Here is a 55,997-nt window from a genome sequence, read left to right on the forward strand (position 1 = left end):
GGCGGCCCCGCTGTGTGTTCGCCGCGCAGTCCCCGCGCCCGGGTGTGCCGCGCGTCCCATAGGCTGGGCGCCGTGACCCATTACGACGTCCTCGTCCTCGGTGCCGGCCCCGGCGGCTACGTCGCCGCCATTCGTGCCGCTCAGCTCGGCAAGAGCGTGGCGGTCGTGGAGGAGAAGTACTGGGGAGGTGTCTGTCTCAACGTCGGATGCATCCCGTCGAAGGCGCTGCTCAAGAACGCCGAGCTCGCCCACGTGCTGACCCACGAGAAGGCGAAGTACGGCATCGAGGGTGACGCGACGATGTCCTTCGGCCCGACCCATGCGCGCAGCCGCAAGGTCTCCGAGGGCATCGTCAAGGGCGTCCACTTCCTGATGAAGAAGAACAAGATCACCGAGATCGACGGCTGGGGTCGTCTCACCTCGCCGACCACGGTGACGGTGCGCGGCAAGGACGGCCAGGACACCGAGCACACCTGCGACGACCTCATCATCGCCACCGGCGCGACGGTGCGGCTGGTGCCCGGCGTCGCCCTCAGCGACAACGTCGTGACCTACGAGGAGCAGATCCTCGACGAGAACCTGCCCGGCTCGATCATCATCGGTGGCTCCGGCGCGATCGGCGTGGAGTTCGCCTATGTGATGAAGAACTTCGGCGTCGACGTGACGATCGTGGAGTTCCTCGACCGCATGGTGCCGACCGAGGACGCCGACGTCTCCAAGGAGCTCGCCAAGCACTACAAGAAGCTCGGCATCAACGTGCTGACCAGCACCGCCGTGCAGGGCGTCGAGGACACCGGCTCCGGCGTGCGGGTCACCGTGGCGCCCGCGGGCGGAGGCGACCAGCAGGTGCTGGAGGCCGACAAGTTCCTGGCGGCCTTCGGGTTCGCGCCGCGGCTCGACGGCTACGGCCTCGAGAACACCGGCGTCGCCACGACCGAGCGGGGCGCCATCGCCATCGACGAGCGCGGCCGCACCAACGTCCCGCACGTCTACGCGATCGGTGACGTCACCGGCAAGATGATGCTCGCCCACGTCGCCGAGGCGATGGGGGTCGTGGCCGCGGAGACCATCGCCGGCGCGGAGACGATGGAGATCGACTTCGACATGATCCCGCGGGCGACCTACTGCCAGCCGCAGATCGGCTCCTTCGGCCTCTCCGAGGAGCAGGCCAAGGAGCGGGGGTACGACGTCAAGACGGCGTCCTTCCCGTTCGCCGCCAACGGCAAGGCCCAGGGGCTCGGCGACGCCGTCGGCTTCGTCAAGGTGGTCGCCGACGCGACCTACAACGAGATCCTCGGCGCGCACATGATCGGACCCGACGTCACCGAGCTGTTGCCCGTGCTGACGCTCGCCCAGCGCTTCGACCTGACCGCCGACGAGGTGGCGCGCAACGTGTTCGCCCACCCGACGCTCTCGGAGGCGGTCAAGGAGGCCGTCGAGGGCATCGCCGGCCACATGATCAACCTCTGAGGCGGAGGAGAGGGATGGACCGGGTCGTCATCCTCGGGGGCGGACCCGGGGGCTACGAGGCGGCGCACGTCGCGGCCCAGCTCGATGCCGAGGTGACCGTCGTCGACTCCGACGGGATCGGCGGCTCGGCGGTGCTGACCGACTGCGTCCCGAGCAAGACCCTGATCGCGACGGCCGAGCTGATGGCCGACATGGCCGACGCCGCCGAGCTCGGGGTGACGTTCAGCGACCACCGGGGCGACGTCGCCACCCAGCTGAGCGTCGACCTGGCCCTGCTCAACTCTCGGGTCAAGCAGCTGGCCACCGACCAGTCCAGCGACATCGCCGCCCGGCTCGAGCGCGACGGCGTGCGAGTGGTGCGGGGCCGCGGCCGGCTCGACGGCCCGCACCGCGTGGTGGCCGCGCTTGCCGAGGGTGGCGAGGAGTCGATCGACGCCGATGCCGTGCTGGTGGCGACCGGCGCCGCTCCGCGCACGCTGCCCACCGCCGTACCCGACGGGGAGCGGATCCTCACCTGGGAGCAGGTCTACGACCTCACCGAGATCCCCTCTCACCTGATCGTCGTGGGGTCGGGCGTGACCGGCGCGGAGTTCGCGTCGGCCTACCTGTCGCTCGGCATCGAGGTCACCCTGGTCTCGTCGCGTGACCGCGTGCTGCCCGGTGAGGACGCCGACGCCGCGCGGGTGCTCGAGGACGTGCTCACCCGCCGCGGCATGCGCGTGCTCGGCCAGTCGCGGATGGCCTCGGTCACCCGGTCCGGCGACACCGTGACCGTCACCCTCACCGACGGACGGGTCGTCGAGGGGTCGCACTGCATCCTGGCGCTCGGGTCGGTGCCCAACACCACGGGCATCGGGCTGGAGGAGGCCGGGGTCGGACTCGACGAGGGTGGCTTCGTGCGGGTCGACCGGGTCTCGCGGACGTCGGCGCGCGGGGTCTATGCGGCCGGCGACTGCACGGGTGTCTTCATGCTCGCGAGTGTCGCGGCCATGCAGGGGCGGATCGCCATGTGGCACTTCCTCGGCGACGCCGTGACGCCCCTGGACCTCAAGAAGGTCTCCGCCAACGTCTTCACCTCCCCTGAGATCGCCACCGTCGGCTGGTCGCAGCAGGCCGTGGACGCCGGTGAGATCCAGGCGGAGTCGGTGCTGCTGCCGCTCTCCGGCAACGCGCGGGCCAAGATGCAGGGCGTCCACGACGGCTTCGTGAAGCTCTTCTGCCGGCCCGGCACCGGCATCGTGGTCGGCGGGGTCGTCGTGGCGCCCCGTGCGTCCGAGCTGATCCACGCGGTCTCGGTCGCGGTGGCGGAGTCGCTGACGGCCGACCAGCTCGCCCAGGCGTTCACCGTCTATCCGTCGATGAGCGGCTCGGTGGCCGAGGCGGCCCGGCGACTGCACCGGGTCTGACCCGGATGGCCCAAGAGGGCCATGAATCTCAGCCATGTGATTAGTCCGAACGACTGCGGCGCTGCTGCGGTCGTGATGCGATCGGAGTCCCCCGCCGACCCCGACCGGAAGCACCCGCCATGCCCCGCCCCGACCACCGAGCCTCGGCCGCGCGGCGCCGTCTCCGGCCGCTCGCGGTGGCCCTCGGTCTCGCCGTCGTCCTGGTGCCTGCGGCGCCGTCCATGGCCGCCGATGCCTGGTCCGTCCCGCGGTCGGCGACGGTGGTCATCAAGGGCCATGGCTACGGGCACGGCCACGGGATGTCGCAGTACGGCGCCGAGGGCGCCGCGCGTCAGGGGCTCGGCTATGACCAGATCGCGGAGTTCTACTACCCCGGGACCACCTGGGGCACGGCCGGCGGACAGGTCCGGGTGCTGATCACCGCGGCGACGTCGGACGACCTGGTGGTGCGCGCCCAGACCGGGCTGAAGGTGAAGGACCTGAGCACCGGCCAGCAGTCGCGGCTGCCGGACAACGGCGCCACGAAGTGGCGGCTGCGCCCCGGCACGGGCACCACCACGGTGGTCTCCTTCCGCGCCTCGAAGACCTGGAAGCGCTGGACGGTGCTGGGCGGCGACGCCGAGCTCTATGCCAACGGTCGTCCCCTCCGGCTGCAGCTGCCGGGCGGGGCGACGAAGTCCTACCGCGGACGGCTGCGGTCGGCGGCACCCACGCCGGGCTCGTCGGCACGAGACACCGTCAACGTGCTCACCCTGGACAACTACCTGCGCGGGGTCGTCCCGCTCGAGATGCCGGCCCTCTGGTCGACCGAGGCGGTCCGCACGCAGGCGGTGGCGGCGCGCACCTACGCGGCGTACGAGCGGGCGCACCCGCGCGCGTCGTCGTACCAGATCTGTGACACCTCCTCCTGCCAGGTGTACGGCGGCTACGACGCCGAGCATCCCGCGTCGAACGCCGCCGTCGACGCCACGGCCGGCGAGGTGCTGCTGGACGACGCCGGGCAGCCGGCGTTCACCCAGTTCGCCTCCAGCTCCGGCGGCTGGACCTCGGCCGGGTCGATGGACTACCTCGCCGCGCAGCCCGACCCCTACGACGGCTGGGCAGGCAACCCGGTCCACGACTGGACCATCAAGCTCTCCGACACCGCCGTGGAGAAGAAGCTGCCCGCGATCGGCAACCTGACCAAGATCACCGTCACCGCCCGCGACGGCAACGGCGACTGGGGTGGCCGCGTCGAGTCGGTGACCTTCGTCGGCGGGAAGGGCAAGCGCACCCTGTCCGGCGATGCCGTGCGCTCCCTGTTCGGGCTGCGGTCGACCTACTTCACCTTCCGCATCCGCTGACCGCCGTCTGCGACGCCTGACCGCGCCGTCTGCGACGCCTCGGGCTCAACCCAGGACGGCCACCAGGTCGCCGCCCTCCACGGGACGGGTGCCGGTGAAGGCCAGGCGGGTGACGGTGCCGTCCCGGGGGGCGGTGATCGAGGCCTCCATCTTCATCGCCTCGATGGTGGCGATGGTCTCGCCGGCGGCGACCTTCGCGCCCTCCTCGACGACGACGGTGACCGAGCCCTGGAAGGGCGCGCCGACGTGGCCGGGCTCGGACGGGTCGGCCTTCTCGGCGCTGACGACCGCCGAGGCGACGCCGCGGTCGCGCACCGACACCGGCTTGAGCTGGCCGTCGAGGGTGCACAGGACGGTGCGGTAGCCGCGCTCGTCGGGGTCGCTGACGGCCTGCAGCCCGACGAGGGTGCTCTGCCCCTCGGTGAAGTCGACGCGGTGCTCCTCGCCCTGGACCAGGCCGTAGAGGTAGTCGACGGTCGGGAGCACGGACAGGTCGCCGTACTGCTCCTGCGCGGCGGTGTAGTCCCGGGTCGGGCCGGGGAAGAGCAGCTCGTTGAGCGTCTGCCGCCGGGTGCCGGCGCCGGCGTCGAGGCCGGCCGCCTGCTCGGGGGTCAGCTCGGCGGCGGGTTGCTTCCAGGTGCGGCCGGCCAGCGCCTTGGTGCGGAACGGCTCGGGCCAGCCGCCCGGCGGCTCGCCGAGCTCGCCGGACAGGAAGCCGATCACCGAGTCGGGGATGTCGAACCGGCCGGGGTCCTCGGCGAACTCCGCCGGGTCGGCGCCGACGGCCACCAGGTGGAGCGCCAGGTCGCCGACCACCTTGGAGGACGGCGTGACCTTGACGATGTTGCCGAGGATGTCGTTGGCCGCGGCGTACATGTCCTCGATCTGCTCGAACTTCTCCCCGAGCCCGAGCGCGATCGCCTGCTGCCGCAGGTTGGAGAGCTGCCCACCGGGGATCTCGTGGCGGTAGACCCGCCCGGTCGGTGAGGGCAGCGCCGACTCGAACGGCGCGTAGACCCGCCGGGTGGCCTCCCAGTAGGGCTCCAGCGCGCACACGGCGCCGAGGTCGAGGCCGGTGTCGCGGTCGCTGTGGTCGGTCGCCGACACCAGCGCCGAGAGCGCGGGCTGCGAGGTGGTGCCGGCCATCGAGGCGGTGGCCGCGTCGACGGCGTCGACCCCGGCGTCGATGGCCGCGAGCAGCGTGGCCAGCTGGCCGCCGGGGGTGTCGTGGGTGTGCAGGTGCACGGGCAGGTCGAAGCGCTCGCGGAGCGCGGTGACCAGGGTGCGGGCCGCGGGCGCGCGCAGCAGCCCGGCCATGTCCTTGATCGCGATGATGTGGGCGCCGGCGTCGACGATCTGGTCGGCGAGCCGCAGGTAGTAGTCGAGCGTGTAGAGCCGCTCCGCCGGGTCGGACAGGTCGCTGGTGTAGCACAGCGCCACCTCGGCCACCGCCGTGCCGGTGGCGCGCACCGCCTCGATCGCGGGGCGCATCTGCTCCACGTCGTTGAGCGCGTCGAAGATGCGGAAGACGTCGAGCCCGGTGGCCACCGCCTCCTCGACGAAGGCGTCGGTCACGGCGGTGGGGTAGGGCGTGTAGCCCACGGTGTTGCGGCCGCGCAGCAGCATCTGCAGGCAGACGTTGGGCACCGCCTCACGCAGCGCGGCGAGGCGCTCCCACGGGTCCTCGTGCAGGAAGCGCAGCGCCACGTCGTACGTCGCCCCGCCCCAGCACTCCAGCGACCACAGCTCCGGCGTGGTGCGGGCGACGTGCCCGGCCACCTGGAGCAGGTCGCGGGTGCGGACCCGGGTCGCGAGCAGACTCTGGTGGGCGTCGCGGAACGTCGTGTCGGTGACCGCCACCCGGGTCTGGTCGCGCAGCGCCCGCGCGAAGCCCTCGGGGCCGAGCTCCAGCAGCTGCTGACGGCTCCCGGCCGGCGCTGGTGCGTCGAGGTCGACCTCGGGGAGCTTGCTGCGGGCGTCGATGCTGACCGGCGCGCTGCCGTGCGGCTGGTTGACCGTGACGTCGGCGAGGTACTGGATCAGCCGGCCACCGGGGTCGCGCATCGCGCGGGCGGTGAGCAGCTGCGGGTGGGTGTCGATGAACGAGGTGGTGACGCCGCCGGCGGCGAAGTCGGGGTCGTCGAGCACCGCCTGGAGGAACGGGATGTTGGTCGAGACGCCCTGGATCCGGAACTCCGCCAGCGCCCGCCGCGCCTTCTCCACGGCCTTGCCGAAGGTGCGACCGCGGCAGGTCAGCTTGGCCAGCATCGAGTCGAAGTGGGCGGACACCTCGGCGCCGGTGTAGGTCGTGCCGCCATCGAGTCGGACCCCGGCTCCGCCGGGGGAGCGGTACGTCGTGATCTTGCCCGTGTCGGGCCGGAACCCGTTGGCGGGGTCCTCGGTGGTGATCCGGCACTGCAGCGCGGCGCCGCGGAGGCTGACGGTGTCCTGGGACAGGCCGAGGTCGTCGAGCGTCTCGCCGGCGGCGATGCGCAGCTGCGACTGCACCAGGTCGACGTCGGTGACCTCCTCGGTCACCGTGTGCTCGACCTGGATGCGCGGGTTCATCTCGATGAAGACGTAGTTGCCGCTCGGGTCGAGCAGGAACTCCACGGTGCCGGCGTTGACGTAGCCGATCGCCGTGGCGAACCGGACCGCGTCGGCGCAGATGCGATCGCGGAGCTCGGGGTCGAGGTGGGGCGCGGGCGCGATCTCCACGACCTTCTGGTGCCGCCGCTGGAGCGAGCAGTCGCGCTCGAAGAGGTGGATCACGTTGCCGGCCCCGTCGGCGAGGATCTGCACCTCGATGTGACGCGGCTCGACGACGGCCTGCTCGATGAAGACCGTCGGGTCGCCGAAGGCGCCCTCGCCCTCGCGCATGCACGCCTCGACCGACTCGCGCAGCTGGTCGGCACGGTCGACCCGACGCATGCCGCGCCCGCCGCCGCCGGCGACCGCCTTGACGAACAGCGGGAACGGGATGGCACTCGCCGCGTCGACTAGGGCGTCGACGTCGGTCGACGGCGGCACGCTCCGCAGCGTGGGGAGACCGGCCCGCTCGGCCGCGGCGATCGCCCGTGCCTTGTTGCCGGTGAGCGTGAGCACCTCCGCCGGCGGACCCACGAAGGTGATGCCCTGGGCGGCGCAGGCCTCGGCGAGCGCGGGGTTCTCCGACAGGAAGCCGTAGCCGGGATAGACGGCGTCGGCCCCCGCGCGGACCGCGGTCGCCACGATCGCCTCGGGGTCGAGGTAGGCACGCACCGGGTGGCCGGGCTCCCCGATCTCGAAGGCCTCGTCGGCCTTGAGCCGGTGCTCGGACCAGCGGTCCTCCCACGGGAAGACCGCCACCGTCGACGCGCCCACCTCGTACGCCGCCCGGAACGCGCGCACCGCGATCTCGCCACGGTTGGCCACCAGCACCTTGGAGAACATGCGCCGAGGTTAGTCGGGGCGCGCCGAGGTGGGCGTCGTCATGCCCCCGGACTGAGACGGGCCGGCTCAGCGGGACCCGTCGTACTCCACGTCATGGGTCCTGGCCTCGGGTGCTTCCCGGTCGAGGGACTCCCGGTAGGCCACGCAGCCGCGCAGGAACCGCGGCCACGGCGGGACGGCGATGTCGGGGTCGAGCCGTTCGGGCAGCGTCTCCCAGAGCTCGGGGTGGTGCCAGCACAGGTCGTGCCCCGAGCTGTCGCGATGGGCTCTGATGGCGGTGCGGAGCCGGATCACCTCGGCGGCCAGCTCGTCGCGGGTGAAGCCGTCCAGGTCCTCGTCCATGTCGTGAGTCTGCCGCAGCGGCCGGCGCGCCTCAGTCCTTGAGCTCGCAGACCACCGCGCCGTTGGTGACGGTGGCGCCGACCTCGGCGGAGAGCCCGGTGACGGTGCCGGCCTTGTGGGCCTTGAGCGGCTGCTCCATCTTCATCGCCTCGAGCACCACGATCACGTCGCCCTCGGCCACGGTGTCGCCCTCGGCGACGGCGACCTTGACGATGGTGCCCTGCATCGGCGACGTGACGGCGTCGCCGGACGCCGCCGCGGCGGTCTTGCCGCCGGCCCGGCGGGCGGGCTTCTTCGGGCCGGCCGATGCGGCCACGCCGCCGCCCAGGCCGCCGGGGAGCACCACCTCGAGGCGGCGGCCGCCGACCTCGACCACGACCCGCTGCCGCTCGGCCTCGTCGTCGGGCTCGCCGTGCTCGCCGGCGTAGGGCGCGATCTGGTTGTCGAACTCCGTCTCGATCCACGAGGTGTAGACACCGAACCGCTCGTCGTCGCCGACGAACGCCGGGTCCTCCACCACGGCGCGGTGGAACGGGATGACCGTGGGCATGCCGTCCACCTCGAACTCCGCGAGGGCCCGCCTCGACCGCTCCAGCGCCTGGGTCCGGTCGCGTCCGGTGACCACCAGCTTGGCGATCAGCGAGTCGAAGGCGCCGGGGATGGTCTGGCCGGCGTGGTAGCCGCCGTCGACGCGTACGCCGGGACCGCTGGGCGGCTCCCACCGGGTCAGGGTGCCGGGGGCCGGCATGAAGGTGCGGCCGGCGTCCTCGGCGTTGATCCGGAACTCGATGGAGTGGCCCGAGACCGGCGGGTCGTCGTAGCCGAGCTCCTCGCCGGCGGCGATCCGAAACATCTCGCGCACCAGGTCGAGCCCGGTGACCTCCTCCGAGACGGGGTGCTCGACCTGGAGGCGGGTGTTGACCTCGAGGAAGGAGATCGTGCCGTCCTTGCCGACCAGGAACTCACAGGTGCCGGCACCGACGTAGCCCGCCTCGCGCAGGATCGCCTTGGAGGCGGAGTAGAGCTGGTCGACCTGGGCGTCGGTGAGGTAGGGCGCGGGCGCCTCCTCGACGAGCTTCTGGTGGCGACGCTGCAGCGAGCAGTCGCGGGTCGAGACGACCACCACGTTGCCGTGCCGGTCGGCGAGGCACTGCGTCTCGACGTGCCGCGGGTGGTCGAGGTACTGCTCGACGAAGCACTCGCCGCGGCCGAAGGCGGTGACCGCCTCGCGCACGGCCGAGTCGTAGAGCTCGGCGACCTCGCCGATCTCGCGCGCCACCTTGAGCCCACGGCCGCCGCCACCGAACGCGGCCTTGATCGCGATCGGGAGACCGTGCTCCTCGGCGAAGGCGACGACCTCGTCGGCGCTCTCCACCGGGTCGGGCGTGCCGACCACCTGGGGGGCGCCGACCTTGGCGGCGATGTGGCGGGCCTGCACCTTGTCGCCCAGCTTCTCGATCGCCGCCGGCGGCGGGCCGATCCAGATCAGCCCCGCGTCGAGCACGGCCTGGGCGAAGCCGGCGTTCTCGGCGAGGAAGCCGTAGCCGGGGTGCACCGAGTCGGCGCCCGCGCGCTTCGCGACGTCGAGGATCTTGGCGATGTCGAGGTAGGTCTCCGCCGGGGTCGATCCGCCCAAGGCGTAGGCCTCGTCGGCGAGCGCCGCGAAGATCGCGTCACGGTCGGGGTCGGCATAGACCGCCACGCTGCCGATGCCCGCGTCCTTGCAGGCCCGGATCACCCGCACCGCGATCTCGCCGCGGTTGGCGACGAGGACCTTCTGCAGCCCCTGGCTCACGGGCACCCGACCTCCTGCTGGCTGGCGACACCTGTCCGGGTGCGCTCGCTCACCTCGCGGCGTACCCGAGCCGCAGCGTATCGCCCGGCCCGCCCGGCGCCACCGGCCGGCGGCGTCGACTCGGTCACACCGCACGACGACGCGGTGAACGGTTCGTCGCGCCGGCCGCCGGGTCACGGGGGTAGCGTGCGACGACATGCCGTTGTTCCGCCGTCGCCAGGCGCCCGACCCGACCCGCGACCACGCCGCCGGCGCCGTCGTCGACTTCTGGGCGTGGTGGTCGGCCGAGGGCGGCGCCGCGGTCGACGCGGCGATCACCGACGGTGACCCCGGCCGGGAGGTCGAGGCGATCTCGAAGCGGGTCGGCGCCATGCACCCCGAGCTCGACTGGGAGCTGGGGCCGGGCTCGCTGAGCCGACACCAGCTGGTCGTCTCGGCGGGCGGCGACCCGGCGCTGCGCGCCCTCGCGCGCCGTTGGCTGCGCGCGGCTCCCGCCCCCACCACCGTCTGGGAGTACGCCGACCTGCGCGGGCCCTCGACCGACCTCGGCGGCCAGACCCTCTCCGTCGGCGGCCGGGACCTGCCGTTCTCCGAGGTGGTGCTCACCGCGCGCCGGCAGCGCACCCGGCTCGACGTGACGCTGTTCCACCCGCTCTTCGCCGACGTCGACGACCACACCCGCCTGCAGCTGACGTTCCTCGCGCTCGACGCCACCCTCGGCGAGGCCGACGTCGAGACCTGGATCGGGGAGATCGTGCCCGCCACCCACCGCCCGATGGACGCCTTCCCGTTGGAGCACCTGCGCGGCCTCGTCACCGACCTGGCCGCCGACCATCTCGACGACCACGGGGCGCCGACCTGGGCGATCCTGCAGGGCGAGGGGCCACGGGGCCAGATCCTGGTCACCGCCCGGTCGGTGCTGGCGTCGGTGCAGGCGCCCGACCTGGACCGCCACGTCGCGATCGCGGTGCCGTTCTCCGAGCAGACCGAGGCCGGGTTCCCCGGCGAGCGGTCGCTGGACGCGCTGCGCGCCCTCGAGGACCACCTCGTCGACCGCCTCGGCACGGGTGGGCTGCTGCTGGCGCACGCCACCGAGGCGGGGGTCCGCACGCTGCACTTCTATGTGGACGGCGCCGGCCCGGGCGAGGAGGTGCTCCGCACCGCGGTGTCCGGGTGGACCGAGGGCAGGGTCAGGATCGACGCCGAGCCCGACCCCGGCTGGCGTGCGGTGGCGCCGTTCCGGGGGTGAGGCGATGGAGCTGGTCGCCGACTGTGACAGCTGCGCCGCGCTGTGCTGCTCGCTGCCCTTCACGAGGGGGCGGGAGTTCCCGAGGACAAGCCCGCCGACGTCGCGTGCCGGCACCTCGCCGATGACCATCGCTGCCGCATCCACGACCGGCTCCGGGCGGAGGGATGGCGCGGATGCGTCACCTTCGACTGCTTCGGCGCCGGCCAGCACGTCGTCCAGCGCACCTACGGCGGGGCGCGCGACGCGGACCCGGTCGAGCGGGCGGCGGTCTTCGGCGTGCTCCGCCAGCTGCACGAGATGCGGTTCCTGCTCGGGGACCCCGCCTGCGCCACCTCGGCCGTGGCCGCCGAGGCCCTCGGACTCGCGCGGGAGCTGGAGCTGCTGGGGCGGGGCTCGCCGCGGGCCGTTCTCGAGGTCGACGTGGCGTCCTGGCGGACGCGCGCCGGCGCCCTGTTCGCCCGGGTCGCGGCCGAGCTCGGCGGGCCGTCGTACCGCGGCGCGCTGCTGATGGCCACCGACCTGCGCCGGCGCGACCTGCATCGTGCCGACCTGCTCGGTGCCGACCTGCGAGACGCCGACCTCCGGGGCGCGGACCTGTCGACCGCGTTGTTCCTCACCCAGCCCCAGGTGAGCGCCGCCCTGGGGGACCCGGTCACCCGGTTGCCGGCCCGGCTGTCCCGCCCGGCGCACTGGACCAGCCGAGGTTAACAATCGCTAACCATCTGGGCTAGCATGCGCACATGAGCTGGGAGCTGTCGAAGGAGCACGAGGACTTCCGCCGCGTGGTGCGCGAGTTCGCCGACGCCGAGATCGCGCCGCACGCCGCGCGGTGGGACCGCGACCACCACTTCCCGGTCGACGTGGTGCAGCAGATGGGCGAGCTGGGGCTGTTCGGCCTGACCGCGCCCGAGGAGTACGGCGGCGCGGGCCTGGAGGGCGACGAGGGCGGCTTCACCTCGCTGTGCCTCGCCATCGAGGAGATCGGTCGCGTCGACCAGAGCCTCGGCATCACGCTGGAGGCGGCGGTCGGGCTCGGCATCAACCCGATCCTCACCTTCGGCACCGACGAGCAGCGGCAGACCTGGCTGCCCGACCTGGTGGCCGGCCGCGCGCTGGCGGGCTTCGGGCTCACCGAGGCCGGCGCCGGGTCCGACGCCGGCGCCACCCGCACCCGCGCCGAGCTGGTCGACGGGCAGTGGGTGATCGACGGTGACAAGCAGTTCATCACCAACTCGGGGTCGGCGATCACCAGCCTGGTCACCGTGACGGCGCGCACCGGCACCCGCACCGCGGCCGACGGTCGCGAGCGCCCCGAGATCTCCACGATCATCGTCCCCTCCGGCACGCCCGGCTTCGTCGCGGAGCCGGCGTACGACAAGCTCGGCTGGCACGCCTCCGACACCCATCCGCTCACCTTCACCGGCTGCCGGGTGCCCGAGGGCAACCTGCTGGGGGAGCGGGGCCGCGGCTTCGCCCAGTTCCTGGCCACCCTCGACGACGGCCGGGTCGCGATCGCGGCGCTGGCCGTCGGCTGCCTGCAGGCCTGTCTCGACCTGTCGGTGGCCTACGCCGGTGAGCGGCAGACCTTCGGCGTCCCGATCGGTCGCAAGCAGGGACTGGCCTTCCAGATCGCCGACCTCCAGGTGATGCTCGACGCCGCTCGGCTGCTGACCTACAAGGCCGCCGCGATGAAGGACGCCATGGCGGCGGGCCGCGGCCCCGGTCCGCAGGAGTTCAAGCAGGCGGCCGCCGTCGCGAAGCTCTACGCCACCGAGTCGGCGGTCACCGCGACCCGGATCGCCACCCAGGTCTTCGGGGGCTACGGCTTCATGGAGGAGTACGCCGTGGCGCGGTTCTACCGCGACGCCAAGGTCCTCGAGATCGGTGAGGGCACCTCCGAGGTGCAGCGGATGCTCATCGCTCGCGGGCTCGGACTTCCGGTCGAGTAGCGGTGGGGCGCGCGGCCGGATGGTCGCGGCCGTCTAGGGTTGCTCTCCATGGGACCGCGCTGGAACCGCCTGCTGTCGGAGGCGGCCAAGTTCATGGCCGTCGGCGGTGTGGCGACACTCGTGGCGTTCCTGCTGTTCAACTACCTGGTCCACGGCTTCTGGACCCGGTTCGGCGGCTTCATGTCCAGCCAGCCGATCGCGGCCTATGTCATCGCCAACCTGATCGGCATGGTGATCAGCTATCGCGGCACCCGGTCGTGGGCGTTCCGCCACCGCGAGCCGGTGCATGCCGACGGCGGCCGCACCGCGTTCCTGGTGATCAACCTCGCCACGATGCTGATCCCGACGACCTGCCTGTGGTTCAGCCGGCACGTGCTCGGCCTCACCGACCCGCTCTCGGACAACATCTCCGCCAACGTCATCGGCGCCACGATGGGCACGGTCACCCGGTTCTACCTCTATCGCACCTGGGTGTTCCGCCACCCGCAGACGCCGGGGCTGCCCGCGACCCTGCTGGAGCGCTGGAACGAGGAGGAGCTGGCGGAGGACTGAGCCAGCGTCTCGAGGGCTGGGCCGAGCCTCAGCCGGCCTGCTCGAGGTGGCCCTGACGCTCCTGCATGGCGGCGCCCACGCGGCGGGCGATCTCGACGAACTCCTCGGCGGCCGGCGAGCTGCTGCGGTGGGCCCGCCAGGCGAGCCCGATGGTCCGCGGGGGCAGGTGGGGGTCCATGCGCTGCATCCGGACGTCGGGGTCGTCGGCATCGACGGCCAACGCCGGCATCAGCGCGTGACCCACGCCCGCACGCACCATCGCCTGGATGGCGCCGTTGTCGGTGCTGCGGAACACCACGTTGAGGTCGGCGACCCCGGCGCGCCGCAGGTCGGCGTCGAGCTGGCGCTGGCACGGGGTGTTGAACTCGCCGATCATGGCCAGCTCGGGGAGCTGCTCGAGCTGGACCCGATCGCCCTCGGAGACCTCGCCCGGCGGGCTGACCAGCACGAACGGGTCGTCGAAGAGCTCGATGACCTCCAACCCGTCGACCTCCTCGGTGACCACGACGAACGACAGGTCGAGGCTGCCGTCGCGCAGGTCGTCGACCAGTCGGTCGAGGTCGTCGGACTCCTGCAGGCGCAGGTCGATCCCGGTGTGGCCCGGCCGGAACTCGCGGACGATCTGGGGGAGCAGCTGCACCGAGACGCTCTGGAAGGTCCCGACCGACAGGCTGCCGTGCTGGCCGCGGGCGAAGGCCCGCAGCTCCGCGTCGGCCGTGGCGAGCTGCTCCATGAGGATGTCGGCATGGCCCAGCAGCAGGGTGCCGAGCGGGGTGAGCTCGACCGGCTTGGGACCTCCGGGACGGTCGAAGACCGGGCCGCCCACCAGTCGCTCGAGCGAGGCGATCTGCTGGCTGACCGCCGACTGGGTGTAGCCGAGGGCCTGCGCGGCGCGCCCGAAGGAGCGCTCGCGGGCCACCTCGCGCAGCGCGGTGAGCTGACGGAAGTCGACGTCCTGGAGGGTGGCCATGTTGATCAGTGTATCTGATGAATATGAGAAAGTTCCATCGTTGGACGTAATGAAAAATTCTTCCTACGCTGGAGGCATCAGTTCGAGGACCGACCTCGAGCACCACCACAGAGAGGGGGATCGCCATGAACGAGACCTTCCGGGAGCCCACCGTCGACGAGCTCGCGATGCAGATCGAGGAGAAGGGTCTGACCGCCGCGGTCGCCCCGCTCCGTGCCGACAGCCGCTCGCTCGGCGTCATCGCCGCGCGTGCCTGCGCCTCGCTGCGCGCCGCGCTCACCGACGCCACGGTCAGCGACGCGATGTGGCTGCGCGCCTACGTCGCCGCTCGCGTCGCCGCTCCGGCGCCGATGCCGGTCGCGGCCTGACCCGCACCTGCCTCGGGCTCTGGCCCGCTGACCTGCCCGACTCGACGGGCAGTGCCTGGATCCAGGCGTGTCAGTGGGGCCAGAGCCCGACCCATCTGTGCCCCAGCTCGGCGACCAGCTCGCGGACCAGGGGCAGGCTGACGCCGACCACGTTGTGGTGGTCGCCCTCGATGCCGGTGACGAAGGCCCCGCCCAGCCCGTCGACGGTGAACGCACCGGCCACCAGCAGCGGCTCGCCGGTGGCGACGTAGGCGTCGATCTCGTCGTCGCCGAGGTCGGCGAAGTGCACGGTCGTCGAGGCGATGGCGGCCGCGACGCGGCCGGTGGTCGCGTCGGTCAGGCAGTGTCCGGTGTGGAGGACGCCGGTGCGCCCGCGCATCGCCTGCCAGCGTCGGCGGGCGTCGGCGGCGTCGTCGGGCTTGCCGAGGGCCTCGCCGTCGAGCTCCAGCACCGAGTCGCAGCCGAGCACCAGCGACGGCCTCGGCAGGTCGTCCCGAGCGGCCACGGCGGCGCACTTGAGCTCCGCGAGCTGCAGGGCGAGCTCGGCCGGCGGCAGGCCGTCGAGCTGCGACTCGTCGACGCCGGAGACCATGACGACCGGCTCGACGCCGGCACTGCGCAGGGTGGCCAGCCGCGCGGGCGACGCGGAGGCGAGCACGAGCGTGGTGCCGTCGCGTGGAGGCGCCTGCGGAGCGCCGGTCACAGGCGTCCCAGGGCCGCGCGCAGCGGGTCGAGGCCGAGTGACCCCAGGTCGAGCGCGGCTCGGTGGAAGCCGCGGAGGTCGAAGGCGTCGCCCTGGCGTGCCTGCGCGTCGGCGCGTGCCTCCAGCCAGATCCTCTCGCCCACCTTGTACGACGGCGCCTGACCGGGCCAGCCGAGGTAGCGGTTGACCTCGAACACGATGAACGCGTCGTCCATCCGGCAGTGCTGGCGCATGAACTCCAGCCCGAGCTCGGGCGTCCAGCGCTCCCCGGGGTGGAAGCCGAACGGGTTGTCGCGGGGGATCTCCAGCTCCAGGTGCATGCCGATGTCGACGACCACCCGGGCGGCCCGGAACCCCTGGGCGTCGAGCATGCCGAGCCGGTCGGCCGGGTCGGCGAGGTAGCCCAGCTCGTCCATCAGCCGCTCGGCATAGAGCGCCCATCCCTCGCCGTGGCCGCTGACCCAGCACAGCAGCCGCTGCCACCGGTTGAGGCTCTCGCTGCGGTAGGCCGTCTGCGCGACCTGGAGGTGATGGCCGGGCACCCCCTCGTGGTAGACGGTCGTCACCTCGCGCCACGGGCTGAACGTGGTGATGCCGTCGGGCACCGACCACCACATCCGCCCGGGCCGGCTGAAGTCTTCCGACGGACCGGTGTAGTAGATCCCGCCGTCGTTGGTGGGGGCCAGGCAGCACTCGATGCGGCGGACCGGCTCGGGGATGTCGAAGTGCACGTCGGCCAGCTCCGCGACGGTCCGGTCGGCGAGGTCCTGCATCCACCCGCGGAAGGCGTCCTTGCCCTCGATGAGGCGCGCCGGGTCGGCGTCGAGCGCCGCCACCGCCTCGTCGACGCTCGCCCCCGGCCTGATCCGCTGGGCGGTGGCGGCCATGTCGTCCTCGATCCGCTTCAGCTCCTGCCAGCCCCAGGCGTAGGTCTCCGCGAGGTCGATCTCGGCACCGAGGAAGTAGCGCGACGCCAGCGCGTAGTGGTCGGGACCGACCGCCTCCTTCTCCCGCCCGCGCGGGGCCAGCTCCTCGCCGAGGAACCTCCCGAAGTCGGCGTACGCCGAGGAGGCGGCGGCCGCATGCTCCCGCAGCTGGGCGGCCAGCGTCTCGGGCACGTCCGCGCCGGCGACCAGGCCCGCGAAGAAGTCGCCGGCGTCACCCTCCTGGCCGGTCCAGTTGCGGACTTGCCCGGCCACCTCGGCGTACTGCCGGGCCGCGGAGAGGTGCCCCTCGGCGGCCTCCTCGAGCAACGTCGCGCGGTAGCCGTCGAGGGTCGACGGGATGCCGGCCAGCCGGGCGTCGATGTTGGTCCACGCCTCCTCGCCGTCGGTCGGCATCAGGTCGAAGGCGTCGCGGATCGCGTGCAGCCCGCTGGTGAGCACGCTGACCTCCGACCGCTGGTAGCCGGCGTCGGCCAGCTCCTGGGTGAGGCCGAGTCGCTCGAGGAAGGCGGCCTGTGCCACCCGCTCCCGCTCGTCGGTGGGCGCGGCGGCTCGCGCGGCGGCGAGGGCGGCCCGGGTGAGCTCGTCGCCGGCCGCCCACCCGTCGGGAGACAGGTCGGGCAGCTCGTGGTCGTGACCGGCGATGCCGGCGTAGGTCGCGGCCAGGGGGTCGTGGGCGGCCAGGTCCTCGACGTACTGGTCGCAGACGGCGTCGACGGGGCGGTTGGCGGGGTCGGCTGTGGTCACCCGACCGACTCTAGGCCAGTGCCTAGGGTAGGGCGCTGGTGCGCCACCCGCCGGGTCCCGGCGTCACCGGCCGGCGCATCATCCGGGCCGGGTCGGCCCAGCGGGAGCGGGGCCTCGGAGGCGGCGGAGCGCTCGGCTGCAGGGCCGCGAGGGCCACCACCAGGGCGGCGATCTCCTCCGGAGACGCGTCGGGCGTCACCACCCTGAGCTCGGGCGTCCCGCTGCTCGCGGGGACTCCGTCCCCACTCACAGCGGGATGTTCCCGTGCTTCTTGGCGGGCAGTGAGGCTCGCTTGGTGCGGAGCACGCGGAGTGCCTTGATCACCTCGGGGCGGGTGTTGCGGGGTGAGATCACGCCGTCGATGTAGAGCCGTTCGGCTGCTTCGTAGGGGTTGGCGAGCTTGGTCTCGTACTCCTCGATGAGCTCGGCGCGGAGGGCTTCGGGATCGTCGGCGACCTTGAGCTCGTGGCGGTAGAGGATGTTGACGGCTCCCTGGGCGCCCATCACGGCGATCTGCGCGGTCGGCCAGGCGAGGTTCATGTCGGCGCCGAGGTGCTTGGAGCCCATCACGTCGTAGGCGCCGCCGTAGGCCTTGCGGGTGATGATCGTGACCAGCGGCACGGTGGCCTCGGAGTAGGCGTAGATCAGCTTCGCCCCGCGCCGGATGATGCCGTCCCACTCCTGGTCGGTGCCGGGCAGGAAGCCGGGCACGTCGACGAAGGTCAGGACCGGGAGGTTGAACGCGTCGCAGAAGCGGACGAAGCGGGCGGCCTTCTCCGAGGCGTCGATGTCGAGGGTGCCGGCCAGCTGCATCGGCTGGTTGGCGACCACGCCCACCGGCCGGCCCTCGACGCGGCCGAGGCCGACGATGATGTTGGGGGCGAACAGCGCCTGGACCTCGAGGAAGTCCTGGTCGTCGAGGACCGCGCCGATCACCTCGTGCATGTCGTAGGGCTGGTTGGGCGAGTCGGGGATGATCGTGTCGAGCGTCCGGTCGAGGTCGGTGTTGTCGAGGTCGACCGCGACGTCGTAGACCACCGGCTCGTCGAGGTTGTTCTGCGGCAGGAACGACAGCAGCGCCTTGACGTAGTCGAGCGCGTCGTCCTCGTCGGAGGCCATGTAGTGGCTGTTGCCCGACTTGGTGTTGTGGGCCCGGGCGCCGCCGAGCTCCTCCATGGTGACGTCCTCGCCGGTGACGGTCTTGATCACGTCGGGGCCGGTGATGAACATCGCGGAGGTCTGGTCGACCATCACCGTGAAGTCGGTGACGGCGGGGGAGTAGACGTGGCCGCCGGCGCAGTTGCCCATGATCAGCGAGATCTGCGGGATCACGCCCGAGGCGTGCACGTTGCGCTTGAAGATCTCGCCGTAGAGGCCGAGCGAGACCACGCCCTCCTGGATCCGCGCGCCGGCGCCCTCGTTGATGCCGATGATCGGGCAGCCGGTCTTGATGGCGAGGTCCATCACCTTGCAGATCTTCTCGCCGTAGACCTGGCCCAGCGACCCGCCGAAGATCGAGAAGTCCTGGGAGAAGACACACACCTGGCGACCATCGATCGTGCCGAAGCCGGTGATCACCCCGTCGCCGTAGGGCCGCTTCTTCTCGAGGCCGAAGTTGGTCGACCGATGCCGCGCCAGCTCGTCCATCTCGACGAACGAGCCCTCGTCGAACAGCGCAAGGATCCGCTCGCGGGCCGACTTGCGGCCCTTGGCGTGCTGCTTCTCCTTCGCCCGCTCGTCGGCGACCCGCACCGCCTCGTCGAGCCGCTGCTCCTTCTGCCTGAGCTTGCCGGCGGTGGTCAGCAGGTCCTGGGCGGGCGTCTCGTCGGGGTGCGGCTGTGCGGTCACGCGGTTCTCCTCGTGCTGGCTCGCTGTCTGCGCATCGGCCAATCTAGTGGGCATGAGCGATGACCGGGCAGCACGGCCCCCTCTCGACGCGACGAGGCTGCGGGAACTGTCGACGAGCGTCCGCCCGGGTGCCCCGCCCTTCGCCGTCGAGGTGGTGGCGGCGACCGGGTCGACGAACGCCGACGTGGCCGCTCGGGCGCGGGCCGGCGCGGCCGAGGGCCTGGTCGTGGTGGCCGAGCACCAGCAGGCGGGCCGAGGTCGGCTGGACCGCAGGTGGGAGACGCCGGACCGGGCCGCGCTGACCTTCTCGGTGCTGCTGCGCCCGCCCGCGGATGCGCCGTCGTGGACCTGGCTGCCGCTGCTGGCCGGGGTGGCGGTGGCCTCCGCCGTGACCGAGCTCGGCATCGCGGCCGACCTCAAGTGGCCCAACGACGTGCTGGTCGGCGAGCGCAAGCTGGCGGGTCTGCTGGTGGAGCGGATGGAGACCCCGGACGGGCCCGCGGCGGTGGTGGGGATCGGGCTCAACGTGTCCCAGACCGGCGACGAGCTGCCGGTGGCGGAGGCGACCTCGATGAGCCTCGAGGGGGCCGACGTGGACCGCACCTTCCTGCTGGAGGTGATCCTGCTCCGCCTCGGCGAGGCGTACGCCGACTGGCTGTGCCCCGGGGGCGTGGCGGCGCTGCGGGCGGCGTACACCGAGCGCTGCGGGACGGTCCGCGGCCACCGGGTCCGGGTGTCGATGCCGGGGGGCTCCGTCGTCGAGGGGGAGGGCGCCGGGCTGTCCGCCGACGGCGGCCTGCTGGTGTGGAGCAGCGCCGGCGTCGTCACCGTCAACGCGGGCGACGTGGTGCATGTCAGACCGGCGGAAGGGTGAGAGGATCACCCCGTGGCGATCAACCCGAAGCTCCTCAACGACGGCGAGAGCGTCGTCGTCAGCACCCGCACGCATGCGAAGGCGCTGATCCTCCCCGTGCTGTCCGGCCTGCTCATCCTGGCCGCTGCCGCCTTCGCCGAGGCGACCGTCGTCAGCGGCACGGGCTCGACGGTCATGTGGGTCGTCGCGCTGCTGCTGCTGGCCTGGTTCGTCGGCCGGCCGGTGCTCGAGTGGATGACGGCGAGCTACACCATCACCGACCGCCGACTGATCACCCGCAACGGCATCCTGACCCGGCGCGGCCACGACATCCCGCTCGCCCGGATCTCCGACGTCGCCTACGAGATGGGCGTCATCGACCGGATGCTCGGCTGCGGCACGCTCATCATCAGCGACGCGAGCACCCACGGTCGGGTGCTGCTGCACGACATCCCGCAGGTCGAGGACACCCAGCGCCAGCTCAACGTGCTGCTCCACGACGTGCACAACGATGACGGGGACTGAGCCCGAGCCCGGAGGGCCGCAGCCCGGAGCACCGGACCCCGGAGCGCCGGACCCGGGAGCGTCGGAGCGGCTCGAGCACGCGATCCTCGGGGAGACGCCGACGCTCGACGCCCGCGAGGTCGCGCAGGAGGCGGGCGTCGACGTGGAGCAGGCGCGCCGGCTGTGGCGCGCCCTCGGCTTCCCGGAGTACGCCGGCGACGTGGCCTTCAACCGCGCCGACGTGCGGGCCCTGCGTGAGGTCACCGAGGTGGTGGCGGCCGGCGCCCTCGACCTCGACACCGCCGTCAACCTGACCCGGGCCGTCGGGCAGACCATGGCCCGGCTGGCCGACTGGGAGGTCGCCAACCTGGTCCAGCGGATCGAGGCCATCGAGGCCTCCGAGGAGGCCAGCGGCAGCCGGGTGACGACGGCGCTGCAGATGGTCGACCAGGTCCAACCGACCTTCGAACGACTGCTGGTCTATGCCTTCCGCCGGCACCTGGCCGCGGCCGCCTCCCGCGTGGAGGCGCTCGGCTCGGTCGAGGAGGACCTGCACACCATCGACGTGACGGTCGGCTTCGTCGACATCGTCGCGTTCACCGCGCTGTCCAACGAGCTCGACGAGGACCGGATCGGCGACCTCGTGGAGGTGTTCGAGACCCGCTGCGCCGACATCATCGCCGCCCACCGCGGCCGGATGATCAAGAGCATCGGCGACTCGGTGCTCATCGTGAACGACGACCCCGAGCGCGCGCTGGAGACCGCCGAGCAGGTGATCGCGGTGGTCGGCCGCGACGGCCGGCTGCCCGACATCCGGATCGGACTGGCCACCGGGTCGGTGGTGATGCGGATGGGCGACGTGTTCGGCCGTCCGGTCAACCTGGCGGCCCGGCTGACCGCGGTCGCCCGCCGCAACCGGGTCATCGTCGACCGCGCCACCGCCGACCTGCTGCCCGAGGAGCGGTTCTCGACCCGGCCGCTCCCGGCCCGGCCGGTGCGCGGCTTCGGGGTGCTCGAGCCGCTCACGGTGCGCCGTCGCGACTGAGGTCCTGGGGCCGGCCGGACCGGCCACGCGCCCGGTCTGGACCGCACTAGACCGGTCTGGACGCCCCTGGGTGGGGCGAGGACAATCCCCTGTGAATCGGGACCAGTTTCGCGGATTCGACCGCGCGCGCGACCGGCTTTACCTACGGTTCGGTACGTGCTGACAGTCCAAGATGTGCGCCTCGACCCGAGCGAGCGCCGGGTGTGGCGGGGGGATCGCGAGATCGTCCTGTCGCGCAAGGAGTTCGACCTCGTCCACGCACTCATCCGCCGCGCGGGACCGGTCGTGTCCCGTGACGAGCTGATGCGCGACGTCTGGCACACGACGTTCTGGACCTCCTCGAAGACCATCGACGTCCACCTCGGCTGGGTGCGCCGCAAGCTCGGCGACGACCCGCGCAACCCGGTGCTGATCACCACGGTCCGCGGCAAGGGGCTGCGCTTCGAGAGCGGCGGCCCCGACGAGGGCCGCAACCACTCCGTGGCCTGATCCGCCCGGTCCCGGGCGGACGGCTAGGCTCGCGCCTTGTGAGTGCGACCGCCGACGCCCCGACGCTCGCCGTCATCGGCGGCGGCCAGCTGGCCCGGATGATGGCGCAGCCCGCGATCGCACTCGGCCTCCCGCTGCGGCTGCTCGCCGAGGCCGACGGCGTCTCGGCCGCCCAGGTGATCCCCGACCACCTGGTCGGCGACTACCGCGACCTCGACACGCTGCGCCGCGTGGTCGGCGGCTGCGCCGTGGTGACCTTCGACCACGAGCACGTGCCGACCGACCACCTGCACGCCCTCGAGGCCGACGGGGTGGCCGTCCGCCCCGGGCCGGAGGCGCTGGTGCACGCGCAGGACAAGGCGGTGATGCGGGAGCGCCTCACGGCTCTCGGAGCGCCCTGTCCCCGATGGGCGGTGGTCGCCTCGGAGGCGGAGGTGGCCGACTTCGGGTTCCCCTGCGTGCTGAAGACCACCCGCGGCGGCTACGACGGCAAGGGCGTGTGGCTGGTCCGCTCCGTGGCGGAGTGCGCCGAGCCGCTCCGCGTCGCCGCCGAGGCCGGCGTACGACTGCTGGCGGAGGAGTACGTCGAGTTCCGCCGGGAGCTGTCCGCCCTGGTGGCCCGGGCCCCGAGCGGCCAGGCGGCGGCCTACCCCGTCGTGGCCACGCTCCAGGTCGACGGCATCTGCCGTGAGGTCGTCGCGCCGGCCCCCGACCTCGACCCCGCGCTCGCCGCCGAGGCGCAGCAGCTGGCCCTGAGGGTCGCCGGCGAGCTCGGCGTCACGGGGATCCTCGCGGTCGAGCTGTTCGAGACCGCCGACGGCCGGGTGCTGGTCAACGAGCTGGCGATGCGGCCGCACAACACCGGTCACTGGACCCAGGACGGCGCGGTGACCTCGCAGTTCGAGAACCACCTGCGCGCCGTGATGGACCTCCCGCTCGGCTCGCCCACGCCGCGCGAGACCTGGACCGTGATGGTCAACATCCTCGGCGGGCAGCACGACACCGGGCGGCTCTACGACGGCTTCCCGCACGCGCTGGCCCGCGACCCCGGGCTGCGGGTGCACCTCTACGGCAAGTCGTTGCGCCCGGGGCGCAAGGTGGGCCACGTGAACGCCTATGGTGACGATCTCGAGGACTGCCTGGAGCGCGCGCGGCACGCCGCCGCGTGGTTCGCCGGAGAGCTGGGAGACCACAGTGAGTGACGCAGCCAGGGTCGGCATCGTGATGGGCTCCGACTCCGACTGGCCGGTGATGCAGGCGGCCGCGGAGGCGTTGCGCGAGTTCGACGTGGCCCACGAGGCCGATGTCGTCTCCGCGCACCGGATGCCCGAGGAGATGCTGGCCTACGGGAAGCAAGCCGCCGGTCGCGGGCTGTCGGTGATCATCGCCGGGGCCGGCGGGGCCGCCCACCTGCCCGGCATGCTCGCCGCCGTCACCCCGCTCCCGGTGATCGGCGTGCCGGTGCCGCTGCGCACGCTCGACGGCATGGACTCCCTGCTGTCGATCGTCCAGATGCCGGCCGGGGTCCCGGTGGCGACGGTCGCCATCGGCGGCGCCCGCAACGCCGGACTCCTGGCCGTGCGGATCCTGGCGGCGTCGGACCCGGCGCTGCGGGCCCGGATGGAGGAGTTCCAGGCCTCGCTGAAGGAGTCCGCGCAGGCGAAGGGCGACGTCGTACGCCGCGAGGCCGGTGGCGGCCGGGTCGGCTTCTGAGGGCGGGTCGATGACCGCCGAGTGGCTGCGCGACGCCGTCCTCTACGAGATCTACCCGCAGTCCTTCGCCGACAGCGACGGCGACGGCATCGGTGACCTCCGCGGGGTGATCGACCGGCTCGACCACGTCGCCTCGCTCGGCGTCGACGCGATCTGGTTCAACCCGTGCTTCGCCTCGCCGTTCGTGGACGCGGGCTACGACGTGTCCGACTATCTGCAGATCGCCCCGCGCTACGGCACCAACGACGACCTGGTCGAGCTCGTGGAGAAGGCGGGGGAGCGCGGCATCCGGGTGCTGCTCGACCTGGTGGTCGGGCACACCTCGATCGAGCATCCGTGGTTCCAGGCCGAGCTGCACGCCGCCGGGCCGAGCCCGGAGGGGGACCGCTACATCTGGACCGAGGAGCTGCCCGACCGCCGGTGGGTGGTCGACCTGCCGGGCACGCCGTCGTGGGTGCCCTCGCCGGGGCCACGACCGGGGTGGTACCTCCGCAACTTCTACGACGAGCAGCCGGCGCTCAACTTCGGCTGGCTGGAGCCCTCCGAGCCGTGGATGGACGCGACGGACGGTCCCGGCCCGCGGCGCAACGTCGCGGCGCTCCGGGAGATCCTCGACTTCTGGCTCTCGCGCGGGGTGGCCGGCTTCCGCGTCGACATGGCCTTCTCGCTGGTCAAGGACTTCGAGATCGAGGGCGGCCTGGCGGCGTCGACGGCGATCTGGCGCGAGCTGCGCGAGTGGCTCGACGAGGCCCACCCCGACGCCGTGCTGATCCCCGAGGGACCCGAGCCGCGGACCGGCGAGCGGCTGGCGTTCGACGCCGACTTCGAGCTGGTCATCTTCCAGGCGCACTCCAGTCTCTTCGACAACCGCGGCGCCGGGCAGCTGCCGTTCCACGGGCACCTCGAGCCGTTCTTCGACGCCGAGGGCCGCGGCAGCACGCGGGTCTTCCTCGACGCGATCGCGAGAGCCCGTGAGACGGATCGCCGGCGCATGGTGCTGCTGGCCAGCGCCGACCACGACTTCTCCCGGATGCGCTGCGGCTCCCGCGGGCCGGAGCAGCTGGGGGCGGCGTACACCTTCCTCTTCACGTTCGGGACCGTGCCCTGCCTCTACTACGGCGACGAGATCGGGATGCGCTACCTGCCCGGGATGCCCGACGTCGAGGGCGCGATCTGCAACCCGGGCTACAACCGGGCCGGCTGCCGCACGCCGATGCAGTGGGACGACGGCCCCAACGCGGGCTTCTCGACTGCCGACCCGTCGCGTCTCTACCTACCGGTCGACCCCTCACCCGACCGGCCGACGGTCGCCGCCCAGGACGGCGTGCCGGACTCCACGCTGACGCTGGTCCGCGAGCTGCTCGCGCTGCGCCGGGAGACGCCGTCGCTGCAGGGCACCGCCTCGACGCGGTGGTCTCGGAGGGCTACCCCTTCGCCTGGGTGCGCGGCGAGACGCACCTGGTGGTGGTGAACCCACGGGCCGAGCCGGTGGAGTGGGCCTCCGAGGAGGTCGAGGGTGCGGAGCTGGTCTGGGGCTCGGGCGTCCGGGTCTGGAGATCCGAGCTGTGGGTCGACGGGTTCGGCTACGGCATCCTGCGGGTGTAGTCGATCTCCCAGGTGACCTGCCACGCGGCGCCGTCGGCAGACGACTCCCAACGCCAGTGGAAGGCGTCGTCGGCGAGGTCGGTGAAGACCATCCGCTTGAGCAGGGGAGGGTCGTCGACCGGCGTCGGCGTACCGAACGACGGCGAGCCGTCGACGAGGCCCCCGAGGAAGTGCCAGTAGCTGCCGTCCTGGTCGACCCAGGTCTGCTGCCAGCGTTGCGACGGCTCGTGGAACACCGAGACGCTGCGCCCCGACCAGGGCTCGGGCGCGTCGATCTCGAAGCGCTCGACGATCACCCGGCCGCCCAGCTCGCGGGAGACCCGGTTGACCGCGTGGCCGCCGTCGAAGTGGCAATCCCAGGTGCCGATCCAGAAGTCGAACGCGTCGCGGCCCAGCATCTCGCCACGGTAGCCGAGGAGGTGCTCGGGCGGCGGGTCCGCTGTGGTTGCTGTTCGTGGGCGGTAGGGGCGGAGCGCCGCTGGGGTTGCGGCGGGTTCGGCGGCTGCCGGGTCTGCTTCCTGTTGCGGTTCTTGGCGGTGACGAACGGAGCGCCGCTGGGGTTGCGGTCGCCCGGCGGCTTCCGGGTCTGCTCCGGGGCTCGGGGCGAGGCGTCTCTGGTGGTGGATCTTGTGCCGGATCTGGGGTTTGGGATCGGGTCGAAAGTTTCTTTGGATATCGTCTCATCTCAGTGGGACAGATGGGGTCTGAGCAGGCGTGATTGTCGGTGGTGGGTGGTTGGGTTGACCTATGAGCCAGTCAGCCGATCACCGTGCGGGGTCCCGACACCGGGGTCGCCGGATGCGGTGTTGTCGGCTGCCCGCAACCACCAGCGGGCGGTGGTGTGGGGTGAGGCCGGGCTGCTGGCCTCGGCGGTGGAGTGGGCCTCGATGCACGAGCCCACCGATCTCGGTGGAGGCCGCGTCGTGGTGGGAGGCCGGCCACGTGCTGCCGCTGGCCGGGCCAGGTGCCCCGGAGATCGCCGAGTACGCGGTGGCGGAGTTCGCCACCGCCCTGGGTCTGACCACCGATGCCGGGTCGGCGGTTGATCGGGCACGCCCTCGAGCTCGCCTATCGGCTGCCTCGGTTGTGGGGGCTGGTGCAGGAGGGCCGGGTCCCGGTGTGGCGGGCCCGCCGGGTCGCCGACGCCACCATGTGTCTGTCCCGGGCGGGGGCGGGGTTCGTGGACCGTCAGGTCGCCGCCGTGACCGGGCGGGTCTCGGTCTCCCAGCTCGACGCGCTGATCCTGGAAGCCAAGATCCGCTGCGACGGGTGGAGCGGGAGGACCCCGAGAACCCCCACCCCGACGTGCCCGACACGCGCCACGTGCAGGTGCACACCGATCAGGTGTCCTTCACCGGCACCGTCGCCGTCACCGGTGAGCTGGACCTGGCCGACGCCCTCCACCTCGACCAGGCGCTCGCTGCCGGTGCCGAGCAGCTGAAGCTCGCCGGGTCGACCGAGTCGCTGGATGCCCGCCGGGCGACCGCGTTGGGTGAGATGTCCCGGACCCAGCTCGCCCTCTCCTACGACGACCCGACCGGCTCGGCCGCTCCGACCGCTGCGTCCCGCGCGGCCGGTGACGTTGTTCCTCCACCTCTCCGAGCAGGCGCTCACCGGCGACGCCGGTGGCCGGGTGGGGCGGTGTGAGAACACCCGCACCCCGATCGACGCCGAGACCATCCGGGCGTGGTGTGGCCACCCCGACGCGACCGTCACCGTCAAGCCGGTCCTCGACCTGGCCGGGCATGTCCGGGTGGATCAGTACGAGGTCCCCGACCGCCTCAAGACCCTGGTCGACCAGCGCGACGGCCACTGTGTGTTCCCGTGGTGCACCAGACCAGCCCGACGGTGCGACCACGACCACGTGGTCCCGTACGACGACCGACCCCGACCGGGGGCCGACCTGCGGCTGCAACCTCGCCCCGCTCTGCCGGAGCCATCACCGGTTGAAGACCCACACCCGTGGCGCTACGCCGTGATCGAACCCGGGACCTACCTCTGGTCGACCCCGCACGGCTACCGCCTGCTCGTGGACGAGACCGGCACCCGCGACGTCAGTCCCGACGGCCTGCCCATGACGGCCAACTGCCTCCACCTCGTCGACGGCGACCCCGACCCACCCGACCAGTAGCCACCCCGCCCCGACACCCCGCCGTACCCAGCCCCGGCGGGGACCTCGGCACGCCCGGACCTCGGCAGAACGGCGTTAGCTCTCGGGGCGACGTCCAGTGGGTGCGGTGGGCGCGATGTCAGAATCTGTCCATGACGGTGGCGACTCGATCTGCCACGGTGACACCGCTCGCCGACGCACCGTGGGGCAGGGTCACCGTGCTCGCCCAGCTGTGCCTGTTCCTCATCCCCGCTGTCACCGCATGGACATCGACCCTGACGAAGACCGCAGTGATTCCACTCGCTGCGCTGGCTGTGACGTTGCTCGTGGGAACCGGGCTGTTGTTCTCCCGGGCGTGGCGGAGGGCCGGTGGGCGAATCATCATGGGCACGTTGGCTGCCGCCGTGCTGGAGGTCTTGCTGACCTTCCTGCTGGTTCTCGCCTACTCGTCGGCCAACCCAGGATGGGATCTCTCGTAGACCCTCGCAGCCGTTGCCCGACCGCCCGCTTCCGGCGCGGCCTAGGAGTACCCGCCGGAGGGTATCTGGACCGCCATCAGCGAGAAGAGGACCACGTAGAAGATCACCCATGAAGCGACCACGCCGACCAGCACGGACAGCCCGATGGGGCGCGAGGCCCGGGGTATTGCCAAGGCAGCGCCCAGCACCGTCAGCGCAACGGTTGTCATGTACAGCGCGCCTTCATGGTCCCGGTGGTCCGGATTCCCGACGAAGAAGATGAAGGAGGCGTTCGCGGCCGCCACCAGGAGCGCCGTTCCTGCCAGCACCCATCGCTGGTGGTTCAGGGTTTCTGCACTGGCCACCGAACGCTCCTTCCACTCCTCGTTGGCACCGCGCCGATCATGTCTCATGATGGCCGGAACCGCATGAGTACGCGCGCGCACTCTGCCGCGGCCCGCGGTCGGCATGGCGTCCGCTCAGCAGCGGCCGCGACCCGATCCTCAGTCCCACCGCACCCGTCGCCGCAGCGCCTTGGTCTCGGCACGATGCCGCTTGCCCTCGAGTCGGCGCTCGCGGGCGCCGCGCGTGGGGCGGGTGGCGCGACGGACCGGAGGTGGGGGAGCCAGGGCGGCGCGGAGCAGCTCGGCGAGGCGTTCGCGGGCGGTGACCCGGTTGCGGTGCTGGGAGCGGTGCTCGGAGGCGACGACGACGAGGCGGCCGTCGACGAGGCGGGCGACCAGCCGGTCCGCCGCACGGGCCCGCTGGGCCGGGGTCAGCGCGTCGGACGACGAGACGTCGTACTCCAGCTCGACGCGGGAGTCGGTGGTGTTCACCGACTGGCCGCCCGGTCCGGACGAGCGGGAGAACCGCTCCACCAGCTCCGCGGCCGGGACCCCGAGACCGTCGGGCAGGCCGGGCCCGGGCGGCACCCGGAGGTCGCGCCCGGGGGCGCCTAGCGACACGAGCCGGCCGCTTCGACGACCAGGTCGGCGACCTGGGGGAAGCGGTTGACCAGCCCGATGGAGTGGGCCTTGGTGTCGACGCGCAGCACGTGGTCGGTGTCGGCCGCGGCCGCGATGTCAGCGGCTGCCGCGGCCACGAGGGTGTTGCGGGTCTCGGTCGCCACCCACACGTTGTCCGGCAGGTCGACCAGCTCGGTGCCGTCGACCTCGCCGTGGCTGTCGCTGCTCACCAGCACCGGCGACACCGAGATCACCACGCAGGGCGCGGGGTCGAGGTCGGGGAGGGCCGCGAACATGATCGAGTTGCCCATCGAGGAGGCCATCACCCCGACCGACGAGGCGCCGTGCGAGTCGAGCCAGGCCACCGCGGTCGCCAGGTCGCCGGGCTCCGCGGTGAGGTCGCCCTCGCCGGGCGACGAACCCTGACCGCGACGGTCGAAGAGCAGCACCCGCACGCTCTTCTCCTCGGCGATCCGGCCGGCCAACGGCAGCCAGTCGCACAGGGTCTGGCCGGCCCCCTGCCGGATCACCAGGCCGGTCTTCGCTCCGGCCGGGCCGACGGTGGCCGCCCCCAGCGTGAAGCCGTCATCGGCCTCGAGGGTGACCCGCTCGGCGTCGGCGGGCACGCGGTCGCACTGGTCGGCCAGCGAGGCGTCCGGCGCCGAGGTCGCCCGCTCCTCCTGGATCAGGGTCCAGGCCCACACCGCGGCCACCACGAGCAGCAGCACGGTGCTCCCCAGGACCACCCCCGGGAGCCAGCGCGGGCGGGTCATCGACGCCTCGCCCACTCGATCGCGGGACAGGTGTCCATCACCATCGGGACGCCGGCCGCCCAGGTGCGCTCGAAGGCCGCCACGTCGATCACCCCGAGCTGCAGCCAGACTCCGCCCGCGCCGATGGCAACCGCCTGGTCGGCGAACTCGCCGGCGAACTCCGACCGCCGGAACACGTCGACGACGTCGAGGGGGAACGGCACGTCGGCGAGTGTGGGATAGCCCCGCTCGCCGAGGACGGTCGGCGCGTCGGGGTGGACCGGCACGATCCGCTTGCCGCGCTGCTGGAGCAGCTCGGCGATGGTGTAGGCCGTCCGTGACCGGTTGCCCGAGAGCCCCACCACCGCCCAGGTCTCACCCTGGTCGAGCATCCGCGCCACCGCGTCGGGGTCGCGCCAGGAGCGCGGAGCGGCCCCCGTCTCCCCCTCGGATGTGACCATGTCCACGACTCTAACGGTGGTGAACGACCATTAACCGTTCCTAGACTGGCCGGATGACTCCGCAGTCCGGCTCCGACCAGCCGATGTTCGCCCTGTCCGAGGAGCACCAGGCCATCCGCGAGGCGGTGCGCGCGGTCTGCGACGCGAAGGTCGCGCCGTTCGCCGCGGCCGTGGACGAGGAGGCGCGCTACCCCACCGAAGCGGCCGAGGCGCTGCTCGCCAGCGACTTCCACGCGCCCCACGTGCCCGAGGAGTACGGCGGCGCCGGCGCCGACGCGCTGGCCACGGTCATCGTGATCGAGGAGGTCGCCCGGGCCTGCGTCAGCTCCTCGCTGATCCCGGCCGTCAACAAGCTCGGGTCGCTGCCGGTGATGATCGCCGGCTCCGACGACCTCAAGCAGCGCTACCTCCCGCGGCTCGCCGCGGGCGAGGGTGGCTTCTCCTACTGCCTCTCCGAGCCCGATGCCGGCTCCGATGCCGCCGCGATGAAGACCCGGGCGGTCCGGGACGGCGACAGCTGGGTCCTCGACGGCGTGAAGCGCTGGATCACCAACGCCGGAGTCTCCGACTTCTACACCGTGATGGCGGTGACCGACCCCGATGCCCGCACCCGAGGCATCTCCGCGTTCGTCGTCGAGAAGTCCGACGAGGGCGTCTCCTTCGGAGCGCCCGAGAAGAAGCTCGGCATCAAGGGCTCGCCCACCCGCGAGGTCTACTTCGACCAGGTGCGGATCCCCGCCGACCGGATGATCGGGGCGGAGGGCACCGGCTTCGAGACCGCGATGCAGACCCTCGACCACACCCGGATCACCATCGCCGCGCAGGCGCTCGGCGTGGCCCAGGGAGCGCTCGACTTCGCGCTCGGCTACGCGAAGGAGCGCCAGCAGTTCGGGCGGCCGATCGCCGACTTCCAGGGCCTGCAGTTCATGCTCGCCGACATGGGCATGAAGGTGGAGGCCGCCCGCCAGCTGACCTACGCCGCCGCCGGTCGCTCCGAGCGGGGCGACCGCGACCTGACGTTCTTCGGCGCAGCCGCCAAGTGCTTCGCCTCCGACGTCGCCATGGAGGTCACCACCGACGCGGTGCAGGTGCTGGGCGGCTACGGCTACACCCGGGACTACCCCGTCGAGCGGATGATGCGCGACGCCAAGATCACCCAGATCTACGAAGGCACCAACCAGGTGCAGCGGATCGTGATGGCTCGCCAGCTGCTCGCCGGCATCCAGAGTGAGCTCTGAGCTCGGCGCGGCTAGGGTGCGACGGCGACGAGCACCGCGGTGACCACGAGCACCACCGCCGCGGTGGCCACCTCGATCACGAGCACGGTGGCCAGCTGCCGGACCGTGGTCGTCGTGCTCGCGGGGGCGGGAGCCACGGAACGGCGGAACGCCACGTCCAGGGCATAGCTGCGGGCCCCGAGGCCGGCGACCACCATGGCGGCCACCAGCCCGACCTTCGCCATCAGCCACCAGCCGTAGGCCGTGCCGCCGCCCTCGAGCCCGCCCATCACGACAAGGCCGTGCAGGGCTCCGCTCAGCGCCAGCAGCCCCAGCGCGGCGTAGGAGATCGGCAGGAACGCCAGCACCTGGTCGTCGAAGTCGGCCGGCTGCCGGCGCGGCAGCACCAGCACCACCAGGGCGACGAACCCGCCGACCCAGGTCGCCGTGGCGGCCAGGTGGACGGTGAGCAGCAGCCAGGTGGCGACCGACCCGTCGTCGGACGTCGCGGCCGACTGCCCGGCCACCGTCGCGGCCAGGGCGAAGGTCGCGGCGGCGGCGGCCAACCGGCTGCGGTCGGACCCCGGGTGCTCGGGCGGGTCCACGGTGACGCCGACGAGCAGGGCGAGCACCGCCAGCTCGAGCAGCGCGGACGCACCCGCGTCGCGGGAGACCGCCGAGGTCAGCGCGACGTCGGCCGAGGCCCAGCGAACGCCGAGGGCGGCCAGGCCGCTGACACCGCTCATCGCGGCGCCGACCAGCACCAGGCGGCGCAGCCGGCCGTCATGCATGCCGTCGGGCCAGACCCCGGCCCAGAACGCGGCCACGCCGGCGGCCACCACGAACCCCGCGGCGTGCGCGGTCGTCAGGCACCCCAGCAGCACCTCGGTCGGCCCGCTCACGACGCTGGCTCCGTGATGGCGACCAGGACCAGGGCGCTGCGTCCGCGCAGCGCCTGCGCAGCTCGACGCCGTCATCGGTGGCGACCGCGCACCGCTCGGCGCCGCGCGGCAGCAGCGGGCAGGTCAGGGCGGACACCGACGGCCCGCTGGCCCGGACCATGACCCGGCCCGCCGGGCCGGCCTGGGAGAGCGGGCCGACCGCCGCGCGCGTCCCACCTGCCGGATCTGCGGCCGAGGTGCCGCGCAGGACGTAGCGCAGGGAGTACGCCGCGGTGCCCGTCGGAAGGAAGATCGACAGACCTGCCTTGCCGACCTCGTCGGGCACCTCGCTCGGCCGGCCGTCGACGGTGAGGCGCAGGTCGGTCGCCGTGGGCGAGAGGTCGGCGTGGTCGGGTCCGGCCCGGCTGACGTCGGGAGGTCGCAGCCGCACCTGGTCCTCGGCCTGCCGCAACCGGACCGTCTCGACGACCTCCAGACCGCCCTCAGCCAGCGGGGTCACTCGCAGGTCGATGCCCGGCTTGGACAGACCCGGGCCGGTTCCGGTGACGTCGTCCGCGAGCGCGTCGGCGGCGGAGTCCGACGCACCGGCCGCGGCGGCGCGGACCTCGGCGGTCGGGTCGGCGGTGAGGTAGTAGCCCCCGGCGGCCACGGCGAGGGCGAGGGCCACGACCATGGAGACGGCGCGTGGAGCCACGGACCCGTGGGTCGCCTTGTCATCGCCGGCCACCGGTTCGTCTCCCTCCTCCGCGGGCGACCCCGCTCTCGAGGTCGCCTCCTCCCACCCCCGTCCGCCGGCGCTCGGCCGGGTGTCCCGCACCGATCATCGCCTATCGAGCCGACGCTGGGCAGGTTTCCCCCGGCGGAAGGCCGGGCGGCGCTGCCCGGGCCGAGCCGGCGCGGCCGCGGTGGTCGGCGTACGGCATGATCGGGCCATGGCAGTGAGCACGTCGGGAGTGATCGGGTTGGCCGGGCGCTACGACCTGCCCGAGGCGGCAGGTCCGCGCGCCGCCCATGTCGTGCTGGCCGGGGCGCCGCTGCCGCTGGCCGGGACGCTGCGCGTCTACACCTGCGGCATCACCCCCTACGACGTCACCCACATCGGGCACGCCGCCACCTTCGTGTGGTCCGACGTGCTGGTGTCGGTGGCTCGGGCCCTGCAGGTGACCACGATCTCGGCTCGTAACGTCACCGACGTCGACGACGTGCTGACCCGGGCCGCGACCAGCCACCACCGGCACTACGACGAGCTCGCGGTCACCCAGGAGTTCATGTTCGACCGCGACATGCAGGCACTGGCGGTCGCCCGGCCGGACCAGACGCCGCACGCGCGGGCGCACGTGACCCAGGTGGTGCAGCTGGTCGACGCGCTGCTCAGCCTCGACCGGGCCTACGTCGTGGGCGGCACCGTGTTCTTCCGCGCACCCGCCGACCTCGACCGCGGCGGGCTCAGCGAGGAGGAGGCGCTCGCGGCGTTCGCGGAGTTCGGCGACCGAGCCGACGACGGCCGCGAGTCGCCGTGGGACGTGCCGATGTGGAAGCCGTCGGGCGAGGACGACCCGGCCTGGCCCTCACCCTGGGGCTGGGGCCGGCCCGCCTGGCACGTCGAGTGCGCCGCGATGGCCACCGCCGTGTTCGGTCCCTCGGTCGACGTCCTCGTGGGAGGGGCCGACCTGGTCTTCCCCCACCACGCCTACCAGGCCGCGATGGCCGAGGCCGCCACCGGCGTGGCGCCGTTCGCACGTCGGCAGCTGCACGTCGGCACCGTCGGCTACGACGGCGCCAAGATGGCCAAGTCGACCGGCAACCTGGTGCTGGTCCGCGACGTGCTCAAGGACGTCCCCGGCGCCGTGCTGCGGCTGCTGCTCCTCCACCGGCCGTGGTCGCAGCCGTGGAGCTATGACCACGCCGGTCTGGCCGAGTCGGCCGACCTGCTCGCCCGGCTGCGCGAGGGCGCCCGGTCCTCGGGCGACGACGGGCGCGCCGAGGTGCTCGCGGCGCTGGCCCACGACCTCGACGTCCCCGCCGCGGTCGAGGTGGCCCTGGAGACCGGTGGCGGCGCCGCGCGCCAGCTGCTCGACGTGCTCCGGCTCGGCCGCTAGGGGCCTGCGGGAACACTCGCGCCGCCCGCGCGGTTGGGCACCCATGACGCTTTCGGGAGACTACGGGCCCAGCCCCGAGCAGTGGGTGCGTGACCAGGTCGAGGCCTACGAGTCCTCCGGCGGTGCTCGCGGCAACACCCTGCCCGACACCGGCATGCCGGTCGTCATCGTGACCTCGGTCGGGGCCCGCAGCGGCAAGCTCCGCAAGACCCCGCTCATACGGGTCGAGCACGACGGGTCCTACGCCCTGGTCGCCTCCAAGGGCGGCGCCCCCTCGCACCCGACCTGGTTCCACAACCTCGTCGCCGACCCGCAGATCGAGCTCCAGGACGGGCCGGCGCCGCGAGCGATGACCGTGCGCCTCCTCGAGGGCGAGGAGAAGGCCGCCTGGTGGGACCGCGCCGTCGCCGCCTACCCGCCGTACGCCGACTACCAGGAGCGCACCGATCGGGCCATCCCGGTCTTCCTGGCCGAGCCGTCCGGGTCCTGACTCCGATGTCCGACGTGCTCGACCCCGGACCGTTCTTCCACGGGACCCGGGCCGACCTGGGCGTCGGGGAGCTCCTGTCCTCGGGGTTCCGGTCGAACTACCGACCCGAGGTGGTGATGAACCACGTCTACTTCACCGCGCTGCGAGACGGCGCCGGGCTCGCCGCGGAGCTCGCGGTGGAGCTCGCCGGCGGCGGGACCCCGCGCGTCTACCTGGTCGAGCCGACCGGGATCTTCGAGAACGACCCCAACGTCACCGACAAGAAGTTCCCCGGCAACCCCACCCGGTCCTACCGCAGCGCCGAGCCGCTCCGGATCCTCGCCGAGGTCACCGACTGGCGGCGGCTCACGCCCGAGGAGCTCCAGGCCTGGCGGGAGCGCCTCGCCGTGCTGACGGGTCCGGGCGGCGGGGAGATCATCAACTGAGGCCTCGTCGCGTCACGGCGACGTGGCTCGGCGCCACCGCCAGAGGCCGGCTCCTGCCAGCACGGCACCGGCGGCTGCCGCCAGGAGCCACGGTGCCGGCGACCGTGACGGTGTCCCGGCGTCGGCGCTCTCGACGGCCGGGGTCGTCGGGGCCGCAGGTGACGGGGCCGCAGGTGACGGGGCCGCGGGTGACGGGGCCGCGGCAGGCGTGGCCGCGGGCCCGGTCCAGCGGATGACCTGCTTCTCCAGCCCGCCTCGCGCGGGCGCGGTCCCACCGCACAGGCTCGCCGTGAGGCCGTCGGCCCCCTCGTTGAGGAAGAACGTGTAGCGGCGGTCGGCGGTCATCCCCTCCAGGCCGCAGGAGGCGCCGGACACGGCCGAGGTGAACTCGACCTCGCTGCCGGCATCGCCCTTGAGGACCCGGTCGACCGTGACCGTGTAGGTGACGGGGTCGGTGCTGCTCATCACCTGCTGCTGCGGCGGGTCCTGCAGCTCCGCGAGGGTCCCGGTCACGATCACGTCGGCCCGCTCGACGTACTCCTTCGTGCTCGCCATCGCGCAGCTGCAGGCGAAGCTCGGGCCGGCGACCGCGAGCACCAGGCCGCCGACACCGAGCAGCACGGCCAGGGTCAGCCTGATCATCCGCATGGGCCTTCGACGCCCGCCGGTGCCGGACGGTTCCACCCCGGGCGGCGTCAGCTGGGCAGCCCGGAGGGCGAGCAGAGGTTCTTGCCGATCTTGTCGGTCTGGTCCTTGATGATCCGGTCGAACATCTGCTGCGAGCGCTCGGCGTCCCACTCGACGGACAGGTTGGCGATCGGAACGCCGCAGGTGAGGCCGGACTTGCCGGACACGTGGGTCATCGCCCACGCGAACCGACCGAGCGCGATCGGGCCGGTGCCCTTGCTGATGCGCAGCGAGTCGGCGGCCGAGGAGTTGAGCCGGAAGTAGCGGACCGGGTTGAGGACCGACCACGGCGAGACCGCCTTGTGGCCGACGGCGGAGACGACCTCGCGCTGGTGCTGGGCGCGGTCGATGTCGCCGAGCGCGGAGGTGTGCCGCGAACGGGCGTAGCCGAGGGCGGTGACCCCGTCGGCCTCCTGGCAGCCCTTCTTGATGTCCAGGTTGGCCAGCGGGTCCTTCATGGCCTCCTTGGGGCAGATCTCGATGCCCCCGACCGCGTCGACCACGTTGACGAAGCCACCGAAGCCGATCTCGACGTAGTGGTCGATGTGGATGCCGGTGTCCTGCTCGATCGTCTGCACCAGCAGCTTCGGGCCGCCGTAGGCGAAGGCCGCGTTGATCTTGGTGCGTCCGTGGCCGGGCACCTCGACGAGGGAGTCCCGGGGGATCGACATCAGCAGGTCGGGACCGGAGCCGATGTGCAGCAGCATGATGGTGTCGGTGCGCTGGCCGGTGGCGCCACCGGTGCCGAGCTTCTTGCGCTCCGCGCCTGTCAGGCCGGCGCGGGAGTCGCTGCCGACCAGGAGGTACGTCGTCCCGGGCTGGTCGCCGGGCCGGTCGCCGTTCGGGAACGCGTTGACCTTGTCGACCTTGCTCCACGCCCAGAGGGGTACGGCGACCAGGAAGGCCAGCCAGGCGACCAGCACGAGCGTCACGATCCGTCGCCAGGGGCGCTTGCGGCGCGGCCGAGACTCGGGTGGCGGGGCGACCGGGGGAGGGGTGGGCCGGGCCGTGGGGCGAGGCGGTGGGGCGCCGCCGCCGGCGGCAGCGGGCGCCACCGTGGCTCGCAACGGCACCGTCTCGTCGGCGGCCGCGGTCGGCCGGGTCGCGGTCTCGCGCGGCATCGTCGGGAGGCGGCGGGTGGCGTCGGCCGGCGGCTCGCCGGCCCCACCGTAGAGCCAGTCGTACTCCGGCGTCCCCTCGGCGGGAGCGTCGCCCCGGCCGGGTCGAGGGCGGTCGGTCATGGCCACGACGGTAGCGGGTGGGCACGACCGCGGCCGATTCCGCGCGGCCGGGCCGGGGTCGGCCAGGAGCGCTCCCGCAGGCTCGCGGCGCGTCGTGCCACGCTGTGACGGGTGTGACTGGTGATACTGAGGGCACGCTCTACCCGTTCCAGGCGCCTCCCGTTTCCTAGAGAGGGAACCATGCCGACCCGTCCTTCCCCCGGGTCGTCGGCCGACCAGGCCGCCGTACCTCCCGGCGTCACGCCGGCCGCCCCCACGTCCCGTGCCGCGCACTCCGAGCGCGCCGCTCGGGTGCGCTTCCGTCGCGCGGTCACGCTGATGCTGATGACGCTGGTCTGGCCGGGCACGGCCCAGCTGGTCGCCGGCAACCGCCGGATCGCGCGGATCGCCATGTGGACCTGGGTCGGCCTGCTGGGTCTGGGAGCGGTGCTGGTCGGGCTGCTGCTGTGGAACCGCGAGGCTCTGCTCTCGCTCGCCCTGCAGCCGACGCTGCTGCTGCTGCTCCGGATGCTGCTGATCGCCGGGGCGCTCGCCTGGGCAGCCCTGTTCGTGGACGCCTGGCGGCTGGGTCAGCCGCTCAGCCTGCGCCAGAACCACCGCCTCGCCGTCGTCGGGATCAACGGCTTCCTGTCCCTGACCGTCGCCGGATCGCTGCTCTTCGGCGCGCACCTGGTCGGAGTCCAGCGCGACTTCATCATCACCATGTTCGGCAACGGGACCGCCACCGGCGCCCACGACGGCCGCTACAACGTGCTCCTCATGGGTGGCGACTCGGGCGCCGGACGGTGGGGGCTGCGACCCGACTCCATGACGATCGCCAGCATCGACGCGGTCACCGGCAAGACCGTGCTGATCGGTCTGCCGCGCAACATGTCGGCGTTCCCCTTCGCCGACGGCTCGGTGATGGACAAGCAGTTCCCGCACGGGTTCTCCGGCTCCGCATGCGAGCCCTACTGCTACCTCAACAGCGTCAGCACCTGGGCGGGCGATCACCCGCAGCTGTTCAAGAAGTCGAAGAACCCCGGCGTCGACGCGACCATCATGGCGATCGAGGGCATCACCGGACTCAAGGTCAACTACTGGGCGATGGTCAACCTGCAGGGCTTCAAGGACCTCGTCGACGCGGTGGGCGGGGTCAAGCTCAACGTCCGGCAGCCGATCCCGATCGGCGGCCTCGGTGACGACGTCGTCGACTACGTCAAGCCGGGTGTGCAGACGCTCAACGGCATGCAGACCCTCTGGTTCGCGCGCGCCCGCGAGGGCTCCGACGACTACTCGCGGATGGCCCGCCAGAAGTGCGTGATGAACGCCATGCTCCAGCAGATCTCGCCGCAGACCGCGGTGCGCAACTTCGAGCAGATCGCCAAGGCCAGCACGGCGATGATCTCCACCGACGTGCCGCGCTCCGAGCTGGACCGCTTCGTGCAGCTGGCGCTCAAGGCGAAGAGCCAGAAGATCTCGACCGTCTCGCTGGTGCCACCGCTGATCAACACCGGCGACCCCGACATCGACGTGATCCGCGAGGCGATCCAGAGCGCCGTCGACCGCTCGGAGGGCGACGCCCCCCAGGCGTCGAAGAAGGCTCGCAAGAAGGCCCGCTCCGGCCCGGTCACCGGCGGCTCGCTCGGCTCGCTCCAGGACGGCTACGCCGCCAACCAGTCCGACAACCTCGCCGCGTCCTGCTGAGGCCGGCGCCGGACCGGGTCCTAGGCTGGCGTCCGTGACCGACGTACCGCGGCAGGACCCGAGGATCGTCGCGGTCGTCGTCACCTTCAACCGTCTGGCACTCGTACGCCGGCTGCTCGAGCGCCTCGCCACGGTCCCGCGGATCGACGAGGTCCTCGTCGTCGACAACGCGTCCACCGACGGCACCAGGGAGTGGCTGGCAGGGCTCGACCCGTTCGGTGCGGTCGTCCCGATGCTGCTCGACCACAACAGCGGGGGAGCCGGCGGCTTCCAGGTGGGCATCGACGAGGCGGTCGCCCGCGGCGCCGACCTGATCTGGTTGATGGACGACGACGGGCTGCCCGACCGCGAGTGCCTCGACCGGCTCCTCGAGCACGACGGCGAGCTGGACTTCTGGGGGCCGCTCGTCGTCGACGAGGACCGGCCCGGCCGGCTGGTCTTCCCGATCCGCCTGCCCGGGCGGACCAAGGTCGTCCACGAGCTCGCCGACGTGCGACGCGCCGCGACCGACGGACTGATCCGCGACGTGGTGATCCCGTTCAACGGGGTGCTGGTGACCCGGGAGCTGGTGGCCCGGATCGGCTCGGTGCGCGGCGACTTCTTCATCTGGGGCGACGACCACGAGTACCGCCTGCGTGCCGAGGAGGCGGGTGCCCGCGTCGCCACCGTCGTCGACGCCGTGGTGCGGCACCCGGCGGTGGGCGACCTCGGGACGCCGATGGCGTTCGGCCGGTCGACGTACAACCACAGCCCGAGCGACCTCAAGGGCTACTGCATGGCCCGCAACAACCTGGTCAACCTGCGGCGCTACCGCGGCAACGCGCACGCAGCGGCCTTCGTCGCCAAGACCGTGTGGTTCTACACGCTCACCCGCCCCGACCGGGAGCGGCTGCGGCTCAGCCTGGCGGCGATGCGCGACGGGCTCCGAGGCGACTTCACCGGGCACCGGAGGTTCCTCGGGTGAGCGAGCCCCGCAGTGAGTCCGTCGCCGTCGTCGTGGTGACCTTCAACCGGGCCGACCTGCTGGCCCGGATGCTCGACGGGCTGGCCGCGCAGACCCACCGGCCCGACGCGGTCTTCGTCATCGACAACGCCTCGGCCGACCACACCCGAGCGGTGCTCGAGGCGCGTGCCGACCTGCCGCTCGTGGTCACCCACAGCGAGGAGAACCTCGGCGGGGCCGGCGGCTTCCATCTCGGCGTCGAGCAGGCCTATGCCGCCGGGCACGACCGGATCTGGCTGATGGACGACGACGTGGTGCCCGCGCCGACCTGCCTCGAGGTGCTGATGGGTCACCAGGAGTCGTGCCTGATGGCGGTCCGTGAGGACCTGCGCGGCGCGCTCGTGGAGAAGGCCGCGATCCACTTCGACCTGCGTCGCCCGCACGCCATCCGGCCCAAGCGGGCCTCCGTCGAGTCGGTCTACGCCGACCGCGCGTCGATGCCCGAGCGGGTGGAGATCGAGAACGTCGCCTTCGAGGGGTTCATGGTGCACCGGCGGGTGGTCGACGCGATCGGCCTGCCCGACCCGGCGTACTTCATCTTCTACGACGACGTCGACTTCGCCGTCCGCGCCCGTCGGGCGGGGTTCCGGATCTGGGCCGTCCGCGACGCCGTGCTGGTGCGCCAGCTCGACTTCGACCAGCAGCACGCGCTGGACACCTGGAAGGGCTACTACATGTACCGCAACCTCTTCGTGGTGCACTTCCGGCACGGCGAGAACGCCCTGGTCCGCGCCAAGCCCTATGCCATCGCCGCCGCCGTCGTCGCGCTCAGCCCGTTGCGCGGCGGCCGCGCCGAGGCGGCCAACGTGACCCGCGCCATCCGGGACGCGCGGGGGATGCGTCGCGATGCGGGGCGGACCCCCGGTCGCGGCTAGACTTGCCGCCGCTTCGCCAACCATCAGGAGTCCCTGTCCCGTGAGCACGTCCGAGCTTCCCGATCTCGTCGTCGTCGGCTCCGGACTCTTCGGTCTGACCATCGCGGAGCGCTGCGCGAGCGAGCTCGGACTCAAGGTCCTGGTGCTCGAGCGGCGCTCCCACCTGGGCGGCAACGCCTACAGCGAGGTCGACCCGGAGACCGGCATCGAGGTCCACGTCTACGGCGCCCACCTGTTCCACACCTCCAACGAGCGGGTGTGGGAGTACGTCAACCGGTTCACGTCGTTCACCGGCTACCAGCACCGCGTGTTCGCGAAGTACCAGGGGCAGGTCTACTCCTTCCCGATGAACCTGGGCCTGCTCAACCAGTTCTTCGGCCGCTCCTTCACCCCCGACGAGGCGCGTGCGCACATCGCCGAGCAGGCCAGCGAGATCGACACCGCCGAGGCCAAGAACCTCGAGGAGAAGGCGATCTCGCTGATCGGCCGTCCGCTCTACGAGGCCTTCGTCAAGGGCTACACCGCCAAGCAGTGGCAGACCGACCCCAAGGAGCTGTCGCCGGACATCATCACCCGGCTGCCGGTGCGCTACACCTTCGACAACCGCTACTTCAACGACACCCACGAGGGTCTGCCCACCGACGGCTACACCGCGTGGCTGACGAGGATGGCCGACCACCCCCACATCGAGGTCCGTCTCGACACCGACTTCCTCGAGATCGCCGACGAGTTCCGCGGCAAGGTGCCGGTCGTCTACACCGGGCCGCTCGACGAGTACTTCGGTAACAGCGAGGGCCGGCTGTCCTGGCGGACCGTCGACCTGGAGCGCTCGGTCGTGGAGACCGACGACTTCCAGGGCACCTCGGTGATGAACTACAACGACGGCGACGTGCCGTTCACCCGGATCCACGAGTTCAAGCACTTCCACCCCGAGCGCACCCACCTCCCGGGCAAGACGGTGATCGTCCACGAGTACAGCCGCTTCGCCGAGGAGGGCGACGAGCCCTACTACCCGATCAACACGCCCGCCGACCGTGAGAAGCTGCTGCGCTACCGCGAGCTCGCGAAGGCCGAGGCCGCCGACAAGATGGTGCTCTTCGGCGGCCGGCTCGGCACCTACCAGTACCTCGACATGCACATGGCCATCGGCTCGGCGCTGTCGATGTACGACAACAAGCTGCGCCCGCACTTCACGGAGGGCGCGGCGCTCACCAGCGGAGGTGACGCATGACCACCCGCCTGCTGCAACGGCAGATCTTCCCCCTCGACCGAGACCTCGACGTGCTCCCGCTCTACGTCGACCCCGAGGAGGTCAACCTCGACGCCGACCGCTACACCATCGGCGGCAACCGCGCGGCGAAGGACCTCAACAACGCGGCGATCCGGCAGAAGACGTCGACCGGGGCGACGATCCACCCCGACCAGATCGAGTCGCGCACCGCGATCCGGGTCCGGTCGGGCGACAAGCTCTCCTTCGGCACCTACTTCAACGCCTTCCCCGCGAGCTACTGGCGACGCTGGACGATCGTCGACGAGGTCACCCTGACCATCGAGGTCGAGGGCCGGGGCGCGACGGTCGTGGTCTACAAGTCCATGGCTCGCGGCCACTCCCAGCGCGTGGAGGCGGCGAGCACGGGCTCCGACGACCGCGGCCGGTTCACCTTCGAGCTCTCGCTGAAGCCGTTCATCGACGGCGGGTGGTACTGGTACGACGTCGTGGCCGGCGACGAGGACGTCGTGGTCGGCTCGGCCGAGTGGACCGCGGAGGTGCCGGAGGACCGCGCCCAGCACGGCACGGTCGACTACTGCATCACCACCATGAACCGCCCCGACTTCGTCGCGAAGCTGCTCGGCCAGATCGCCGACGCCGAGGAGCTGCAGCCCTACCTCGACCAGGTGCTGGTGATGGAGCAGGGCACCCAGCTGATGCGTGACTCCGAGTTCTTCCCCGCCGCCGAGAAGGCGCTGGGGTCGCGGCTCCGGGTGATCGAGCAGGGCAACCTCGGCGGTTCCGGGGGATACGCCCGGGGCCAGCTGGAGTCGGTGCGCAAGGGCACGGCGACGTACGCCCTGATGATGGACGACGACATCGTCGTCGAGACCGAGGGCATCATCCGCGCCGTCACCTTCGGTGACCTGGCCCGGCGACCCACCATCGTCGGCGGCCACATGTTCAACCTCTACTCCCGGCGCGGCTGCACAGCTTCGGCGAGATCGTGCAGCCCTGGCGGTTCTGGTGGCAGACCCGCCTCGACGGCTACAGCGACTGGGACTTCGGCGCCCGCAACCTGCGCTCGGCGCGGTGGCTGCACAAGCGCGCCGACGTCGACTACAACGGCTGGTTCATGTGCCTGATCCCGCGGGTGGCGCTCGAGCAGGTGGGGCTCTCCCTGCCGCTGTTCCTCAAGTGGGACGACAGCGAGTTCGGCCTGCGGGCGAAGGGCGCCGGCTTCCCGACGGTCTCGCTGCCCGGCGCCGCGGTCTGGCACATCCCGTGGACCGACAAGAACGACGGACTCGACTGGCAGTCCTACTTCCACCAGCGCAACCGCTTCGTCGCCGCGCTGCTGCACTCGCCGTACCCTCGCGGCGGGCGGATGGTGCGCGAGTCCTTCAACCACCAGGTCAAGCACCTGGTCTCGATGCAGTACGCCACCGCCGAGATGCGCCACCAGGCGCTGGAGGACGTGCTGGCCGGGCCCTACGCCCTGCACGGTCAGCTGCCCACCAAGCTCGCCGAGGTGCGGGAGCTGATGACGCAGTTCAGCGACATGCAGCTCAAGGCCGACCGCGAGGCGCTGCCGCCGGTGCGCCGGGAGAAGCCGCCGAAGAAGGGCAAGGACGACGTCGAGATCCCGGGCCGGCTGTCCCAGCTGGTCACCGCGGGGCTCGCGCCGCTGCGGCAGCTGCGGCCGGTGCGGGAGATGTCGCGCGACTTCCCCGAGACCGACCTGACCGCCATGGATGCGCTGTGGTACCGCCTGGCCCGGTTCGACTCGGCCGTGGTGTCGATGAACGACGGCACCGGAGCGGCGTTCTACCGCCGCGACCCCGAGCGGTTCCGCGACCTGATGCGGCGTACCGTCGAGATCCACCAGCGGCTGCAGCGCGAGTGGCCACGGTTGGCCGAGGAGTACCGCGCGGCGCTGGGTGACATCACCTCCCCCGAGGCGTGGGAGGAGACCTTCCGGCCGTGGACGGAGCAGGCCGATGACTAGCGCGACGACCACCGTGTCCGCCTCGGAGGCACTGCCCCCGCTGGTGCCGCCGTCGGCGACCACGGGCCTCTTCGAGGTGTTCCGCCGGCGCTACCTGCTGCGGCTGCTGGTGCGGCGCGAGATCCAGGCCCGCTACTCCGGCTCGGTGCTGGGCATCCTGTGGTCCTACATCCAGCCGGCCGTGAAGCTGGCGATGTACTACTTCCTGTTCCAGATCATGATCGGCCGCGGGGCCGGCATCCCCAACTACGCCATCCACGTCTTCGCCGGGCTGGTGCTGGTGCACTACTTCACCGAGACGTTCTCCTCCGGCACCCGCTCGATCGTGCGCAACCGCGGCGTCGTGCAGAAGATGGCGGTCCCCCGCGAGATGTTCCCGGTGGCGTCGATGCTGGTGTCGGCCTACCACGTGGTGCCCGCCTTGGTGCTGCTGGTGGCGTTCACCTCGTCGAAGGGCTGGCGGCCGGATCCCGAGGGGATGCTCGCCGCGGTGCTCGGCTTCTCGCTGGTGATGGTGCTCGGCACCGCGTGCGCGCTCATGTTCAGCGTCGCCAACGTCTACTTCCGCGACTTCAGCAACGTGGTGCAGACCCTCACGCAGTTCGTGACGTTCAGCGTGCCGATGATCTACCCCTACAGCCTGGTCGACAAGCGCTTCGGCGAGGCGGCCGCCTACTACCTCTTCAACCCGATGGCCGAGGCGGTGCTGTTGTTCCAGCGGGCCTTCTGGGTGGGCTCCGCGGAGGACCCCGCCGCCACCGCCGCCCAGCACCTGCCCGACCATCTGTTCCGCTTCGGCTTCTACCACCTGGGCGCGGCGTTCGTCGTCCTCGCCATCGCCCAGCTCATCTTCAGCCGGCTGGAGAAGAAGATCCCGGAGCGCCTCTGATGGCCGAGTCGATCGTCGCCCGCGACGTCACCAAGTCCTTCACGATCCGCTACCACCGGACGCTGAAGCAGATGTCCGTGGCCGCCGTACGACGGCAGCAGCTGAGCAACTCGTTCAACGCGCTCGACGGCGTCTCGTTCACCATCCGTCAGGGTGAGTCCGTCGGCCTGATGGGCCTCAACGGCTCGGGCAAGTCGACGCTGCTCAAGATCATCAACGGCGTGATGAAGCCCGACTCCGGCGACGTGCTCACCCGGGGCCGGATCGCCGGACTGATCGCCACCGGTGCCGGCTTCCACCCGCAGCTGTCCGGCCGCGACAACATCTACCTCAACGCCGCCATCCTCGGGATGAGCGAGGCGGAGACCAAGCGCAAGCTCGACGACATCGTGGAGTTCTCCGAGCTTGGTTCGCACCTCGACGGGCAGGTCGGCCACTACAGCTCCGGCCAGTCCGCGCGGCTCGGTTTCGCGATCGCGATCCATGTCGACTCCGACATCTTCCTGGCCGACGAGGTGCTCGCGGTCGGCGACAAGCCGTTCAAGAAGAAGTGCCTGGAGCGGATGCAGGAGATCCGGGAGAGCGGCCGCACGCTCGTCTACGTCAGCCACGCCGCCGCCTCGGTCCGCAAGATGTGCGACCGGGTGATCGTGCTCGAGGACGGCCGGGTCGGCTTCGACGGCGATGTCGACGAGGGCATCCGCTACGTCAAGTACGACGACGACGAAGAGACCGATGCCGCCACCTCCGACGAGGAGCTCGGCGCCGACGTCTGACCGCGACATGCGGGAATTGGTCCCCCGAGATGCGGGAAATGGTCCCCCGACATCCGAGCTCCGGCTTGCCCGGGGACAGGTTGGGCACCACCGAGCGATGGTGGAACTCGGTCGACCATCGCCCGCATGTCGCGGCGACCTTTCCGGCATGTGGCGCGGCCATTTCCCGCATGTCGCGGAAAAATGGGGGAGGGGGCGGCGTGTCGAGTGGAAATTACAGAGTTGTAGTTACTCAGTTTCCCTTGCAGGCTGCTGTGACTGGTGTGAATCTTGAAACTCCTGTGACGTCTTCCCCCGCACGGAGAGTTCCCGCATGCGCCCCGGTCAGGCCCGATTTGTCACCGCGTGTCAGCAGCTGTTGGCACTGGCGGTGGTGTTCGCGGTGCTGACCCCGGCGGCCAGCGTCATCAGCCTCGATGTGGTCGGCCACGACGGCGCTCCGCTGGGCGGCGGAGGCCAGGGCTCGAGCCGCGGGCAGCACGCCGGGCGGCTGGCGTCCAGCGTGCCGACCGCCCCGGTGGACGCCGTGGTGCGGGAGTTCGCCCTCACCCCGCCCGCGGGCGCGCGGACGGCGCGCACGGCGCCGACCGGCCTGCTGTCCCGCTCGACGCTGGGGGCCTCGGGCCGGGTCCGGCTGGTCGGCACCCCCGAGCCGGTCCACGGCTACGGCTCCGTCGGCGTCTCCTGGGCCGGTGCGGCGCCGGCCGAGCAGGACCTCAGCATCTCGGTGCGCACCCTCACCGGGGAGGACTGGTCGGACTGGGAGACCGTGCCCTACGAGCCCGAGCACGGCCCCGACCCGGGCAGCGAGGAGGCCAAGCACGCGCGGCCCGGCACCGACCCGCTGCTGGTCGGCGACGTCGACCAGGTGCAGGTCCGCGTCGACGCGGCACCCGGGACGACGCCGGACGACATGAGGCTCGCCGTCATCGACCCGGGCACGGCCACCGACAGCCGCCGCGAGCTCCCCGCGATCGACACCGCCACCCTGGACGCTCCGTCGACCAGCACCCCGGGGAGCCCCACGACCGCCGACGAGCCGGCCCGCGAGACCAGCGACGGGGGTGACGGGACCGCGGCGCTGCAGGCGACGACGTACACCCCCAAGCCGAAGATCTTCTCCCGCGCGCAGTGGGGCGCCGACGAGTCGATCCGCGAGAAGTCGGCCCTGCACTACTACGAGGTGCACGCCGGCTTCGTCCACCACACGGTCAACGCCAACAGCTACACCCGCGCCGAGGTGCCAGCGCTGATCCGCGGCATCTACGCCTACCACGTGCGGGTCCGCGGCTGGAGCGACATCGGCTACAACTTCCTCGTCGACCGGTTCGGCCGGATCTGGGAGGGCCGGTACGGCGGCGTGGACCGGCCGGTCGTGGGCGCGCACACGCTGGGCTACAACGACTACTCCTTCGCGATGTCCGCGATCGGCAACTACGAGACCACCCGGCCCAGCCAGGCGGTGCTCAAGGCCTACGGCCGGCTGTTCGCCTGGAAGCTGAGCCTGCACGGCGTCGACGCGTCCTCGACGCACCAGCAGGTGGGGCCCACGGTGTTCCGGGCGATCAACGGGCACCGCGACGCCGCCGCGACCGCCTGTCCGGGGAAGTACCTCTATGCCAAGCTGCCCACCATCCGGCAGTACGCCAAGGCCGACCAGGAGAGCTGGTCGGGCCGCAACCGGGTCACCAACCTGGCGTCGTCGGCGTTCCCCGACCTCGTGGTGCGCCGCGCCTCCGACGGGCGCGTGTTCGTGGTGCCCACCGGCGGCACCACCAAGTTCCGCGCCCCCGCCGCCGTCGGGGGACTCTCCTCGACCGCGCTCGGCGCCTCGCCCGCGCACGTGGTCGCCTCCGCCGACCTCACCGGCGACGGAGTCAGCGACCTGGCGGTGCTCGACGACAGCGGACGGCTGAGCGTGCTGCCCGGCGACCGGTCCGGCTCCTTCGGAGCTCCGGTACGCCGCAACCGGCTGTTCGCCGGCCGGGACCTGCTGACCTCCCCGGGCGACCTCGACGAGGACGGCCACAACGACCTGGTGGCGCGCAACCCCAGCACCGGCGCGCTCAACTTCTACCGCGGCGACGGCACCGGCCGTTTCACCCGGATCGGGATCGGCGGGGACTGGAGTGGCTACACGCTGCTCTCGGGCGCCGGTGACCTCGACGGCGACGGCCATCTCGACCTGGTCGCCAAGGCGGCGGGCCAGCTCTGGCTGTTGCCCGGCAACGGTCATGGCCGGTTCGGCACCGCCGTCGCGCTGCCCGGGGACCGGTCGTCGGTCAACGCGCTGCTCGGGTTCGGCGACCTCACCCACGACGGCCGCGCGGACCTGCTGGTGCGTGACTCGACCACGGGTGCCGGCGCCATCCTGCCGGCGAAGGCGGACGGCACCTACGGCCGCCCGATCGGCTCCGTGATGCGGTTCAAGGGCGTCGCCGACCTGAGCGCCGCCGACCTCAGCGGCACCAAGCAGATCGACGCGATCGGCCGCAAGAAGGGCTCCTACGTGCTGATGAGGCACGCCGGCACCTTCGAGACCGGTGCGCCGATCGCCACCGGCATGCGGCTGCGCGGCGCGACCATGCTGCTCAACGTGGGCGACTGGGACCGGGACGGCTTCGGCGACGTGATCGTCCGCAACGGCAGCGACGGCAACCTCTACCTGCGCCGGGGCAAGGGCAACGGCCGCTTCGGGGCCCCCCAGCAGGTGGGCACCGGGTTCGGCAACGTGAAGCTGCTGGCCGCGGTCGGCGACATGACCGGCGACGGCTACCCCGACCTGATGGGCCAGCCCAGCGGCGGCGCGATGCGCATCTATCCCGGGGCGGGCCTCAACGGCCTCCGGCCCAGCTACGTCGCCTACGGCGGCATCAGCGCCGGGCGGCAGATCGGCGTCGGTCGGTGGAACGGCGATGGAGCCCCGGACAGCCTGCTGCGCAAGGGCAGCACCCTCAAGCTCTACCCGGGCAACGGACCCGGCGGGCTGGTGAGCAAGGTCCGGACGTTCGGCCTCGACCTGTCGCCGTACGACTGGGTGCTGGGCGTGGGTGACGCACAGCGCAACGGGCACGCCGACCTGGTGGTCCGTGAGAAGGCCACCGGCGACCTCTACCTGCTGCCCGGCACCAGCACCGGCTTCGCGTCGCGGATCTACCTCGGCTCGGGCTTCGGCGGCTACGACCTGGCCGGCTGACGGAGGCCGGGGCCGCTACGGCGCCGGCCAGCGGTCGGTGACCCGCTCGCTCGCGGCGACCGCCTCGAGATCGCTGCCCGCTCCGGCGAGCACCACCGACCCGCCGCGGGCCAGCGCCTGGGCGAAGCCGCGCCAGCCCTCGCTCGACGCGGGGTTGCGGGTGGTCAGCAGGCGACCGCCCTCGGTGACCAGCGTGCCGGCGGCGGCGTCTCGCCACAGCGCCGCCTGGGTGAGCCCGGGCAGCGCGGCGTCGTCGTCGTCCGGCGGGTCCCACGGCACGAACGCGTCCGGCTGCGACCAGACCTCGACGCCGAGGTCGTGCACGCCCGTGGGTACGCCGTCCGCGAAACGCCGGCCGAGGGGGTCCAGCGCCGTCGCGACGACCACGAGGTCGGTGGCCCGGTCGGCCCACGCGGGGAGCGAGTGCGGGCCGCAGACCACCGCGTCGGTCTCGCCCTCCCACACCACCTGGAGGCCGGCCCGCCAGGCGGCGCCGAGCAGCACCGGACCCAGCCAGTGGGTGGCCAGGTCGAGCAGCAGCCGGTCGCCGCGCTGCAGGTCGAGCTCGTCGACCAGCAGCGAGGCGGTCTTGGCCACCCAGTTGGCATAGGTGGTGACCGAGAGCTCGGTGCGCGCGCCCGCGTCGTAGGCGGTCACGAGCGGGCGCGCCGGAGCGGCCCGGAGCTCGCGGTCCAGCAGGTCGCCGAAGGTCGTCACCTCAGGCGTCACATCGCGTTGGGCTCGGGGGAGTCGAGGTAGGGGTACTCCTCCATGAAGGACTTCAGCGCCGCGCCGCTCGGGGCGGAGCAGTACTGCCACACGCCCTCCTGCTCGCCGGTGGCGTCCTGGCCCACGCCGCCGTTGGTCCAGTGGGTGAACGCGATGTGCTGGCCGTCGGGGAAGGCCGCGCCGTCGTCGGTGGTCCACGGCACCGCCTTGAACTTCAGCCGGAAGTTGTCGGTGCCGGCGTACTTGTCGGCGATCGCCTTGATGTCGTCCATCTCGGTGCTGTCGGCGGCGACCGTGTCGTCGTACCACAGCAGGGTGTAGCCGTGCTCGAGGTTGTGCACGAGCTTGCCGAGCGGCGGCCGGTCGTCGGCGGTGTAGAACTTGCGGTCCATCTCCTCCCAGATCCCCCAGTGGGTGCCGAAGGCCGGCGGGGCGTCGGGGTAGGTCATCGGCGTGCCCTCGGGCACGTGGTCGTTGTTGCCGTTGGCGGGCTTGCTGGTGATCTCACCGCAGGCCGACGCGGGCGCTCCGATCTGCTCGACGGCGAGCGAGCGGAACTCGCGGTTGTCCCACCACTGTCGGGAGACGTAGGGCACGCCGCTGCTGAACCACAGCGTGCTGCCCACCAGCGCGAGCGCGATCACCGTGCAGAAGCCGACGATGAGGATGCCGCGGCCGCGCGAGCCGCGCTGCTCGGCCTGGAGCTGCTGGACGCGGGCGCGCCGGTCGGCACTGGACGACTTGGCCACGAGGGGAGCTCCTGCGGGGTCAGGGGGGCGGTCGGGCCGCCTGGCGGTTGCCGAGCAGTCTACGGACCAGGCGGTCGCAGCACGCTGACTTCGGCCGACTGCGTCGAGGCCGTCCACCCGTGGGCGAAGGCGAGCGCGGCCACGACCCGCTCCGGCCCGCGGGCGAGCAGCACGGGCTCCTCGGACACCACGGCGTCGTCGCCCAGGACCGTCCGCAGCGCGGTCACGAGGTCGTCGCGCTCCGCCGCGGCGCCGTACGCCGGCAGGTCGGCGGGGTCGCCCAGCAGGGCCTGGACGACCGCCTCGCGGGCGCCGAGGCCGAACAGGTCCTCGGGGTCGGGACGCACCAGGGCGACCGCCCCGGGGCCATGGTCGTCGGGCGGCAGCACCAGGTCGGCGCGACCGCGCACCACCGCGAAGGGCCGGCCGCCGAGCTTGCCCTGCGCGAGCTCCGCGGCGCCGGCGAGCTCGTCGGCGACGGCCGGCTCGGTGACCCGCAGCTCGTGTCCGTGGCCGTCGTGCACGCCCACGAAGGACTCCAGCACCCGCACGCCGGCGGCGCCCACGGCGATGTCGGTCTGACCGGTGCGCCAGGCCCGGCCCGCGGTGTCGGTGACCACGACGCCGACGTTGGCCCCCGTCGAGACGCGCAGCGCCTCGCGGATCGCCCGTGCAGAGCCGTCGGGGTCCAGCGGCAGCGGCACCACGTGCCCCGACGCGACGTTGGACTGGTCGACACCCGCCGCGGCCTGGGTGACCCCCAGACGGGTCCGGGCGACCACCAGGGACCCCCGACGGGCGACCACCCGCACGGTCTCCTCGGCCACCATCTCGTCTCGGCTGCGGGTGGTGACCCGACCCTCGGCCTTGGCGACCGCCTTGCTGGTGACCACGACGATGTCGCCGTCGACCGGCGCGACCAGCGACCCGACCAGGGCCGCGAGGTCGGCGCCGGTCTCGATCTCGGGTGCCCCGTCGGGGGCCAGCACCCGCAGCTCGCCGGAGCGCGGCTCGGTCACCGGGGGTCGAGCTCCTGCGCCACCACCATCGCCGCGGCCGCCATCGCGGCCGTGGCGTCGAGGTCGGTCATCATCAGCGGCACCGCGCGACACCGGATGCCTCCCGCCTCGACCTCGTCGACCAGGTCGGCGTCCGCCTCGTCGACCAGCCAGCCGTCGAGCACCCCGCCGGCGGACCGGGCGGCGTAGTGTCCGGCGACGCCGGCGGCCGACACCGGCACCCCGAGCGCGGTGAGCAGCTGCTCGGCCATCCCGCGCACGTGCTGTCCGGCGACGATCGGCGAGACGCCCACGACCGGCGCGGGCGTCGACTCGAGCGCCTCGGTGAGGCCGGGGACGCTCAAGATGGTGCCGACCGACACGACCGGGTTCGACGGCGGGACGATGACCACGTCGGCGTCGCCGATGGCCTCCAGCACCCCCGGTGCGGGCGTCGCGTCCTCGATGCCGACGGCGAGCACGGCCTCGACCGTGGGGGCCGCGGCGAGCCGCACCCAGTACTCCTGGAAGTGCACCACCCGGCGACCGCTGGGGGAGTCGGGGTCGGCGATGGCCAGGTGGGTCTCGACCCGGTCGTCGGACATCGGCAGCAGCCGCACGCCGGGCTCCCAGCGACGGCACAGTGCCTCGGTGACCTGCGACAACGGGTAGCCCGCATCGAGCATCTCGGTGCGCACCAGGTGGGTCGCCACGTCGCGGTCGCCCAGGCCGAACCAGGTCGGCTGGACGTCGTAGGCCTCGAGCTCCTCGCGGATGCTCCAGGTCTCGTCGCGGCGACCCCAGCCGCGCTCGGTGTCGATGCCCTCGCCGAGGGTGTACATCAGCGTGTCCAGGTCGGGGCAGACCTTGAGGCCGTGGATCCACAGGTCGTCGGCCGTGTTGGCGATGACGGTGACCTCGGCGTCGGCGGCGACCCCGGGCAGCGACCCCGCTCGCAGGCCGTGCAGCAGCCCCTGGGTGAACCTGGCGCCGCCGACACCCCCCGAGAGCACGGTGATCGAGCGCCGGAGCGAGGGGGTGGACGACATGCGCCTAGCCTGCCGTACGCCGCCGAACGGGGTCCGCGCGGGTGTCGGCCCGGCCGACCGGCCGGGTCGTCGAGGGGCCGCGCGGTGGACCAGACCAGTCGCAGGGATCTGCTCCCTACCATTTCCGGGCTTGACTTCCGTGGTACGACAGGCATGTAATTCCGACAGTGTGTTTTCCGCGACTGGTCCAGTCTCCCCGGGCCGGGCTCGGGGGAAGCCGGACCAGGGTCGATGCAGAGGGTCGAAAGGGCGAGGGCCAGTGAGAGAGCTACTTCTTCTCGAACCGGACGCCGAGGAGCTCGGTTGGCAGGAGCGCGCCCTGTGCGCGCAGACGGACCCGGAGGCGTTCTTCCCCGAGAAGGGCGGCTCCACCCGCGAGGCCAAGAAGGTCTGCCTGACCTGCGACGTGCGTGACGACTGCCTCGAGTACGCCCTGATGAACGACGAGCGTTTCGGCATCTGGGGCGGCCTCTCCGAGCGCGAGCGCCGCAAGCTCAAGAAGCGCGCGGTCTAGGCAGCGGGGAGCCCACCCACCCCGCGGGACGGCCTGGGGCCGCTCGCTAGGCTGCCCCGGTGACAGTCACGGCGCTTCTCGTCTGCCACGACGGCGCCCGATGGCTCCCCACGGTCCTCGCGGGTCTGCAGGGCCAGACCCGCCCCGTCGACCGCATCGTCGCCGTCGACACCGGCTCCACCGACGACACCGTCTCGTTGCTCACCCGGGCACTGCCCCGCGAGTGCGTGCTGTACGCCGACCCGGACACGCCGTTCGGCGAGGCGGTGGCCATCGGCGCCGACGCCGCGGGCGAGCACGAGTGGCTGTGGATCCTCCACGACGACGCCAACCCCGACCCGACGGCGCTGCAGCACCTCCTCGATGCGGCCGACGAGCACCCCGACGCCGACGTGCTCGGACCCAAGCTCCGCGAGTGGCCCTCGCTGCGCCGCCTCCTCGAGGTCGGCGTGACCATCTCCGGCACCGGCCGGCGGGAGACCGGGCTGGAGCGCGGGGAGTACGACCAGGGGCAGCACGACGAGGTCCACGAGGTGCTGGCGGTCAACACCGCGGGCATGCTGGTGCGCCGAGAGGTCCTGGAGCGTCTCGACGGCTTCGACCGCAACCTCCCGATCTTCGGCAACGACCTCGACTTCGGGTGGCGGGCGGCGTCGGCCGGCTTCCGGACCCTGGTGGTGCCGCAGGCCGTGGTCTTCCACGCCGAGGCCGCCCACCGCGGGGTGCGGCGCACGGAGCTCACGGGTGGGCACACCCACTTCCAGGAGCGCCGGGCGGCGCTCTACACGCTGCTGGCCAACTCGCGCGCCGTCGCGCTGCCCTTCCAGACGGTGCGGCTGGCCCTGGGCTCGCTGCTGCGTGCGCTCGGCTTCCTGCTGGTGCGCTCGGGCCGGGAGGCGGGCGACGAGGTGGCGGCGCTGGCCTCGGTCTACATCCACCCGGGCGAGGTCCGCCGGGCCCGGCGCGCGCGCCGGGCCTTCGGCGACGCGCACCGGGAGCGGGTGCGGTCGCTGCTGGCGCCGGCCTGGCTGCCCTACCGGCACGGGCTCGACTTCGTCAGCGACATCGCCGTCGCGACCACCCACCAGGCCCAGGACGTCGCCGAGCGGCGCCGGGCGGCGACCCTCGCCGAGCACGGCACACCCACCCGCACCCCCCGCTCCGAGGACGACGACGACCTGATCGAGGACAGCGGCTGGCTGGTGCGGTTCCTGACCAACCCGCGGGCGGTGCTGCTCAGCCTGTTCGTGCTGGTCTCGCTGGCGGGTGCCCGTCCGGTGCTGGGCGCGGTCACCGGAGGAGCGCTGAGTCCCGCTCCGGCCAGGGTCGCCGACTGGTGGCGGCTCTACACCGAGCACTGGCACCCGATCGGCAGCGGCAGCGACGCCCCCGCGCCGGCGTACCTCCCGGTGCTGGCCGGGCTCGGGACCCTGCTCGGCGGTCGGCCCAGCCTCGCCGTGACGCTGGTGCTGGGGCTGGCGGTCCCGCTGAGCCTGTGGGGCGCCTGGCGCCTCCTGCGCGTGGTCGGCCGGCTGGTCCACCCGCAGGGGGTGTCCCGATGGGTGCTGCTGGCGGGTGCCACGACCTACGCGCTGGTGCCGGTCACCAGCGGCGCCTGGGGAGAGGGCCGGCTCGGCACCGTGGTCACCGCGGTCGTGCTGCCCTGGCTGGCGCACGCGGCGCTCGGCTTCGCCGACCCCGAGCCCGAGCGCCGCTGGCGGGCCGCCTGGCGCACCGCGCTGCTGCTCGCCGTGGCGACCGCGTTCACCCCGTCGCTGTGGTGGCTGGGCGTGGTGCTCGGCCTGGTCGCGCTGCTCGGCGTGTGGCGGGTCAGCCCGTCGGCGCTGCGCGACCGCTCGGTGCTGGGGCCGCCGCTGGCCGCCGTCGCGTCGGTGCCCGTGCTGCTGGCGCCGTGGGTGGTCCCGCTGCTGCTGCGTGGGCCGCGTGGCGGACTGCTGCTCGAGACCGGCCGCCCTCCGTCGGCGACCCCGTCCTCGCTCGACCTGCTGGTCGGGCGGGTCACCGATCTCGGCATGCCCGTCGCCTGGGGGGCGGCGCTGCTGGTGCTGGCCCTGCTGGCGCTGCTGCCGACGGCGTCACGGGTGGCCGCCCTGGCCTGCTGGGTGGTCGCCCTGTGCGCCGCGGCGGCCGCCGTCGTGGTGTCGCTGGTGCCGCTGGGCCTGGAGGCGGCCGGCGCCTGGGCAGGTGTCGGCGTGTTCGCCGTCGTGATCGCCGCCGCCTGGGTCACCGCCGCCGTGGTCGGGCTCCCCTCGCTGGCCGGGCTGCTCCCGGGAGTGGCGGGCCGCGGCGTCGCCGTCGTCCTGGGGGTGGCCGCCGCCGCACTGCCGGTGCTCGGCCTGGGGTGGTACGCCGTCGGCGGCCACGACGACTACGCGACCAAGCCCGACGACGGGATCCCGGCGTACATGGCGCAGAGCTCGCTGCTGGGGCCGGCCCACGGCGTCCTGATCCTCCAGGGCAGCGTCGAGGACGGCCTGACCTACACCGTGCGCCGTGGCGACGGCGCCACCCTCGGCGAGGACGAGATCCTCGCGCTCACGCCGGAGGACCGCCAGTTCACCGAGAACCTCCAGGCGCTGCTCGCCAGCCCGACGACCACGCTCACCAACCGGCTCAGCGAGCAGGGCATCGAGTACATCGTGCTGCGCTCGCCGGCCGACGGTCGGATCGCGGCGTCGCTCGACGCGACCCCCGGACTGAGCCAGGCCAGTGCCGAGGACCGGAGCACCCGGGCGTGGCAGGTCGAGCGCTCGCTGGACGACGCCCAGCTGCGCGGCCCGGGCTCCGCGCTGCGCACGGCACTGCTGTGGCTGCAGGCCGCCGCGGTCCTGGTGGCGTTGGTGCTCAGCGGCCCCACGAGGAGGGGGTCCTCGTGAGCCAGCCCGCAGCCGGCCGCCGGCGCACCGCCGCGACCCGTGGCCTGCACCCGCTGCTGGTCATCGCCGTCCTGGTGCCGATCCTGACCGTGCTGGTCGCGCAGGGGCTCCGGCAGCCGCAGACCGTGGCCGAGACCGGCGCACCTCAGGACGCGCCGCTGACCCGGGCCGACCGAGGCTGCCCGGCCGCCCCCGCGAAGGGCGGGATCCTCGTCGCCAACGCCCGCCCCGAGGCGACCGGCGAGATCGAGCTGCGGCGCCTCGACCAGGAGGACGTCGAGCCG

56 protein-coding genes (1 of these 56 only partly in view) are annotated in these 55,997 nt (G+C 72.5%); 35 read left to right on the plus strand and 21 right to left on the minus strand.

Annotation, left to right across the window (positions count from 1 at the left end; all coding sequences use genetic code 11):
• Nucleotides 1-72: 72 nt before the first annotated feature.
• The 3 genes from lpdA to R2740_RS02000 all read left to right on the plus strand — a co-directional run bounded on the left by lpdA (nt 73) and on the right by R2740_RS02000 (nt 4,219).
• The gene (gene lpdA / locus R2740_RS01990; RefSeq protein WP_371301005.1) at nt 73-1,470 is read left to right on the plus strand and encodes a dihydrolipoyl dehydrogenase; all 1,398 of its coding nucleotides are present in this window, start codon (nt 73-75) and stop codon (nt 1,468-1,470) included.
• Nucleotides 1,471-1,484: 14 nt separating this feature from the next.
• Nucleotides 1,485-2,876, plus strand: a complete 1,392-nt coding sequence (locus R2740_RS01995) for an NAD(P)H-quinone dehydrogenase (protein WP_371301006.1) — start codon at nt 1,485-1,487, stop codon at nt 2,874-2,876.
• 119 nt (nt 2,877-2,995) lie between these two features.
• Nucleotides 2,996-4,219 carry a SpoIID/LytB domain-containing protein gene (locus R2740_RS02000; protein ID WP_371301007.1) on the plus strand — a complete coding sequence of 408 codons (1,224 nt, stop codon included), beginning with the start codon at nt 2,996-2,998 and terminating at the stop codon, nt 4,217-4,219.
• Nucleotides 4,220-4,264: 45 nt separating this feature from the next.
• Here the strand turns inward: R2740_RS02000 and R2740_RS02005 are convergent, their stop codons facing one another.
• From R2740_RS02005 to R2740_RS02015, 3 genes are all read right to left on the minus strand, one after another.
• Nucleotides 4,265-7,651, minus strand: a complete 3,387-nt coding sequence (locus R2740_RS02005) for a pyruvate carboxylase (RefSeq protein WP_371301008.1) — start codon at nt 7,649-7,651, stop codon at nt 4,265-4,267.
• A gap of 66 nt (nt 7,652-7,717) precedes the next feature.
• Nucleotides 7,718-7,993 (minus strand): hypothetical protein, encoded by a 276-nt coding sequence (locus tag R2740_RS02010; protein WP_371301009.1) that lies wholly within the window; start codon nt 7,991-7,993, stop codon nt 7,718-7,720.
• A 31-nt stretch (nt 7,994-8,024) separates the two neighbouring features.
• The gene (locus R2740_RS02015; protein WP_371301175.1) at nt 8,025-9,788 is read right to left on the minus strand and encodes a biotin carboxylase N-terminal domain-containing protein; all 1,764 of its coding nucleotides are present in this window, start codon (nt 9,786-9,788) and stop codon (nt 8,025-8,027) included.
• A gap of 196 nt (nt 9,789-9,984) precedes the next feature.
• Between R2740_RS02015 and R2740_RS02020 the strand changes: the two genes are divergently transcribed.
• The 4 genes from R2740_RS02020 to R2740_RS02035 are packed head-to-tail and all read left to right on the plus strand — an operon-like array spanning nt 9,985 to nt 13,538.
• Nucleotides 9,985-11,037, plus strand: coding sequence for a DUF695 domain-containing protein (locus R2740_RS02020; RefSeq protein ID WP_371301010.1), 1,053 nt, complete (start codon nt 9,985-9,987; stop codon nt 11,035-11,037).
• Nucleotides 11,038-11,079: 42 nt separating this feature from the next.
• The gene (locus tag R2740_RS02025) at nt 11,080-11,745 is read left to right on the plus strand and encodes a pentapeptide repeat-containing protein (protein WP_371301011.1); all 666 of its coding nucleotides are present in this window, start codon (nt 11,080-11,082) and stop codon (nt 11,743-11,745) included.
• Nucleotides 11,746-11,777: 32 nt separating this feature from the next.
• A complete protein-coding gene (locus R2740_RS02030) occupies nt 11,778-12,986 on the plus strand; it encodes an acyl-CoA dehydrogenase family protein (RefSeq protein ID WP_371301012.1) in 1,209 nt (402 codons plus the stop codon).
• Between the two features lie 48 nt (nt 12,987-13,034).
• The gene (locus R2740_RS02035; RefSeq protein ID WP_371301013.1) at nt 13,035-13,538 is read left to right on the plus strand and encodes a GtrA family protein; all 504 of its coding nucleotides are present in this window, start codon (nt 13,035-13,037) and stop codon (nt 13,536-13,538) included.
• 28 nt (nt 13,539-13,566) lie between these two features.
• Here the strand turns inward: R2740_RS02035 and R2740_RS02040 are convergent, their stop codons facing one another.
• The gene (locus R2740_RS02040) at nt 13,567-14,508 is read right to left on the minus strand and encodes a LysR family transcriptional regulator (protein WP_371301014.1); all 942 of its coding nucleotides are present in this window, start codon (nt 14,506-14,508) and stop codon (nt 13,567-13,569) included.
• 125 nt (nt 14,509-14,633) lie between these two features.
• On the opposite strand from R2740_RS02040, the gene R2740_RS02045 reads away from it, so the two are divergent.
• Nucleotides 14,634-14,876 carry a hypothetical protein gene (locus R2740_RS02045; RefSeq protein WP_371301015.1) on the plus strand — a complete coding sequence of 81 codons (243 nt, stop codon included), beginning with the start codon at nt 14,634-14,636 and terminating at the stop codon, nt 14,874-14,876.
• Between the two features lie 70 nt (nt 14,877-14,946).
• Here R2740_RS02045 and R2740_RS02050 read toward each other — a convergent pair whose 3' ends face one another.
• From R2740_RS02050 to R2740_RS02065, 4 genes are read right to left on the minus strand one after another with little or no spacing between them, the layout of a single operon-like run.
• The gene (locus tag R2740_RS02050) at nt 14,947-15,579 is read right to left on the minus strand and encodes a nucleoside triphosphate pyrophosphatase (RefSeq protein WP_371301016.1); all 633 of its coding nucleotides are present in this window, start codon (nt 15,577-15,579) and stop codon (nt 14,947-14,949) included.
• On the minus strand, nt 15,576-17,270 hold the full coding sequence (locus tag R2740_RS02055) for a DUF885 domain-containing protein (protein WP_371301017.1): 1,695 nt from the start codon (nt 17,268-17,270) through the stop codon (nt 15,576-15,578). Before R2740_RS02055 ends, R2740_RS02050 begins: the two co-directional genes overlap by 4 nt.
• 22 nt (nt 17,271-17,292) lie before the next feature.
• A complete protein-coding gene (locus R2740_RS02060; protein ID WP_371301018.1) occupies nt 17,293-17,520 on the minus strand; it encodes an acyl-CoA carboxylase epsilon subunit in 228 nt (75 codons plus the stop codon).
• Nucleotides 17,517-19,118 (minus strand): acyl-CoA carboxylase subunit beta, encoded by a 1,602-nt coding sequence (locus tag R2740_RS02065; protein WP_371301019.1) that lies wholly within the window; start codon nt 19,116-19,118, stop codon nt 17,517-17,519. The genes R2740_RS02060 and R2740_RS02065 overlap by 4 nt, the downstream gene beginning before the upstream one ends.
• A gap of 52 nt (nt 19,119-19,170) precedes the next feature.
• Here R2740_RS02065 and R2740_RS02070 point away from each other — a divergent pair, with 52 nt between their 5' ends.
• The 8 genes from R2740_RS02070 to R2740_RS02105 all read left to right on the plus strand — a co-directional run bounded on the left by R2740_RS02070 (nt 19,171) and on the right by R2740_RS02105 (nt 25,327).
• Nucleotides 19,171-19,992 (plus strand): biotin--[acetyl-CoA-carboxylase] ligase, encoded by an 822-nt coding sequence (locus tag R2740_RS02070; RefSeq protein ID WP_371301020.1) that lies wholly within the window; start codon nt 19,171-19,173, stop codon nt 19,990-19,992.
• Between the two features lie 12 nt (nt 19,993-20,004).
• A complete protein-coding gene (locus tag R2740_RS02075; RefSeq protein ID WP_371301021.1) occupies nt 20,005-20,496 on the plus strand; it encodes a PH domain-containing protein in 492 nt (163 codons plus the stop codon).
• Entirely contained in the window at nt 20,483-21,520 is a 1,038-nt protein-coding gene (locus R2740_RS02080; protein ID WP_371301022.1) for an adenylate/guanylate cyclase domain-containing protein, read from the plus strand. Before R2740_RS02075 ends, R2740_RS02080 begins: the two co-directional genes overlap by 14 nt.
• Nucleotides 21,521-21,676: 156 nt before the next feature.
• Nucleotides 21,677-22,009: a winged helix-turn-helix domain-containing protein gene (locus tag R2740_RS02085; protein ID WP_371301023.1), complete on the plus strand. Its 333-nt coding sequence runs from the start codon at nt 21,677-21,679 to the stop codon at nt 22,007-22,009.
• 98 nt (nt 22,010-22,107) lie between these two features.
• Entirely contained in the window at nt 22,108-23,211 is a 1,104-nt protein-coding gene (locus R2740_RS02090) for a 5-(carboxyamino)imidazole ribonucleotide synthase (protein ID WP_371301176.1), read from the plus strand.
• The gene (gene purE, locus R2740_RS02095) at nt 23,126-23,722 is read left to right on the plus strand and encodes a 5-(carboxyamino)imidazole ribonucleotide mutase (RefSeq protein ID WP_371301024.1); all 597 of its coding nucleotides are present in this window, start codon (nt 23,126-23,128) and stop codon (nt 23,720-23,722) included. Before R2740_RS02090 ends, purE begins: the two co-directional genes overlap by 86 nt.
• Before the next feature lie 10 nt (nt 23,723-23,732).
• A complete protein-coding gene (locus R2740_RS02100) occupies nt 23,733-25,193 on the plus strand; it encodes an alpha-amylase family glycosyl hydrolase (protein WP_371301025.1) in 1,461 nt (486 codons plus the stop codon).
• Nucleotides 25,184-25,327: a hypothetical protein gene (locus R2740_RS02105; RefSeq protein ID WP_371301026.1), complete on the plus strand. Its 144-nt coding sequence runs from the start codon at nt 25,184-25,186 to the stop codon at nt 25,325-25,327. Before R2740_RS02100 ends, R2740_RS02105 begins: the two co-directional genes overlap by 10 nt.
• On the opposite strand, the gene R2740_RS02110 is transcribed toward R2740_RS02105, so the two are convergent.
• The gene (locus R2740_RS02110) at nt 25,306-25,725 is read right to left on the minus strand and encodes a hypothetical protein (RefSeq protein WP_371301027.1); all 420 of its coding nucleotides are present in this window, start codon (nt 25,723-25,725) and stop codon (nt 25,306-25,308) included. The genes R2740_RS02105 and R2740_RS02110 overlap by 22 nt on opposite strands.
• 871 nt (nt 25,726-26,596) lie before the next feature.
• Between R2740_RS02110 and R2740_RS02115 the strand changes: the two genes are divergently transcribed.
• The 3 genes from R2740_RS02115 (at nt 26,597) to R2740_RS02125 (ending at nt 27,916) form a co-directional block, all read left to right on the plus strand.
• Entirely contained in the window at nt 26,597-26,974 is a 378-nt protein-coding gene (locus R2740_RS02115; protein ID WP_371301028.1) for a hypothetical protein, read from the plus strand.
• Entirely contained in the window at nt 26,904-27,458 is a 555-nt protein-coding gene (locus tag R2740_RS02120) for a hypothetical protein (RefSeq protein WP_371301029.1), read from the plus strand. The genes R2740_RS02115 and R2740_RS02120 overlap by 71 nt, the downstream gene beginning before the upstream one ends.
• 131 nt (nt 27,459-27,589) lie before the next feature.
• Complete coding sequence (locus R2740_RS02125) at nt 27,590-27,916, plus strand: hypothetical protein (protein WP_371301030.1); 327 nt, start codon at nt 27,590-27,592, stop codon at nt 27,914-27,916.
• A 41-nt stretch (nt 27,917-27,957) separates the two neighbouring features.
• Here R2740_RS02125 and R2740_RS02130 read toward each other — a convergent pair whose 3' ends face one another.
• The 4 genes from R2740_RS02130 to R2740_RS02145 form a co-directional block, all read right to left on the minus strand.
• Nucleotides 27,958-28,260 carry a hypothetical protein gene (locus R2740_RS02130; RefSeq protein WP_371301031.1) on the minus strand — a complete coding sequence of 101 codons (303 nt, stop codon included), beginning with the start codon at nt 28,258-28,260 and terminating at the stop codon, nt 27,958-27,960.
• A 138-nt stretch (nt 28,261-28,398) separates the two neighbouring features.
• Entirely contained in the window at nt 28,399-28,860 is a 462-nt protein-coding gene (arfB, locus tag R2740_RS02135; RefSeq protein ID WP_371301032.1) for an alternative ribosome rescue aminoacyl-tRNA hydrolase ArfB, read from the minus strand.
• Entirely contained in the window at nt 28,851-29,633 is a 783-nt protein-coding gene (locus R2740_RS02140; protein ID WP_371301033.1) for a hypothetical protein, read from the minus strand. The genes arfB and R2740_RS02140 overlap by 10 nt, the downstream gene beginning before the upstream one ends.
• Entirely contained in the window at nt 29,630-30,073 is a 444-nt protein-coding gene (locus R2740_RS02145; RefSeq protein ID WP_371301034.1) for a CoA-binding protein, read from the minus strand. Before R2740_RS02145 ends, R2740_RS02140 begins: the two co-directional genes overlap by 4 nt.
• Nucleotides 30,074-30,126: 53 nt before the next feature.
• Between R2740_RS02145 and R2740_RS02150 the strand changes: the two genes are divergently transcribed.
• Nucleotides 30,127-31,311, plus strand: a complete 1,185-nt coding sequence (locus R2740_RS02150) for an acyl-CoA dehydrogenase family protein (protein WP_371301035.1) — start codon at nt 30,127-30,129, stop codon at nt 31,309-31,311.
• Between the two features lie 11 nt (nt 31,312-31,322).
• Here the strand turns inward: R2740_RS02150 and R2740_RS02155 are convergent, their stop codons facing one another.
• Nucleotides 31,323-32,192 (minus strand): CopD family protein, encoded by an 870-nt coding sequence (locus R2740_RS02155; protein ID WP_371301036.1) that lies wholly within the window; start codon nt 32,190-32,192, stop codon nt 31,323-31,325.
• Complete coding sequence (locus tag R2740_RS02160) at nt 32,074-32,919, minus strand: hypothetical protein (RefSeq protein WP_371301037.1); 846 nt, start codon at nt 32,917-32,919, stop codon at nt 32,074-32,076. Before R2740_RS02160 ends, R2740_RS02155 begins: the two co-directional genes overlap by 119 nt.
• 205 nt (nt 32,920-33,124) lie before the next feature.
• Here R2740_RS02160 and R2740_RS02165 point away from each other — a divergent pair, with 205 nt between their 5' ends.
• From R2740_RS02165 to arr, 3 genes are read left to right on the plus strand one after another with little or no spacing between them, the layout of a single operon-like run.
• Nucleotides 33,125-34,291: a cysteine--tRNA ligase gene (locus R2740_RS02165; RefSeq protein WP_371301038.1), complete on the plus strand. Its 1,167-nt coding sequence runs from the start codon at nt 33,125-33,127 to the stop codon at nt 34,289-34,291.
• 43 nt (nt 34,292-34,334) lie between these two features.
• Nucleotides 34,335-34,781: a nitroreductase family deazaflavin-dependent oxidoreductase gene (locus R2740_RS02170; RefSeq protein ID WP_371301039.1), complete on the plus strand. Its 447-nt coding sequence runs from the start codon at nt 34,335-34,337 to the stop codon at nt 34,779-34,781.
• A 5-nt stretch (nt 34,782-34,786) separates the two neighbouring features.
• The gene (gene arr, locus R2740_RS02175) at nt 34,787-35,206 is read left to right on the plus strand and encodes an NAD(+)--rifampin ADP-ribosyltransferase (protein WP_371301040.1); all 420 of its coding nucleotides are present in this window, start codon (nt 34,787-34,789) and stop codon (nt 35,204-35,206) included.
• A gap of 12 nt (nt 35,207-35,218) precedes the next feature.
• On the opposite strand, the gene R2740_RS02180 is transcribed toward arr, so the two are convergent.
• Both R2740_RS02180 and R2740_RS02185 read right to left on the minus strand, forming a co-directional pair.
• Nucleotides 35,219-35,848 (minus strand): hypothetical protein, encoded by a 630-nt coding sequence (locus tag R2740_RS02180; RefSeq protein WP_371301041.1) that lies wholly within the window; start codon nt 35,846-35,848, stop codon nt 35,219-35,221.
• Between the two features lie 53 nt (nt 35,849-35,901).
• Entirely contained in the window at nt 35,902-37,134 is a 1,233-nt protein-coding gene (locus R2740_RS02185; protein ID WP_371301042.1) for an LCP family protein, read from the minus strand.
• Nucleotides 37,135-37,314: 180 nt separating this feature from the next.
• Between R2740_RS02185 and R2740_RS02190 the strand changes: the two genes are divergently transcribed.
• The 9 genes from R2740_RS02190 to R2740_RS02230 all read left to right on the plus strand — a co-directional run bounded on the left by R2740_RS02190 (nt 37,315) and on the right by R2740_RS02230 (nt 48,777).
• Complete coding sequence (locus R2740_RS02190; protein WP_371301043.1) at nt 37,315-38,820, plus strand: LCP family protein; 1,506 nt, start codon at nt 37,315-37,317, stop codon at nt 38,818-38,820.
• 34 nt (nt 38,821-38,854) lie between these two features.
• Entirely contained in the window at nt 38,855-39,784 is a 930-nt protein-coding gene (locus tag R2740_RS02195; protein WP_371301044.1) for a glycosyltransferase family 2 protein, read from the plus strand.
• Nucleotides 39,781-40,698, plus strand: a complete 918-nt coding sequence (locus R2740_RS02200) for a glycosyltransferase family 2 protein (RefSeq protein WP_371301045.1) — start codon at nt 39,781-39,783, stop codon at nt 40,696-40,698. The genes R2740_RS02195 and R2740_RS02200 overlap by 4 nt, the downstream gene beginning before the upstream one ends.
• Nucleotides 40,699-40,738: 40 nt before the next feature.
• Nucleotides 40,739-41,929, plus strand: coding sequence for a UDP-galactopyranose mutase (gene glf / locus R2740_RS02205; protein ID WP_371301046.1), 1,191 nt, complete (start codon nt 40,739-40,741; stop codon nt 41,927-41,929).
• Nucleotides 41,926-43,053, plus strand: coding sequence for a hypothetical protein (locus tag R2740_RS02210; RefSeq protein ID WP_371301047.1), 1,128 nt, complete (start codon nt 41,926-41,928; stop codon nt 43,051-43,053). Before glf ends, R2740_RS02210 begins: the two co-directional genes overlap by 4 nt.
• Nucleotides 43,005-43,916 (plus strand): glycosyltransferase, encoded by a 912-nt coding sequence (locus R2740_RS02215; RefSeq protein ID WP_371301177.1) that lies wholly within the window; start codon nt 43,005-43,007, stop codon nt 43,914-43,916. Before R2740_RS02210 ends, R2740_RS02215 begins: the two co-directional genes overlap by 49 nt.
• Nucleotides 43,909-44,805, plus strand: coding sequence for an ABC transporter permease (locus R2740_RS02220; protein WP_371301048.1), 897 nt, complete (start codon nt 43,909-43,911; stop codon nt 44,803-44,805). The genes R2740_RS02215 and R2740_RS02220 overlap by 8 nt, the downstream gene beginning before the upstream one ends.
• Nucleotides 44,805-45,581, plus strand: a complete 777-nt coding sequence (locus R2740_RS02225; protein WP_371301049.1) for an ABC transporter ATP-binding protein — start codon at nt 44,805-44,807, stop codon at nt 45,579-45,581. The genes R2740_RS02220 and R2740_RS02225 overlap by 1 nt, the downstream gene beginning before the upstream one ends.
• Before the next feature lie 313 nt (nt 45,582-45,894).
• Entirely contained in the window at nt 45,895-48,777 is a 2,883-nt protein-coding gene (locus tag R2740_RS02230; RefSeq protein WP_371301050.1) for an FG-GAP-like repeat-containing protein, read from the plus strand.
• A gap of 15 nt (nt 48,778-48,792) precedes the next feature.
• On the opposite strand, the gene R2740_RS02235 is transcribed toward R2740_RS02230, so the two are convergent.
• From R2740_RS02235 to cofD, 4 genes are read right to left on the minus strand one after another with little or no spacing between them, the layout of a single operon-like run.
• Complete coding sequence (locus tag R2740_RS02235) at nt 48,793-49,494, minus strand: TIGR03089 family protein (RefSeq protein ID WP_371301051.1); 702 nt, start codon at nt 49,492-49,494, stop codon at nt 48,793-48,795.
• An 8-nt stretch (nt 49,495-49,502) separates the two neighbouring features.
• On the minus strand, nt 49,503-50,255 hold the full coding sequence (locus R2740_RS02240; protein WP_371301052.1) for a DUF3105 domain-containing protein: 753 nt from the start codon (nt 50,253-50,255) through the stop codon (nt 49,503-49,505).
• A gap of 59 nt (nt 50,256-50,314) precedes the next feature.
• The gene (locus tag R2740_RS02245) at nt 50,315-51,274 is read right to left on the minus strand and encodes a coenzyme F420-0:L-glutamate ligase (protein ID WP_371301053.1); all 960 of its coding nucleotides are present in this window, start codon (nt 51,272-51,274) and stop codon (nt 50,315-50,317) included.
• Nucleotides 51,271-52,302 (minus strand): 2-phospho-L-lactate transferase, encoded by a 1,032-nt coding sequence (gene cofD, locus R2740_RS02250; protein WP_371301054.1) that lies wholly within the window; start codon nt 52,300-52,302, stop codon nt 51,271-51,273. Before cofD ends, R2740_RS02245 begins: the two co-directional genes overlap by 4 nt.
• Nucleotides 52,303-52,561: 259 nt before the next feature.
• On the opposite strand from cofD, the gene R2740_RS02255 reads away from it, so the two are divergent.
• The 3 genes in view from R2740_RS02255 to R2740_RS02265 are tightly spaced (at most 59 nt apart) and all read left to right on the plus strand, a layout consistent with a single transcriptional unit that may run on beyond the window.
• On the plus strand, nt 52,562-52,816 hold the full coding sequence (locus tag R2740_RS02255) for a WhiB family transcriptional regulator (protein WP_371301055.1): 255 nt from the start codon (nt 52,562-52,564) through the stop codon (nt 52,814-52,816).
• A 59-nt stretch (nt 52,817-52,875) separates the two neighbouring features.
• Nucleotides 52,876-55,713: a glycosyltransferase family 2 protein gene (locus R2740_RS02260; RefSeq protein ID WP_371301056.1), complete on the plus strand. Its 2,838-nt coding sequence runs from the start codon at nt 52,876-52,878 to the stop codon at nt 55,711-55,713.
• A protein-coding gene (locus R2740_RS02265; protein WP_371301057.1) for a DUF5719 family protein crosses the window boundary here: on the plus strand, nt 55,710-55,997 show its 5' portion. 1,107 nt of this gene lie beyond the right edge of the window; the window shows 288 of its 1,395 coding nt (coding positions 1-288); its start codon is at nt 55,710-55,712; its stop codon lies beyond the right edge, outside the window. The genes R2740_RS02260 and R2740_RS02265 overlap by 4 nt, the downstream gene beginning before the upstream one ends.

It is taken from the genome of Nocardioides sp., from assembly GCF_041393715.1.
Classification (GTDB): domain Bacteria; phylum Actinomycetota; class Actinomycetes; order Propionibacteriales; family Nocardioidaceae; genus Nocardioides.

What these genes read in the sequence shown, in the direction of transcription:
- R2740_RS01995 (WP_371301006.1), top strand. Translation starts at nt 1,485, where the DNA reads ATGGACCGGGTCGTCATCCTCGGGGGCGGACCCGGGGGCTACGAGGCG.
- R2740_RS02000 (WP_371301007.1), top strand. Translation starts at nt 2,996, where the DNA reads ATGCCCCGCCCCGACCACCGAGCCTCGGCCGCGCGGCGCCGTCTCCGG.
- R2740_RS02005 (WP_371301008.1), bottom strand. Translation starts at nt 7,651, where the DNA reads ATGTTCTCCAAGGTGCTGGTGGCCAACCGTGGCGAGATCGCGGTGCGC.
- R2740_RS02010 (WP_371301009.1), bottom strand. Translation starts at nt 7,993, where the DNA reads ATGGACGAGGACCTGGACGGCTTCACCCGCGACGAGCTGGCCGCCGAG.
- R2740_RS02020 (WP_371301010.1), top strand. Translation starts at nt 9,985, where the DNA reads ATGCCGTTGTTCCGCCGTCGCCAGGCGCCCGACCCGACCCGCGACCAC.
- R2740_RS02030 (WP_371301012.1), top strand. Translation starts at nt 11,778, where the DNA reads ATGAGCTGGGAGCTGTCGAAGGAGCACGAGGACTTCCGCCGCGTGGTG.
- R2740_RS02035 (WP_371301013.1), top strand. Translation starts at nt 13,035, where the DNA reads ATGGGACCGCGCTGGAACCGCCTGCTGTCGGAGGCGGCCAAGTTCATG.
- R2740_RS02040 (WP_371301014.1), bottom strand. Translation starts at nt 14,508, where the DNA reads ATGGCCACCCTCCAGGACGTCGACTTCCGTCAGCTCACCGCGCTGCGC.
- R2740_RS02045 (WP_371301015.1), top strand. Translation starts at nt 14,634, where the DNA reads ATGAACGAGACCTTCCGGGAGCCCACCGTCGACGAGCTCGCGATGCAG.
- R2740_RS02070 (WP_371301020.1), top strand. Translation starts at nt 19,171, where the DNA reads ATGAGCGATGACCGGGCAGCACGGCCCCCTCTCGACGCGACGAGGCTG.
- R2740_RS02080 (WP_371301022.1), top strand. Translation starts at nt 20,483, where the DNA reads ATGACGGGGACTGAGCCCGAGCCCGGAGGGCCGCAGCCCGGAGCACCG.
- R2740_RS02090 (WP_371301176.1), top strand. Translation starts at nt 22,108, where the DNA reads ATGATGGCGCAGCCCGCGATCGCACTCGGCCTCCCGCTGCGGCTGCTC.
- purE (WP_371301024.1), top strand. Translation starts at nt 23,126, where the DNA reads ATGGTGACGATCTCGAGGACTGCCTGGAGCGCGCGCGGCACGCCGCCG.
- R2740_RS02100 (WP_371301025.1), top strand. Translation starts at nt 23,733, where the DNA reads ATGACCGCCGAGTGGCTGCGCGACGCCGTCCTCTACGAGATCTACCCG.
- R2740_RS02110 (WP_371301027.1), bottom strand. Translation starts at nt 25,725, where the DNA reads ATGCTGGGCCGCGACGCGTTCGACTTCTGGATCGGCACCTGGGATTGC.
- R2740_RS02125 (WP_371301030.1), top strand. Translation starts at nt 27,590, where the DNA reads ATGACGGTGGCGACTCGATCTGCCACGGTGACACCGCTCGCCGACGCA.
- R2740_RS02140 (WP_371301033.1), bottom strand. Translation starts at nt 29,633, where the DNA reads ATGACCCGCCCGCGCTGGCTCCCGGGGGTGGTCCTGGGGAGCACCGTG.
- R2740_RS02145 (WP_371301034.1), bottom strand. Translation starts at nt 30,073, where the DNA reads ATGGTCACATCCGAGGGGGAGACGGGGGCCGCTCCGCGCTCCTGGCGC.
- R2740_RS02150 (WP_371301035.1), top strand. Translation starts at nt 30,127, where the DNA reads ATGACTCCGCAGTCCGGCTCCGACCAGCCGATGTTCGCCCTGTCCGAG.
- R2740_RS02165 (WP_371301038.1), top strand. Translation starts at nt 33,125, where the DNA reads ATGGCAGTGAGCACGTCGGGAGTGATCGGGTTGGCCGGGCGCTACGAC.
- R2740_RS02170 (WP_371301039.1), top strand. Translation starts at nt 34,335, where the DNA reads ATGACGCTTTCGGGAGACTACGGGCCCAGCCCCGAGCAGTGGGTGCGT.
- arr (WP_371301040.1), top strand. Translation starts at nt 34,787, where the DNA reads ATGTCCGACGTGCTCGACCCCGGACCGTTCTTCCACGGGACCCGGGCC.
- R2740_RS02180 (WP_371301041.1), bottom strand. Translation starts at nt 35,848, where the DNA reads ATGATCAGGCTGACCCTGGCCGTGCTGCTCGGTGTCGGCGGCCTGGTG.
- R2740_RS02185 (WP_371301042.1), bottom strand. Translation starts at nt 37,134, where the DNA reads ATGACCGACCGCCCTCGACCCGGCCGGGGCGACGCTCCCGCCGAGGGG.
- R2740_RS02190 (WP_371301043.1), top strand. Translation starts at nt 37,315, where the DNA reads ATGCCGACCCGTCCTTCCCCCGGGTCGTCGGCCGACCAGGCCGCCGTA.
- R2740_RS02210 (WP_371301047.1), top strand. Translation starts at nt 41,926, where the DNA reads ATGACCACCCGCCTGCTGCAACGGCAGATCTTCCCCCTCGACCGAGAC.
- R2740_RS02220 (WP_371301048.1), top strand. Translation starts at nt 43,909, where the DNA reads ATGACTAGCGCGACGACCACCGTGTCCGCCTCGGAGGCACTGCCCCCG.
- R2740_RS02225 (WP_371301049.1), top strand. Translation starts at nt 44,805, where the DNA reads ATGGCCGAGTCGATCGTCGCCCGCGACGTCACCAAGTCCTTCACGATC.
- R2740_RS02230 (WP_371301050.1), top strand. Translation starts at nt 45,895, where the DNA reads ATGCGCCCCGGTCAGGCCCGATTTGTCACCGCGTGTCAGCAGCTGTTG.
- cofD (WP_371301054.1), bottom strand. Translation starts at nt 52,302, where the DNA reads ATGTCGTCCACCCCCTCGCTCCGGCGCTCGATCACCGTGCTCTCGGGG.